The sequence below is a fragment of the Streptomyces sp. NPDC026515 genome (assembly GCF_055567595.1).
In genome coordinates this window covers 201750-257940 of record NZ_JBVHQD010000013.1, presented here as the reverse complement: position 1 = coordinate 257940, position 56191 = coordinate 201750, and the positions used below count along the sequence as shown (strand labels likewise).

The following is a 56191-nucleotide window of genomic DNA, read 5'->3' as shown; positions in this document are numbered from 1 at the left end:
TGCCGGCGGTGTTTGGCCGAGTAGTCGGTCCGGCTGTTGCCGACGCGGTGGCGCTCGGTGAGTGTCCCGTGCAGGAGGACGAACTTTGGGTCAGGTTCGCGTGGCGTCTTGGGCAGATCCGGAGCGTGGTCGGTGAGCAGGCTGGTGACAGTTGTGACGTAGGCGTGGGCAGTGCCGACAGATAGGGCGAAGCCTGCCGTGATGCGGGAGAGGGTGTGGTGGCGGTGCAGGTGCACGAGAGCGGCGAGCGCACGCTGGTGCGGTGGGAGTTTGCGCCGCCGGTCACCCTCGCGGGTGACGATGAGCATCCTGCCGCACTCGACCAGGCCATGAGGCAGGTCGAGTGCGGCAGGATGGGGAACCGATGAGGCTCCTGTGCCGGTGGGTTGAGACTTCGAACACCTCCACCAACGGCACGGGAGCCTCGTGCGTTTCGGCCCCCACCTCACCCCGCCGGCGTCACCCGATCGGTAGCCACCATGAAAACGCTCACTGCTTCGGGCGTTACAACGGCCAGCTACTCGAAGAAGCCGTGGCAGACCTCGAAGGTGCGGCGGCCGCCGTAGGCGCCGCGTCAGGCATGGCCGCGCTCACCGAAACGGTGCTTGCCCTGGTAGAGGCATGCGGCCACGCCGTCGCCGACGAACCCAACGCATATGGCGGCACTCGCAGTCTGCTCGAAGTAGACCTACCTCGTCTTGGCATCATCACGACCCTTGTCGACGCCGCCGACGTCGAACGGGCACTGACCCCGCGCTCCGGACTCCTGCTCGTCGAGTGCTGACCAACCCGCCGATGCGGGTCCCCGACCTTCCTGCCCTGGCCACCCTCGCCGCCGCTGGTGCCAAGCTAGTCGTGGACTCAAGGTTCGCCACGCCCGCTTCGATCCGGCCACTCGGCCACGGGGGCCGACCTGGTGTGGCACAGCATTCCCAAGTACCTCGGCGGCTACTCCGTCGCGATGGGAGGCATCGTGAGATCCGGTGAGGAATCGAGGAGGAAGCCGGCCGTCGCCGGCGGCACGCACGACGTGGGCCCTGCCGTGATGTGCGAGCTGCACGCGGCCGGTGTCGAAAGTCCTGTTGACCCGGCCCGTGCTGTGATTATCGGAGGTGGATCGCGAACCCGGTCTCACCGGGCACGTGCGCCTCCTTGAGGACCATGTTTTCGTCGTAGTCGCCACCGTTGCGGGAGCGGTACGGCAGCGGTTGCGTCGTCTCCAGCGTGCGCAGCCGCTCGCGCAGCGCGTCGCGGGCCTCGGTGAACTGCTCCGGGGATACCCGGTCGGCGCCGTACACCGCGTACGGCGGGAGGATCGACATCCCGGTGTAGAAGAACGTCCCGTGCTGGAGGCTGAACAGCAGGTCGTCCAGGGAGCCGTTGATGCTGCGCGGGCCCAGCGCCGCTTCGCTGGCGCCGCCCGTCACGACCGCCATCGCGCGCTTGCCCGCCAGTCTGCCCTCGCCGTAGTGGAGCGTGCGGCCGTCATCGCCGGACAGGCCGTACGCGAACCCCTTCACGAACACGCGGTCGATCCAGCCCTTGAGGATCGCGGGGACGCCGAACCACCACAGAGGGAACTGCACGACGACTGCGTCCGCCCAGGCCAGTTTCTCCTGCTCGGCAACGATTTCCGGGCTCAGCGTGCCCCCGGCGTACGCACGGGCGGACGCCGCCGCGACCTGCAGCCGCCTGTCGGCGGCCTCGGTGCCGTAGTCGGCCACGTCGACGACCGGATTCCACTTCATCGCGTACAGATCCGACTCGCGGACGTCATGGCCGAGGTTCCGGAGTGTCTGGAGGCTGTCGTCGCGGAGGGCGCCGCTCAGCGAGCGGGGTTCGGGATGGGCGAATACCCACAACACGTTCATGACTTAGATCATCCGACCGTCGCAGAGCGTGAGCGAGTGGCCTGATGGTCAATATGTGCAAGAATCGGGCCATGATTTCGCCTGTCGCGTTCGCGCACCCCGGCCGCCACCGCGTCGCCGTCCTGGTGCGGCACGGGATGCTCGTGATGGAACTCGGCATCGTCCAGCGGCTGTTCGGTCAGGCGCGCTCGGCGGCAGGCGAGCCGCTGTACGAGGTCGTCACCTGCACGCCCGAGCCAGGGTCTGTGCGCACCGACTCCGACGTCGTCATCCCCGTCCATCGCGGTCTGGAAGTCCTCGCAGAGGCCGATACCGTCATTGTTTCGGCGTCGATGGCCGACTACGAGCCGGCTGCGCGCGAGCTGGCCCCGCCGGTGCGCACCGCGCTTGCGCAGATCCGGGAGGGCACGCGGATCGCGTCGATCTGCACCGGCGCGTTCGTGCTGGCCGCCGCAGGCCTGCTCGACGGCCGCCCGGCGACCACTCACTGGCAATCCGCCGCGGAATTGCAGGAACGGTTCCCGGAGGTCGACGTCGACCCGTGCGTGCTCTACACCGACGACGGCGACGTCCTCACCTCCGCCGGCGTCGGCTCCGGGATCGACCTGGTGCTGCACATGATCCGCCGCGACCACGGCACGGCCGTGGCCAACGAGGTCGCCCGCGGCACAGTCGTCTCCCCGCACCGCGAGGGCGGCCAGGCTCAGTTCGTCCGCCGCCCGGTGCTCGAGCCCCGGACGTCGTCGACGAAGGCCGCCCGAGCCTGGGCGCTGGACAACCTTCACCGCCCGCTGACGCTGCGCGAGCTGGCGGCTCGCGAGTCGATGAGCATCCGCACGTTCACGCGCCGCTTCCGCGAGGAGGTCGGCATCTCGGCGCTGCAATGGCTTACGCAGCAACGAATCGAGCGCGCCCGCCAGCTCCTGGAGGAGTCGACCTTCCCGGTGGACAGGGTGGCGACGGAAGCTGGCTTCGGCACGGGGGCCTCGCTGCGCCAGCACTTCCAGGCGGCGCTGGGCGTGTCGCCGAGCGCGTACCGGTCGACGTTCCGCGGGTGAACAGGCGGCCCAGCCCGGCGAGCCTCGCGCTTTCACGAATGGGCCTGGCCATGCTTGATCAAACAAGCGGAGAGTGCTTCTGACCTGTAACGATGGGACTCGTCTAGGGTCCTGTTGGCCGCACGGAAAGAAAACACTCTCCAGGAGTAGGGGTAGCGGGTTCTATCCGCGGTCCGCGCTGAGGGAAGTGGCGGTAGGGCGGTCTCGCAGGCCGGAACGGTGCTGCTGGGGGGAGACGGTCCGCAAGTCCGGTCTGGCCTCGATCTTGCATGATGGTCCGCCGACGGAGTCGGTGGACCGTTTCGCCTTCTGTGGCTGATGGTGGGCATGCTCGCGGCCCGAGTGTCGCGTCGGGCGGGCGCCGGGTTCCACTACCGGGGGCGGGTGCTGTTGTCGTTGGGACGGTGTGAAGCCGTTGGTGGAGTGACCCCCGAGATTCCGACACCTGGACGCTGAATGTTTCGTCATCCAGGGGAAGTGATCCATGGTGGCAAAACGGAGGAATTTCCCGGACGAGTTCAAACGGGACGCAGTGGACCTTGTGCGGTCCTCGAAGAACCGGCCCCTTACCGACATCGCCCGGGGTCTTGGCGTCCATCTGGAAACGTTGCGGAAGTGGGTCCGAGAGGACACCGCCCGCCGCGCCCATGCGAGTGGCGACGAGGCTGATGCCGACATGACCTTGAGCGAGCAAGAGGAACTCAGGCGCCTGCGGCGGGAGAACGCCCGGCTGAAGGAGGACAACGAGATCCTCCGGAAGGCCGCCGCCTATTTCGCACGGGAGACGACACGGTGATCCGCTTCCGTTTCGTCGACGAGCACCGGAACGCCCATGGCGTGAAGCGGATGTGCGACGTCCTGGGCTGGGACCGCTCCGGCTACTACACCTGGCACAAGAACAAGGAGGCACGGCAGCAAAGGGCTGATGAGGAAGAGGAACTTGTCCGCCGGATCCGGTGCATCCACACCGACTCCCGGGGCGCCTACGGCGCTCTGCGGATCACTCGTACCCTGCGCCAGCAGGGAAGGGTCGTGAATCGCAAACGCGTCGCCCGGGTCATGCGGGAACGTCAGATCGCCGGAATAACCCGCCGGAAATCACGGTCCCTGACAAAGGCCGACCGTACGGCACCGCCCGCACCCGACCTCGTCCAGCGGGACTTCACCGCGCCGATGTCGGGCCTGAAACTCGTCGGTGACATCACCTGCTTGCTTACTGTTGAGGGATGGCTTTACCTGGCCACGGTGATCGACCTGTGCACGCGCGAGGTCGTCGGCTGGTCCATGGCCGACCATATGCGCACCCAGCTGGTCGATGACGCCATCCGAATGGCCCATGCCGGCGGACACCCGGCTGGCAACGCGATCTTCCACACCGACCGCGGATCGCAATACACGTCTCGCCAATTCCGGGAAACATTGGCCGAGTTGGACATCCGGCAGAGCACCGGCCGAACCGGGTCATGCTTCGACAATGCGGCTGCAGAGAGCTTCTTCACCGTACTCAAATCCGAGATCGGCACCACGGCCTGGCCGACCCGATCGCAGGCCCGGCAAGACGTATTCGGATGGATCGCGCAGTATTACAACCGGGAGCGGATCCACTCGACCATCGGCTACCTCACCCCACACCAGGCCAGGACCCGCTACAGACAACGGCTCCACCTCGCCGCATAAAACGAAAGTGTCGGACCTCAAGGGGTCACTCCACACCACCAGCTGCACCACGTGACCCACACCCACCTCGACCCGGAAGCCGGCCGGCCGCAGGCGGCGACCCCCACGGTCGCCGTCATCGCCCCACCGGCCGGCTCCCGGTACCCCCACGCCCTCCAGCACCGCGCACAGGCCGCCGTCGCGGTCAACCCCGACCCCGCCTCAACACCGGCCGCCCACAGCAGGGTTGGGGCGGGGGAGGGGTATACGCGGGTCGTCGACCACGACGGCGACCTGCCCCGCATCCTCCAGGTGCTCGGCGAAGCCGCCGTGGACACGGTGTTCGCGGCCAGTCCCACCGGGGTCGGCCTCGCCGAACGCATCGCCTGGCATCTGCGTCTCCCCGGCACCGGCAACCCCGCCTCGACCAGCCTGCGCACCGACCGCGGCATCCAGGCAAAAGCCCTCGCACGCGACGGGATCCCCGCGCCCGCCACCCTGCGCACCAGCCGGCTTGCCGAAGCTCTCGCCTGGGCCGACTGCGCCCAGGCGAGCGCCTACCGGCTCACCCTCGCCGCAACCGGCACTGCCGCCCCTCAGGCCCACTGCCACACCGCCGAACAGATCGCTCACGCCTGGCCGCGGATCCAGGAAGCCGCCCACCACCACACCGGCACGGCAACCCTCGCCTTGCAGGAACTGGTCAAAGGGCACCAGTACAGCGTTGACACCCTCACCCGGCCCGCGCCCGACGGACCACATCACACTGTCACCGGCATCTGGGCCCACCACCCCACCACACCCGGCCGACCACAACGATGTGACCTCCTGCATCGCAGCAACCTCCTCACCCGCCGCCTCTCCCTCGACGTCCGTCGCATCCTCGACACCCTCCACGTCGAAGCCGGCACCCTCACCAGCCACCTCGTCTACACAACCGACCGAGGCCCCCTCCTGCTCACCGCCCACCCCACCACCCACCGCTCCCACGCCGACGAAACCGTGTGGGACCTCACCGGCCATGACCCCCTCGACATACCTCCACGACACACATCAGGTGGCATGCCCGAAGGAGGCAGCACCCTCGGCCCGCGCATCACCCGCGTGCGCCTACCGAAGGCCAAGCTGCCGCCCCGGCTAGTGACACGCCTCCAAGCCCTGGATGCGATGAGGTGCATCGATTGCCGCCCCAGCCCGGCCCCTTGCTCAAGCCCAGAGGCCGTACTGGGGTGTGAGGTAGTGCTCAGTCACCCCAGCCGCCAAGCAGTCGAATACGGATACCACCAGGTCGCTGCTCTCATGACGGCTAATGGGCGGTACGCGCAGTCGACTTGACTGATCCCATCGAGATGGGCGTTCCAGCACTCCGATGCGAGTCGCTGCCTGCCTGCAGCGGGCCCACGATCGCGATATCCCGTCGACACCTCGCACTCCGCTGCCTTCTCGCCCGCCGTGGCATCAGCCCCCACCACGCAGACATGTGCTGAGAGTGAGTCCGGGGCCAGGCAGACCAGCACACTTGCAGACGCTGCGGAACGCCCGGCCCGAAATGGGCTGGTCCCCGCACGGACCGACTGGTTTACGCTGCCCCACCTACTCGTTCCCCCGTACTGAAAGGTCAGCCGATGGACCTGGAACGCCCCGCCTGGTTCGAGCGCGTCGGCGAATGGTGGGATCCGGTGGCAGGGGTCGACTTGGCCCGTCATGTTCGGCCAGCCGGTTTCTCCCCCGACGGAGCGTTGTACGTGCTGTGCTCCAACCCGCCCTGGTCCACCCAAATGCGGCTCCTCGCACCGCGGCTGATCACGCGACTCAACGACGCACGCCCCACGTGGGCTCCGAAGGTGACGCGGATCGCGACCCTGAAACCAGCACCGCTTCCTGATGAAATCACCCAGCACTGGGCAGATCTCGTGGGCGCCGATCTCGCCGGCGAGGTACGCCCGAAGTACCTGTCGGACTGGGAGCAAGAACTTGTCACCGAAGCGACGTCGGCCAACGCGGGCAATCTACTCGCCCAGCGCGCGCCCGTCGTTCTGGCCCGACTGCGCGCGGTGATGCCGGAGACCACGATCGTCCGGCTCCCCGAAAGCCTCCTCCGTCCGGTGCGGGTCATGATCGTGTCGGCCTCTGACTTCTCCGACCGGCAGGCACTGGAGGCCGTGCTGTTGGACACCTGGCACGACGCTGTTGAGACAGTCGGCCCCGGCCATTCGCTGTACCTGGAGCACGAGGGAAAGACTGCGGCCGACCAGATGGTGGAGGACTGGGTCGTCCAGGTCACGCGCGCCGACCTCCCATCCTCCCTGTTCGTGAGTGCCTTCCCGCGCGAACCGAGCACTGATCGGGACAATCCAGCCGCTGTTCGTGAAAGGGATGAGTACTCCGCTGCCCCGGAGCCGATCTGTGCCTGGTCTTTGCCGCCCAGGAAGACGAGGAGACTCCGCTTGCCGATCTGGCCCGCGAACGTGGCATTCCTGTGCGGCGATACGTGCAGTGACCGGCACCGGTCCAGCAAGGGAGAGCCGTGGCAATGGCAAGCGGCGTGCTTCCAGTAGGTCTGCTCCGAAAAGGAGTGTCGCGATCGACGCTTCAGCGTGGTGAAACGGCCTGCCTGAGGAGGCGTATCGGGCCGACCGTCCCAGCACCCAGTCGCCCGATAGGTGCCCTCAGGGGGAGAGCAACACCATCCCCGAGCGCACAGCCGAACAGGGCCAGACCCGCCCCCAATGCGCTCACGCCCGGCAGAACTCCCGTCTGCAGGGAGAAAATGAGAATCGGCAGGAAATTGGAGAGTGCGGACAGAGTGAGGCTCCTGCGCGAAAGCCTGACCGACCAAGCAAAAAGCATCGCCACAAAAGAAATCAACTGCAAGGCGATCACGACGCCACTAAAGTCGCCCGCACTGCCGTATCCGAGCTCCGCTCGCGGAGTGAAAACGCCGGCCAGGACGATCGCTGACGCCGCGAGGTAGGACGCGTCACCGTAACCGAGTCTACTGACGCACACTGTCCCGAAGACCGCTCCACAGAGGGAAATTGCCAGCGACCACGGCAGGATCGGCAGGTCCTCGCTGATAAGAGTGACAAAGACAGGCACGACGAACAGGAAGGCGACCGTGTCGCGCACGCCGCCTACGTGTCGGGCATACGGACGGCTGAGCATTTCGAGGAATTCTCTGCGCGACTGTGCCTGACGGGCAAACTTCCCTGCGACGCTGAGCTCCCACATCGACGCCACAGCCAGTAGTACGGAGAATGTCAGAAGTACTGCGCAATAGAGCAGGAAAACATCCGAATCCATGAGGCGCTCACCGTAGATGCCGGATTCGTCGTACGGATTGAGCAAACTCTCCTCGTTGGTGGCCATCTCTAGAGCCAACAACGCGATCACCACGGACAGGACGAGGTACATCAGCCCCGCGATGATGTCCCCGTACGAGTAGTCCTTCCGGTGTCGTGCGGAGAGATTGGCCAGGTGGACGCCGAGGGTGACGCGTTCCGTGTCCGGTGTTCCGGGAGTTGTGGCAACCGTGCGGTCTGCCTTCCCGCCCTGCGGGTCCGAGTACTGCCGGCTTGCCCGTTCGGGGGGAACGCGCTTCGCGATGGCCAAGTCGCCGGATCCGTCGAACTTGTACTTCGGAAGGGGGTGCCGGCCCGAAAGCCGGGTGTTCATGTGCCCCACCACCTCGGCCAGGCTGACGTCTCCGAGAGTGTCGGGGCCGTCTGGCTCAGCCTCAAGCGCGTCCGCCAGGGCCTGGGTGAAGGGGCTGGCCGTCCCTGGGGATTCAGCATCGGCAGCCGTGTCGACCGCACCGGACGCGGTGATGACGTATCTCCCCTTCCCGGCGAGTGAATCCGGGTTGACCTGAGCCCTGCCCTTGAAAGCCCCGCTGTGACAGCAGTCGAGAACAACGACGACTGTGCTGGCCGGCGTCTTCTTCATGATCTTGCTCAGCAAGTCCGTCGAAACCCCGGTGGAGACCATCCTGCTCTGCACCGAGTCTCTGCCGCAGAGGAAAAGTTCCTGCTGCTCTCGGACACCGTGCCCGCTGTAGTAGAAGAGCAGGGTGTCCCCCGCCTTCCCCTTAGCGAAGAAGTCTTCGGCCAGCTCCATGATTTCGTTCGAGGAACGTTCGTAGAAAACTTCTACGTCTTCAGTGTGGAACTTTCCCGTTCGCGAATTCGTAAGCGATGACCAGAGGACCAACCCGTCCTTCCGTGGCCCCTCCAGTCGGGGAAAGCGGGACGGGTCGTCAGGGAAGACGGAGTTGCAGATCACCAATGCGCGGTACATCGCCACCCCCGTTCGGCTATGTTGCATCAGGCAACAAGTAGATCGGTCGTTATCGTACTCGGCAATCTCCTAGGGAGGGTTGGGATGACTGCATCGGTGAAGATCAGAATCCGGACGGAGGTCGCCGGTCTGGCAGCTGATCACCCGGTCACGCAGGAGGCACTCGACGAGTTCGCGAGCGACGCCCGAGAGGTGGCGGGCCTCTCCGTTGAGGAGGGAGGCGCACCCGCCTCGGGTGAGAAGGGGGGTGTCTCGGAACTCATCCTGGCGCCTGGAGCGCCGTCTGCCGCCTGGGCCGTGGTCAAACTTGTGGAACTCTGGCTGCGGCGCGACCGCTCGCGCTCCATGACAATCACGATCCAGCGTGAAGGCGGCGACCCGCTCACGGTGAACGTCTCTGGTGAGCAGATCTCGACTCAGGCACTGGAGACGGGCATCACTAAGGCTTTCGGGGACGTCGAGGATGCACCGCAGGCCCCAGTGGCCGGCGAGGAGACGGCCGAGACGTAGACGAGGTCAGCAACTCGGAGCGCGGCGGGAGTTTGCAGCGAGCGGGTAGGCGGCCCAGGCGTACGGGCCACAGGTGAGGGCGACCATAGCCAGGGCGCCTTCGGTGAGCGCGGTCTCGGTCAGCATGCACGGAGGCGTTCGAGGAGTTCGGGTACTCCGATGACCGACGTGTACGGCCGGAATGCCGGGGCAAGGTCCCGTACGAGTTTCACGCAGCGCTCGGCGCCGATCCTCTGCGCCAGGTCCAGTGACTCGGTGGAGACGGCGAGGGCCTGTTCGATCTCCTGGGGCGGAGAGCTAGCCAAGAGACGTTGGAAGATCGGCGCCCATTGCGCGGGTCGCGGCGTCTAAGCGGGCGACCGGCTGGGGTGACCTGCCTGGAACATGGAAGACAGTGCGGTCAAAGCGGTAACGGGCGCTGTGCCTCGCGCACGCGCTCGCGTAGCGGGGCAGGATCTTCCTACGTGAGCGGATGATGCGGCACTGGTCATGATTGATCAGGCTGACCAGTCGGGTGTGGGGCTCGCAAGTGCTGGACGGGCTGCTGCGAGCCAGGGACTTTTCAGGGACTTTCAGCTCTGTCCCGGGGACTTTCTAGGGATTTTCCGCTGAGTAAGAGGGAAAGGCCCTGACAGCTCCGAAAGAAACAAAGCCCCAGGTCAGGGCCGGTTTGGTGTCGGTCAATGCCGCTCACGAGGCCGTGTCCCCGTGCAGTCAACATGGGTTGGGCGAGGACGCGCGGACGAGGACCTGGCGAGCGCCACGAGAGCCACCCGCCGGCAGCGCCGCCGTGGGCGCTGCTCCGGGTGAACTCGCCCTTGAACAGCGCCACTTGGCGGCGTCGCCGCACTCGCTTAGTACGTGTAGAACCCCGAACCGGTCTTCCGCCCCAGCCGGCCCGCCTCGACCATGCGCTGCAGCAGCGGGGGAGCGGCGTACAGCGGCTCCTTGTACTCGGCGTACATGCTGTTGGCGATGGAGACGATGGTGTCCAGGCCGATCAGGTCGGACAGTTTGAGCGGCCCCATCGGGTGGGCGCAGCCCATCTCCATGCCGTTGTCGATGTCCTCGCGGCTCGCGATGCCGGACTCGAACATCCGGATGGACGAGAGCAGGTACGGCACCAGCAGCGCGTTGACCACGAAGCCGGAGCGGTCCTGGGCGCGGATCGCGTGCTTGCCGAGCACCTTCTCGGCGAAGACCTGGGCGCGGCTGATGGTTCCCTCGGAGGTGGTGAGTGCCGGGATCAGCTCGACCAGCTTCTGCACCGGGGCCGGGTTGAAGAAGTGGATGCCGATCACGTGGTCGGGGCGGGAGGTCGAGACCGCCAGCTTCACCAGCGGGATCGAGGAGGTGTTGGAGGCCAGGATCGCGTCCGGGCGGGTCACCACCTGGTCGAGCACCTGGAAGATCTCCGTCTTCACCTGCTCGTTCTCCACGACGGCCTCGATCACCAGGTCGCGGTCGGCGAACTCGCCGAGGTCCGTGGTGAAGCTCAGCCGCGCCAGCGTGGCGTCCCGCTCCTCCTCGCTGATCTTGCCGCGCTCGGCGGCCTTGGCCAGGGAGTTGAGCAGCCGGGTACGGCCGATCTCCAGGGCCTCGCCGGTGGTCTCGGCGACCTTCACGTCCAGACCGGAGCGGGCGCACACCTCGGCGATGCCCGCTCCCATCTGGCCGCAGCCCACGACTCCGACCTTCTCGATGTCGGTCACATCGTCCCCTTCGCTGATCTACGGGCGGCCGGCAGGACCTCCGGATCCGGTGCCTGCTCCGTTCGTGCACGTTACCCGTAAGTATCGATGATCGATCGTGCGGGTGCGGGCATCCTGTGGCGCGGAGGCGATCCGTGACCGCACGGATCCGGAGAGTCAGAGGGACCCACCATGGCACAGGTGTCTCGCAGGGCGTTCGCGATGGCGGCGCTGTCGACGCTGGCGATGGCGGCACCGGGGGCGACGGCCGCGGCCCGGCCCCGGCGCGCGGCAACCGAGATGCGCGGCATGTGGCTGGCTACCGTGGCCAACCGCGACTGGCCCTCGCGCACCGGGCTGTCGGCCTCCGCCCAGCGCAAGGAGCTGACCGGCCTCCTCGACAAGGCGGTCGACCACCGGCTCAACACGGTGATGTTCCAGGTGCGGCCCACCGCCGACGCGTTCTGGCCGTCCACCCACGAGCCCTGGTCCCAGTACCTCACCGGCACCCAGGGCAGGAATCCCGGCTGGGACCCGCTCGGCGTCGCCGTCGAGGAGGCGCACGCCCGCGGCCTGCAACTGCACGCCTGGTTCAACCCCTACCGGATCGCCAACCACACCGACCCCGGCAAGCTGGCCGCCTCGCACCCCGCCCGCAAACACCCGGACTGGGTGGTGCGGTACGGCGGCAAGCTCTACTACAACCCCGGCGTCCCGGCCGTCCGCGCCTTCGTCCAGGAGGCGATCCTGGACGCGGTCGCCAGGTACCCCATGGACGCGGTGCACTTCGACGACTACTTCTACCCGTACCCGGTGGCCGGACAGACCTTCGACGACGACGACGCCTTCGACAGCCACGGCGGCGACTTCTCCTCCCGGGCTGCCTGGCGCCGGGACAACGTCGACCTGCTGGTGACCGGGACCGCCGCCGGGATCAAGAAGCTCCGGCCCGGCACCCGGTTCGGGATCAGCCCGTTCGCGGTGTGGCGCAACGCCACCACCGACTCCCGGGGCTCGGACACCAGGGCGGGCGTGGAGACCTACGACGACCTGTACGCGGACACCCGCAAGTGGGTGCAGAAGAACTGGATCGACTACATCGTCCCGCAGGTGTACTGGCAGATCGGCAACGCGGCCGCCGACTACACCAAGGTCGTGGACTGGTGGGCGGGGGTGGCCAAGGGGTCCAGGACCCGGCTCTACATCGGTGAGGCGCTGTACCGGGCCGGAGCCGCCGACTCCCCCTCGGCCTGGCAGAACCCGGCCGAGCTGTCCCGGCACCTGACCCTGGCCTCGCAGTACCCGCAGATCGGCGGGCACGTGTACTTCGCGGCCAAGGACGTGGCCGCCGATCCGATCGGCGCGCTGTCAAGAGTGGTCGCCGACCACTACCGGCAGCCGGCGCTCCCGCCGGGCTGACCGGCGCGCGGCCGACGACCCCTCGCTGCGGCCTGCCTACAGTTGCGGACGGGTCTCCTGGTGCCTGACCTGGCAGTCGGGACCGGGGGACATGATGGCCTCGTGGCCGTCCTCGAAACGGACCCGGTAGGGCGGGTTGCCCTCGGGACCCAGTACCTGGACGACTTCCGATACCTGGTCGTGCTGTCCGACCACCCTGCCGTGCTGGACAAGCTGGTCGCCCTCGGATGCACGCATCTCCAGGGCCTCCTCACGATCGCGATCGTTGGGTGACGGCGATGCACACGAGCACGGCGGCGGCCGTGAGTGGCGCGGCCACGGTGAGGTGCTCGCCCAGCAGCAGCACCGACCACACCAGTGTGAGCAGCGGCTGGGCCAACTGCAACTGGCTGGCCTTCGGAATGCCGACGGCCGCCATGCCCCGGTACCAGACCACCAGGCCGAGGAACTGCGAGCCCACCGCCACCCACAGCACACCGGCCACGCCGTGCGCGGTCCAGACGACCGGCTCGTACGACAGCGCGACGGCCGCGGCCGTCACGGTCAGAGGCAGACAGCACACCAGCGCCCACCCGATGACCTGCCAACCCGGCATGATCCGGGCCAGCCGGCCGCCCTCGGTGTAACCGGCCGCGCAGACCACGAGCGCCGCGAAGAGGTACCCGTCGGCGGCCGTGAGGGCCCCGCCGCTCTGGGCGATCGTGAACGCCAGCACGGCCGCCGCGCCCGCCAGGGCCGCCGCCCAGAAGGTGCGGGAGGGCCGCACACCCGTGCGCAGAGCGGACAAGAGGGCGGTGGTCAGCGGGAGCAGCCCCACCACGACGGCCGCGTGCGAGGTGGTGGAGGTCTCCAGGGCGAGCGTGGTCAGCATCGGGAAGCCGAGCACCACGCCGGCCGCGACGACCGCCAGCCCCGCCCAGTGCCGGCGCTCGGGCAGCCGTACCCGCAGGAACAGCAGGCAGCCGCCCGCCAGGGCCGCCGCGAGCACGCTGCGGACCGCCACCAGCGCCCAGGGCCCGAAGCCCTCCAGACCCCAGGCGGTGGCCGGGAAGGTGAGGGAGAAGGCGACGACCCCGAGTGCGGCCTGCAGGGTGCCGGCCCGGTGGGAGACGGGGGCGGCCGGAGGAGTGCCGACCGCTATCGAACTCTCCGCGATAGCGCTACTCTGTGCTCTCATGCAAGAGCGTAGCAGCGTCCTTGAACTGGCGGAACGGTTGCGACAGGACCTCGACCGCTACTCGCCTGGTGGAAAACTCCCATCGAGCCGTGCGCTCGTCGAGCGGTTCCGGGTGAGCCCCGTGACGGTCTCCCGGGCGCTGGCCCAGCTGGTCGCGGAGGGACTGGTCGTCACCCGGCCCGGCGCCGGCGCCTTCAAGGCCCGGCCGCGGGCCACGACCGGGCCGGTCGGGGACACCTCCTGGCAGGAGGTCGCGCTCAGCGCCGACGGCGCCCTCGACGTCGTCCCGCGCACGGTCGACGCGTCCGGGGTCACCGTCTGCCTCGCCGTCCCGCCGCCCGGCGTGCTGGAACTCAACGGCGGCTACCTGCACGCCAGTCTGGAACCCGAGCGCGCGATGGCGGCGGCCCTGGCGAGAGCCGGCCGGCGGCCCGGCGCCTGGGGGCGACCGCCCCTGGACGGGCTGCCCGAGCTGCGCGAATGGTTCGCGCGGGACATCGGCGGCGGGGTCACCGCCGCCGAGGTGCTGATCGCGAACGGCGGCCAGTCCGCGCTGGCCACCGCCCTGCGCGCGCTGGCCCCGCCCGGCGCCCCGGTCCTCGTCGAGTCCCCCACCTACCCCGGCATGCTCGCCATCGCCCGCGCCGCGGGCCTGCGCCCGGTCCCGGTCCCGGTCGACCCCGACGGGGTGCGGCCGGACCTGCTCGCCGACGCGTTCCGAGCCACCGGCGCCCGGGTCTTCGTCTGCCAGCCCCTCTTCCAGAACCCGACCGGCGCCGTCCTCGCCCCCGACCGCCGCGCCGAGGTGGTGCGCATCGCCCGCGAGGCCGGCGCCTTCGTGATCGAGGACGACTACGTACGACGGCTGGTGCACGCCGACGCGGGCCCGCTGCCCCGCCCGCTCGCCGCCGACGACCCCGACGGCGTCGTGGTCCACGTCGGCTCGCTGACAAAGGCCACCTCGCCCAGCTTCCGGGTGGCCGCGCTCGCCGCCCGCGGACCGGTCCTGGAACGCCTGCGGGCCATCCAGATCGTCGACACCTTCTTCGTCCCCCGCCCCCTCCAGGAGGCCGCCCTGGAGCTCGTGGGCTCCCCGGCCTGGCCCCGCCACCTGCGCGCCCTGTCGGCCGCGCTGAAGACGCGCCGGTCCACCCTCACCGGCGCCCTCGCCCACCACCTCCCCGAGCTCGCCCTCCCGCACATCCCCGCCGGCGGCTACCACCTCTGGCTCCGCCTCCCCGACGGCGTCGACGACGGCACCCTGACCGCGGCCGCCCTGCGCGCCGGCGTCGCCGTCACCCCCGGCCGCCCGTACTTCAGTGCCGAACCCCCGGCCGCCCACGTCCGTCTCTCCTTCGCGGCGGTCGCCGGGACGGGGGAGCTCGTGGAGGGCGTACGACGGCTGCGGGAGGCCTGCGACGAGGTGTTGCGCCCGGGACCCTGAACTCCGGACCCCCGAAATCCGATCGACGCCGGTGCGGCCGACCGGCGAGGATCCCGGCATGACCGTTGCGCCTGGCCTCCCCGAGGGCTACGAGTTCTCCGCCGACACCGGCCGGGTGGACGTCGAACGCGTCCACCGCTGGCTGTCCACCGACACCTACTGGGCGACCGGCCGCCCGCTGGAGCAGCACCGGCGGGCCATGGCGGGCTCGCTCAACTTCGGCATGTACGACACGGCCGGCGGGAAGCAGGTCGCGTACGCGCGCGTGGTGACCGACCAGGCGCTGTTCGCCTGGCTCGCCGACGTGTACGTGGACCCCTCGGTACGCGGCAGGGGTGTCGGTACGGCGATGGTCGGGGCCATCCGGGAGCACCTGCGGCCGTACGGAATCCGACGGGTGCTGCTCGCCACGCACGACGCCCACGGGGTCTACGAGAGGCTCGGATTCGCCGCGCTCGAACACCCGGACCAGTGGATGGCGCTCTACTACGAGCCGGCGAAGTGACATTCCGGCTGACTTGTCGGACACCTCCTGACCATTGGGTAACGTTTCACCCTCCTCACGTAATTCACCTATCAAGAGCCCTTGACCTGCGCACATGAGCGTCACACCATCACCGCATGTCACTTCGGGTCACGTTCGTCGCGGCCGCGCGCAGCTCACCGCTGCTGGCGGAGCGCTTCGAGGACGCCCGCCCCCTGGACCAGGCGGGCTGGGACGAGGTGCAGCGCGTCGCCGCCGACCTGCTACCGCTCGCGGCGGCCGAGCTGCGCTACTGTTCGCCGACACCGCGCAGCCGCGCGACCGGCGAGGGTCTGGGGTACGCCCCGCTGGTCCAGCTCGCCCTGCGCGACTGCGACATGGGCCGCTGGCGCGGCCTGACCCTGGGCGAGGCGATGGCCAGGGAACCGGACCAGGTGGACGCCTGGCTCTCCGACCCGCGCGCCACCCCGCACGGCGGTGAGTCGCTGCTGTCGTTCATCTCCCGGGTCGGCGGCTGGCTGGACACCCGCCCGGTGGGCGACGGCGGCCGCATCGTCGCCGTGGCCGAACCCTCGGTGATCCGGGCCGCCCTCGTCTACGCGCTCAAGGTGCCGCCGGCGACCTACTGGAACATCGACGTACGGCCCCTGTCGACGACCACGGTGACGGGCCACGGCGGTCGCTGGAACCTACGGTTCGACGTGTCGCCGGCTCAGGCCTCGCGCACGTAGCCGGTGGTCAGGACCAGGTCCTTGGCCGGGCCGCCGACCCGCCACACCGTCCGCCAGCGGTCGGCGTCCCGGACGGTGAACTCGCCCCGGTAGAGATCGGCCGCGCACGGGTGGTCGGCGACATACCGTCCCGAGGTCAGGTCCAGGTCGTGGAAGGGCCGTCCGTCGGCGAACCGAACGTCCGCCGTGCCCGGCCGCGACCCCGGCAGGAACCGCAGCGTCCGCTCGGCCGGCCGGGCCACCCCCTGCCAGGTGAACGTCCCCGACTCCTCGTGCAGCAGCCCGCCGCCGTCCAGCGGCCGGAACACGGTCGCCCCCTCGAACCACCCCTCGGCCCGGCCCGCCAGGTCCCGCACGGACCGCTCGACGCGCCACCGCCCGGCCAGATGAGCCAGCACGTCCGCCACCGGCCAGTACTCACCCATGGTCATCCCTTCTTCGGCCGGGGCGAGCCGGTCGGTGCCCCGCGCCCGGCCTGCTGCCGCATCTCCTGGGGGCGCCACGGGCGGTCACCCGGAACGCCTCCGCATACGCGGCGGCCGGTGCCCCCACATGCCCCGACCCTACGTCCGCCCCGACGGCGCGCTCACGGCTCCTGCCCGACCGGCAGCAGCCCACGTTCGGCGAAGACCTTCTTGGCGACCATGGTGGCGTTGAGCGCCTTGGGGAACCCGCAGTACCCGGCGGAGTGCAGCCACGCCTCGACGATCTCCTGGGGCGTGAGTCCCGCGTTCAGGGAGAAGTTGACGTGCACCTCCAGCTGGGGCGCGCAGCCGCCAGCGCGGTGAGCATGCCCAGAGTCACCAACTGGCGGTCGCGGAGCACCAGTTCGGGCCGGGAGCAGATCTCCCCGAAGCCCCAGGCGACGACCTGGTGGCCCGGCTCGGGGCTGGTGCCGGCCAGCGACCGGAGGACCCGCTCCCCGAGCCCGCCGTCGACCTGGCCCATGACCTCCAGACCGCGGGCGAAACGCTCGTCGCGGGTGGTGCTCTCGCTCGTGTCAGCTCGTGCGTCCATGAGGAGAACGCCAGGAGGCTGGAGCACGCTCCAGGTCAAGCCGGCGGTGTGCTCAGTCCCGGACGCGGATGGTCTCCGCCGCCGCCCGCAGTTCGCGGAGCACGGTCCGTACCGCCCTGCGGGCCGTGCGCTCGGGGCGGTGGAGCACGTCGATGTGGCGGTGCGCCTCGATGCCGTCGAGGGGGCTGAGGACGACGCCCGGATGCGGGCGGGACGTCCAGCGGGGCATCAGGGCGATCCCGCCGCCCGCGGCCACCAGTTCGGCGACCACCGAGGTCTCGTTGACGCGATGCACGATGTCGAGCCGGTGCCCGGCCGCGGCGGCGATCGCCTCGATGGTGGCGAGCAGCGGAAAACCGTCGTGCACGGTGATCCAGGGCTCGCCGGACACGTCCCGCGCGGTCAGCGCGGCCCGGCCGGCCAGCGGGTGGCCGGCCGGGAGGGCGACGTCGAGGGGTTCGCGCAGCAGCGGGGTGGCCGCGGCCGTCCGCGGCCAGGGCGGGGCGTGGTCGAGGCGGTGGGCGAGGACCAGGTCGTAGGCGCGCGTCAGGGGCGGGAAGCCGGCCTGGGGTACGTCCTCGTCGTGCAGGGTGAGCCTCGGGGAGCCCGGCCCGCGCAGTGCTCGCAGCAGCAGTGGATAGAACGCGGCGGCCCCGCTGTGGAAGGCCGCCACCGACACCGTGCCGGCGGGCTCCTCGACATACTCCTCGACGGTCTGCCGGGCCCGGGCCAGTGCCGTCTCCACCCCGATCGCCGCGTCGGCGAGGGCCCGCCCGGCCGGGGTGAGCACCAGCCGCCGTCCGGCGCGCTCGGTGAGCGGTACCGGGAGGGACCGCTGGAGGAGGCGCAGCTGCTGCGAGATCGCCGAGGGCGTCACCCGCAGCGCCTCCGCGACCGCGGTGACGCTGCCCAGTTCTCCCAGCTCCCGCAGTACGCGCAGCTGCCGTTCGTCCATCTCGTGAGTGTAGCTTCGCTACAGGATCGGTTGAGCAGGTCGTCATTTACTTCACGGTCCGGGACGTGGATCGTGAGCGGCATGCCGAACACCCGTCGTACCGACGGGGTGCTCCTGGCTCTCGCCGTCGTCTGGGGCTCCAGCTACCTGACGGCGAAGACGGCCACGGACGCCCTCCCCGTGCTGGTCGTCCTCTTCCTGCGCTACGCCATCGGCGCCCTGGTCTGCCTCGTCGCGCTGCGCGGGCTCGGCCCGCTCACCCGGGACGAGAAGCGTTCCGGCGCGCTCCTCGGCCTCACCCAGGCCGCCGTCCTCGTCCTGGAGACCTACGGCGTCGCCCGTACCAGCGCCGGGAACGCGGGCCTGATCATCAGCCTGACCCTCGTCCTCACCCCGGTCCTGGACCGCCGGCGGCTGCCGGCGCGGTTCTTCCTCGCCGTCGGCGCGTGCGTGGTCGGTGTCGGACTGCTGGTGTCGGACAACGGGCTGCGCGCCCCCGGCGCGGGTGACCTGCTGATGCTCGCCGCCGCGGTGGTCCGGGCCGGTCATGTGGTGCTGGTCGGACGGCTGACCGCGGGCCGGGCCGTGCGCCCGTTCCAGCTGACGGCCGTGCAGACCGCCGTCGGCGCGGCCCTCTTCCTGGTCCCGGCGGCGCCCGGACTGCCCGCACTCGCCCGGACCGGCGCCATCACCTGGGCCGAGCTGGTCTACCTCGCGCTGGGCTGCGGTCTGTGCGCGTTCCTCGCCCAGACCTGGGCGGTCCAGCGCACCTCGGCGACCCGGGCCAGTCTGCTGCTGGGCACCGAACCGGTGTGGGCCCTCCTGGTCAGCGTCGGCCTCGGGGGCGAACGCCTCACCGCGCTCGCCGTGCTGGGAGCCGCACTGATCGTCTCGGGGACGTACTGGGCGCAATCCGTCGAACGTGCCCATCGCGCGGTCTCCTCGGCGGAGGTGCGCGACACGGCTCTCCGGCGTACCGGCACCGGCTTCTCCGAGGCGCGTTAACCAGGAAAACATCTTCCTGAAATCTTCAGTTTCCTTTCGCGTCGTGAATTCTTTCCGATATTGCAAGCGGATTCGGAATTCGGCTTACTACTTCACGGTCGGCGCACAACCAGCAGGAACTTCCACCCGTCTAAGTCGGCGAATCACCGATCAGCGGGGAGTACACCCCCGTTTTTCTCTGGGGGCCGCACAGAATGAATCGCACGACTCTGACCGGACACGAACGGGGGGTGAAACCGGCGGGGGGCGACGAGCGGGAGACCGGACCCGCGCGACGGCCCGACGCCGATCCGCGCCGGGCGGCCGCCCTGCTCGCGGCGCTGCTGACCACCGTCACCCTCTGCGCGGCCGATGCCGTGGCCCGCAGCTACCCCTTCGGCTCCCACACCCGCGACGTCAACGACCTCGGCAACCAGTACGTGCCCTTCCACGCCCACCTGTGGGACCTGCTGCACGGCCACGCCGACGGCGGGCTCGTCCTCAACTGGCAGTCCGGCTACGGCTCCAGCTTCCTGCCGGACGTCGGCACCTACGTCAGCAGCCCGTTCGCGCTGCTGGTCGGGGTGTTCCCGCGCGACGAGATCGACCTCGCGGTGTACGTGATCACCGTGCTGAAGACGGCGGTCGCCGGTGCGGCCATGGCCTGGCTGCTGCTCAGCCTGCGGCGCGGCCGCTGGTGGGCGGCCGGGCTCCTGGGCGCCTCCTACGCCCTGTGCGGCTGGAGCCTCGCGCTCGCCTCCTTCAACCCGATGTGGCTGGACGGGCTGATCGCGCTGCCGCTGCTCTGCCTGGTCGGGGAGTGGGCCACGGCCGGCCGGCGCCCGCTGCTCAGCGTGCTGATCGTGGCGCTCGCCTGGACCGCCAACTTCTACACCGCCTACATGGCCACCCTCGGCGCCGCCCTGGTGCTGCTGCTCCGGCTGGTGCTCGCCCAGCCGCCGTGGCGGCGCGCACTGGCGGTGGCCGGGCGGGCCGCGGTCGTCGTCGGGCTCGGGGTCGGCCTGGCCGCGCCCCTGGTGATCGTCGTCTACTCCGGTACCCGGCACGCCTACCCGGGCCGCGGGGCCCACTTCGCCCCGGTGGGGGCCGACGACCTGTTCGCCCGGCTGCTGCCGACCACCTACAGCTACAGTTCCCCGGCCCTCTACGTCGGCATCACCGCCCTGGTGCTCGCCCTGGCCCTGCCCTTCCACCGGAAGGTCCCGGTCCGGGTGCGGGCGGGCTGGACGGTGCTGGTGCTCGCCGTGGGCCTGTCCCTGCAGTGGGCGCCCACCAGCCTGGCCTGGCACGCCTTCGCCGCTCCCAACGGCAGCTCCTACCGGCAGGCCTTCGTGTTCTGCGCCCTGCTGGTCATAGCCGCCTGGCACGCTCTGGCCTACGGGCTGCCGGACCGGCGCGCCCTGGGCGCGGCCGCCGTGCTCCTGGTCCTGGTCGCCCTGGTCGCCGGCCGCAGCACCCTGACCCGGCAGCACGCCCACCACACCTGGCCGGTGGTGCTGCTCGCGGTCGTCGGCGCCCTCGGCGGACTCGCGCTCCTGAGCCTCAGGGACGGCCGGCCCGTGCTCGTCGGACTGGCCGTGGTGCTGCTGCTCGGCGCCCAGTTCGGCGAGGCGGCCGCCACCTCCGCCGTGGCCACCCGCATGCGCCTCAGCCAGATGGACGACTACGCCCCCTGGGGGGACCGCCAGCAGCGGGAGGCGGACGCCGTCGCCGGGGCCGACGCCTGGCCGGAGTACCGCACCGAACCCGGCCGCGACCAGACCGTCGCCAACGACCCGATGATGGTCGGCGGCCAGGGCTCCCAGTACTACAGCAGCCTCACCTCCGACGTCCTCAGCCGTACCCTCACCGCGCTCGGCGGCGGCTGGACCTCCCGCGGGCGCAGCCTGCAGAGCCTCGACAACCCGGTCACCGACGCCGTCTTCTCGGTGGGCGCCCGGGTGCACAACCCGCCCGACCCGCACCAGAAGTGGCTGCCCCGGGGCGGCGGCCTGTCGACCGTCACCCGCGAGGACGTCCCGCCGCTGGTGACCGTGCGTCCGGCCGCTCCGCGCACCACCCCGGCCGCCTTCGGCCCCTCGCCGTACCGCAACCAGGAACTGCTGCTCGGAACCCGTGTCTACACCCTGCCCCGCATCGCCCTCAGCGGTGCCCGCAGGGGGGACGAGGCGCGCGGGCTGCTGGTCGACGGAGCGCGGACGCTCACCGCGCGCTGCCGGGCCGGCAGCGAGGTGTTCCTGTGGGCGCCGCACTACTCCGGCACGGCACAGCTGGCCGACGGCGCGGGGCAGCAGCTGTTCCGGTCCGATGCCGAGGGTACGAAGATCGCCGCGATGCAGCCGCTCGGCACGGTCCCCGTCTCGGGGCGGGTACGGATCGACCTGCTGCCCGACCGGCCCAGCCGCGTCCCGGCGCGGGGCGCGGTCGGCTGCCTGGACACCGGCGGACTGCGCGCCGCCGTGCGGCAGCTGAAGGCCACCGGCGCGACCGAGGTGACCGTCGGCGACGGGACCCTGCACGCCCGGCTTCCCGCCGGCAGCACGGGGACCGCCGTCGTGGCCGCCCCGCGGATCGCCGGCTGGCGTTGTTCCGCCGGCGGCGACGAGGTCCCGGCGGGCGAGTTCCACGGCCTGATCGCCGTCCCGCTGGGCGCCTCCGCCACCAGCCTCACCTGCACGTTCCATCCGCCCGGCCTGCGCCTGGGCACCGCCGTCGGCGGCGCCTCGCTGCTGGCCCTGATCCTGCTCGGCGCCCTCTCGGCCGTACGCCGCAGAACCGCCGTCCGCTCCGGTGAGCGCCCGACCGCCGCTCACTGACCCGTCCCCGGGGGGAGAAACCCATGCTGATATCCATCGTCGCGCCCTGTTACAACGAGGAAGACGTCGTCGAACGCTTCCACGAGCAGGTCCAGAAGATCGCCAACGAGCTTCTGCCGCTCGGACACGACATGGAGTTCGTGTACGTCGACGACGGCAGCCGTGACGGAACACTGCCCCTGCTCAGCCGGATCGCCGACGGCGACGCGCGGGTGCGGTACGTCTCCTTCAGCCGAAACTTCGGCAAGGAGGCCGCCCTGCTCGCCGGACTGAAACACGCCACCGGCGACGCGGTGATCGTCATGGACGCCGACCTCCAGCACCCCCCGTCGCTCATCAAGCGCATGGTCGAACTGCGCGGCGAGGGTTACGACCAGGTCATCGCCAAGCGCACCCGGCAGGGTGACCGCTTCACCCGGACCCTCACCGCCCGCCTCTACTACCGGCTCATCAACCGGCTCGTCGACGTCGAACTCGTCGACGGCGTGGGCGACTTCCGGCTGATGTCGCGCCGGGTGGTGGACGCGGTCGTGGACCTCACCGAGTACAACCGGTTCTCCAAGGGCCTGTTCGCCTGGGTCGGCTTCCCCAGCACCACCTTCGAGTACGAGAACGCGGTACGCGAACACGGCGCCAGCTCCTGGTCGTTCCGCAGCCTGCTCAACTACGGCCTGGACGGGCTGCTCTCCTTCAACAACCGCCCGCTGCGCGCCGCGCTCTACCTCGGCATGACCCTGCTGGCCCTGGCCGGCGCCTACACGGCGTGGATCGTGGGCGGAGCGATGGTCAACGGCGTCCAGACGCCGGGCTATGTCACCATCATTACAGCCGTCACCGCCCTGGCCGGCGTACAGATGATCATGCTCGGGGTCATCGGGGAGTACACCGGCCGGATCTACTACGAGGTCAAGGGGCGTCCGCACTTCCTGGTGAAGGCGACGAACGTGCACCGAACGGAAGACCGCACCCGCGGCACGACGAAGGACCTCATCCCCTGATGACGAACGCCCTGTCGACCACCGGACCCACCCGCTCGATATCGGGCCAGATCATCACCTTCGCGGTGATCGGCGTCATCAACACGGCGACCTACTACGGCCTTTACCTGCTGTTCCTGATGTATTTGCCGTACCTCGCCGCGCATATTCTCGCGTTTCTTCTGAGCATGATCGGTTCGTTCTTCCTCAATGCGAGGTTCACTTACCGAATACGGCCCACCTGGCGTAAATTCCTGCTGTTCCCGCTGACCAACGCGACGAATTTCGTGATCACCACGGTGGGTGTGTACGTGATCGTCGACGTCCTGCACGCGGGCAGCCGGTTCGCTCCGCTGATGGCGTCGGCGGCGGCGATTCCGGTGACCTTCGTGGTGTCGCGGCGGGTCATGCTGCCGAAGGTGGAGGCGGCGCAGGGCCGCCGGGAACCCGTTGCATAAAAGTGCAGGGAACCGTATAGTCATGCCATCCAGAGGAGGATGGACATGGCGGTACGTGCGGCGGTTGCCGGAGCGAGCGGATACGCGGGCGGAGAGGTCCTGCGGCTGCTCCTCGCACACCCCGAGGTCGAGATCGGCACCCTGACCGGCAACTCCAACGCCGGGCAGCGCCTGGGAGCGCTCCAGCCGCACCTGCTGCCGCTGGCCGGCCGCGTGCTGGCGGAGACCACCCCCGAGGCCCTCGCCGGGCACGACGTCGTCTTCCTCGCCCTGCCGCACGGCCAGTCCGCCGCCGTCGCCGAGCAGCTCGGCCCGGACGTCCTGGTCGTCGACATGGGCGCCGACTTCCGCCTCGAGGACCCGGCCGACTGGGAGCGCTTCTACGGCTCCCCGCACGCCGGTACCTGGCCCTACGGCCTCCCCGAACTGCCGGGTGCCCGCGCCGCGCTGGAGGGGTCCAGGCGCATCGCGGTACCCGGTTGCTACCCCACCGCCGTCTCCCTCGCCCTGTACCCGGCCTACGCCGCCGGGATCGCCGAGCCCGAGGCGGTGATCGTCGCCGCGTCCGGCACCTCCGGCGCCGGCAAGGCGGCCAAGCCCCATCTGCTGGGCAGCGAGGTCATGGGCTCCATGTCGCCGTACGGCGTCGGCGGCGGACACCGGCACACCCCCGAGATGATCCAGAACCTCAGCGCGGTGGCAGGGGAGCGGATCGCCGTCTCCTTCACGCCGACCCTGGCGCCGATGCCCCGGGGCATCCTCGCCACGTGCAGTGCCGCGGCGAGGACCGGAGTGACGGCCGAGTCCGTCCGGACCGCCTACGAGAAGGCCTACGCCGACGAGCCCTTCGTCCATCTGCTTCCCGAGGGCCGGTGGCCCGCCACGGCGTCCGTCTACGGTTCCAACGCCGTTCAGGTACAGGTCGCGTACGACGCCGCCGTCGGCCGCATCATCGCGATCAGCGCCATCGACAACCTGACCAAGGGCACCGCCGGCGGTGCCGTCCAGAGCATGAACCTCGCCCTGGGTCTCGCCGAGACCACCGGGCTGACCACGATCGGAGTTGCGCCGTGAGCGTGACGGCAGCGAAGGGATTCACGGCCGCGGGCATCGCGGCCGGGATCAAGGAGAACGGCAACCCCGACCTGGCCCTCGTGGTCAACGACGGGCCCCGCCGCGCCGCCGCGGGCGTCTTCACCTCCAACCGGGTGAAGGCGGCGCCGGTCCTGTGGTCCGAGCAGGTCCTCAAGAGCGGCCAGGTCTCCGCCGTCGTCCTCAACTCCGGTGGCGCCAACGCCTGTACGGGCCCCAGGGGCTTCCAGGACAGCCACGCGACGGCCGAGAAGGCCGCCGAGGTGCTCGGGCGCGGTGCCATCGAGATCGCCGTGTGCTCCACCGGCCTGATCGGTGTCCTGCTCCCCATGGACAAGCTGCTGCCGGGAGTGGAGACGGCGGCCGCCGCCCTGAGCGAGCACGGCGGCGAGAAGGCCGCCATCGCCATCAAGACCACCGACACCGTGCACAAGACGTCGGTGGCCACCGGGGACGGCTGGACCGTCGGCGGCATGGCCAAGGGCGCCGGCATGCTCGCCCCCGGCCTCGCCACCATGCTGGTCGTGCTCACCACGGACGCCGTCGCCGACAGCGAGGTCCTGGACAAGGCACTGCGGGCCGCGACCCGGACCACCTTCGACCGCGTCGACTCCGACGGCTGCATGTCCACCAACGACACCGTGCTGCTGCTCGCCTCCGGCTCCTCCGGAATCACTCCGGAGTACGAGGAGTTCGCGGAGGCCGTACGGCAGGTCTGCGACGACCTGGGACAGCAGCTGATCCGGGACGCCGAGGGCGCCAGCAAGGACATCAAGGTGGAGGTGGTCAACGCCGCCTCCGAGGACGACGCCGTCGAGGTGGGCCGCTCCATCGCCCGCAACAACCTCCTCAAGTGCGCCGTGCACGGCGAGGACCCCAACTGGGGCCGCGTGCTCTCCGCGATCGGCACCACCGGGGCCGCCTTCGAACCGGACCGGCTCAACGTCGCCATCAACGGCGTCTGGGTCTGCAAGAACGGCGGTGTCGGCGAGGACCGCGAGAAGGTCGACATGCGCTACCGCGAGGTGCACATCGTCGCCGACCTGGCCGCCGGCGCCGAGACCGCCACCATCTGGACCAACGACCTGACCGCCGACTACGTCCACGAGAACAGCGCCTACTCGTCATGAGCACCACGCGAAAGCACACCGCGCTGCCCAAGGCCCAGACCCTCATCGAGGCCCTGCCCTGGCTGACCCGGCACAACGGGAAGACCGTCGTCATCAAGTTCGGCGGCAACGCCATGGTCGACGAAGAGCTGAAGGCCGCCTTCGCCCAGGACGTCGTCTTCCTGCACCACGCCGGCCTCAAGCCGGTCGTCGTGCACGGCGGCGGCCCGCAGATCAGCGCCGCCCTCGACCGGCACGGCATCGTCAGCGAGTTCAAGGCCGGACTCCGGGTCACCACCGAGGACGCCATGGACGTCGTCCGGATGGTGCTGGCCGGGCAGGTGCAGCGCGAGCTGGTCAACCTGCTCAACCAGCACGGCCCGCTGGCCGTCGGACTGACCGGCGAGGACGCCCACACCATCAGCGCCACCAAGCACCGGCCCGAGATCGGCGGCGAACTCGTCGACATCGGGCGGGTCGGCGAGATCACCGCGATCGACACGGGCGCGATCGAGGCGCTGCTCGCCGACGGCCGGATCCCGGTCGTCTCCTCGATCGCCCGCTCCCAGGACGACGGACATGTCTACAACGTCAATGCTGATACGGCGGCTGCGGCACTCGCTGCTGCGCTGGGCGCCGAGACCCTCATGGTCCTCACCGACGTCGAGGGCCTTTACGAGGACTGGCCGAACTCCGACGAGGTGATCAGCCGTCTCACCGCTTCCCAACTGGAGAAGCTGCTGCCGGAGCTGAGCTCCGGCATGGTGCCGAAGATGGAGGGCTGCCTGCACGCCGTACGCAACGGCGTCACCACCGCCCGCGTCATCGACGGCCGGGTCCAGCACTCGATCCTGCTGGAGATCTTCACGGACGAAGGCATCGGCACGATGGTCGTGCCCGACGAGCGACAGGGGGAAAGGCCATGAGCAACCAGGAGCTGACCACGCGGTGGCAGGGCGCGCTCATGAACAACTACGGCACCCCGCGGCTGCCCCTGGTACGCGGCGAGGGCGTCAGGGTCTGGGACGCCGAGGACCGCCCGTACTACGACTTCGTCGGCGGTATCGCCACCAACGCGCTCGGCCACGCCCACCCGGCGATCGTCGAGGCCGTGACCCGGCAGATCTCCTCCCTCGGCCACGTCTCCAACTTCTTCATGGCCGAGCCCACCGTCACCCTCGCCGAACGGCTGCTCCAGCTCTTCGGCCGGGAGGGCAGGGTCTTCTTCTGCAACTCCGGCGCCGAGGCCAACGAGGCCGCTTTCAAGATCGGCCGGCTCACCGGACGGACCCACATGGTGGCCACCGAGGGCGGCTTCCACGGCCGGACCATGGGCGCCCTGGCACTCACCGGGCAGCCCGCCAAGCAGGAGCCCTTCCGCCCGCTGCCGGCCGACGTCACCCACGTGCCCTACGGCGACGCGCAGGCGCTGGCCGCCGCCGTCACCGAGGACACCGCCCTGGTCGTCATCGAGCCCGTGCAGGGCGAGAACGGCGTGGTCGTCCCCCCGGCCGGCTATCTCAAGGCGGCCCGTGCGATCACCGCCGCCACCGGCGCGCTGCTGGTCCTGGACGAGGTGCAGACCGGGATCGGCCGGACCGGCACCTGGTTCGAGTACCAGGCGCACGAGGGCGTGCTGCCCGACGTCGTCACCCTCGCCAAACAGCTCGGCGGCGGACTGCCGCTCGGCGCGACGGTGGCCTTCGGCCGTGCGGCCGACCTCCTCCAGCCGGGCCACCACGGCACGACCTTCGGCGGCAACCCGGTCGCCTGCGCCGCCGGGCTCGCCGTCCTCGACACCATCGAGAACGAGGGGTTGCTGGAGAACGTCAAGCGGCAGAGCGAGAAGCTGCGGGAAGGAATCGAGGATCTCGGCCACCGGTTGATCGATTATGTCCGGGGCGCGGGCCTCCTCCTGGGTATCGTGCTCACCGAGCCGCTGGCAGGACAGGTGCAGCAGGCGGCTCAGGAGGCCGGGTTCCTGGTGAACGCGCCCGCCCCGGACGTCGTTCGGCTGATGCCCCCGCTGAACCTCCGCGACGACGAGGCGGACGCGCTGCTGCGGGCCCTGCCCGGCATCCTCGACGCAGCGAGCGGGGACGGACGATCCGGAGAATGAGACGACGATGAGCCAGGCGCAGGAGTTCGACCAGTCCGGCGGGGCGGGGCCCGCGGTACCGCAGACCCGGACCGCCCGGCACCGCCGGATCGTGGACATCCTCAACCGGCAGCCGGTGCGCTCGCAGAGCCAGCTCGCGAAGCTGCTCGCCGACGACGGGCTGACGGTCACCCAGGCGACGCTCTCCCGGGACCTCGACGAGCTGAACGCGGTCAAGATCCGCAACACCGACGGGGAACTGATCTACGCGGTGCCGAGCGAGGGGGGGTTCCGCACCCCGCGCGCACCGCTGGGGGAGTCGGCGAAGGAGGAGCGGATGCGCCGCCTGTCGCAGGAACTCCTGATCTCGGCGGAGGCGTCGGCGAACCTGGTGGTCCTGCGGACCCCTCCGGGCGCGGCGCAGTTCCTCGCGTCCGCGATCGACCAGGCGGAGCTGCAGGACATCCTGGGGACGATCGCCGGGGACGACACGCTGCTGCTGATCAGCCGGGAGCCGACGGGGGGTCAGGCCCTGGCCGACCATCTGCTGCGGCTCGCCCAGAACGGGCACTGAGGCCGACCCGCCGCCGCGGGTGGGCGGGGGCTGCTCGCGCAGTTCCTCCGCCCGGCCTCCGCCCGGGGAGGCACCCCGCAAGCGCCGGTGAGCGTTCCCACCACCCACCTCAGCCCAGACGCGCCGCCAGCCCCCCGGTGCAGCGGACCTCGTCGCCGGCCGTGATCAGCAGGCCCTCGACGCCCGGCAGGGACTCCAGCCACGCCAGCCCCGCCCGCGATCCCATCGCGAAGGCCGCCGTGGCCCAGCAGTCCACCCAGGTCAGCCGCGGGCCCACCACCGTCACCGCCACCAGGTCCGTCACCGCCGACTTCCCGGTCCGCGGGTCGACGATGTGCGCGCCCCGCTCCGCCGTACCGGAGGTGGCCACCGCCAGCTCGTCCACCCCCGCCGCCGTGATCACGGCGGCCAGCCCACCGGGCCGCAACGGGTCGGCGATCCCCACCCGCCACGCCCGGGCCGGCTCGGGCGCGCCGAACATCTGGACGTCGCCGCCCCCGTTCACGCTCACCCCGCTCACCCCGGCCACCCGCGCCAGGGCCCGCGCCGCCCGCTCGACCGACCAGCCCTTGACGATGCCGGTGGGGTCGAGGAGCCCCCGGTAGCGGGTGCTGAACCAGCCCCCGCTCACCCGTTCGGCCTCGGCCGCGAGGTCGAGCACCTCGGCCACCTCGGGGTCGCACTCCGTGAGACCGACCTCCTCCCGCGCCAGCCGGGACACCTGGCTGTCGTCGCGGTAGGTGCTGAACACCGCGTCGACCCGGTGCAGTCCGGCGACGGCCTCGTCCAGCGCCGCCCGGACGGCGTCCGGATCGCCGCCGCGGACGTCGAAGGAGAAGACGGTCCCCATGACCTCTTCCGCATGACGCACCGTGACAGGCGCCTCCGCGTCCGCCACCGTCTCAGCCACCGGCCTGGTCCAGCGCCGACTGCAGTGACTGCTTGTAGCCGGTGCTGGTGTAGGTGGCCCCGGAGACGGAGTCGATGTTCGCGTTGCCCGCCGCCACCGTCTCCTGGTTGAGCCTCGGCACGGAGAGGGCGGTCTTCTGGTCGCTGGTGCCGCCGCTGGGCGCCTGCACGGCCTCCGCCTTGGTGATCTTCCCGCCCAAGACGGTGATCCGGACCTGCACCGGCCCGTACTGGGTCTGCGCGACCTGCCCGGTCACCGTCCTGGCCTGCGCGGAGCCTGAGGACCCAGAGGACCCCGAGGCGCCCGCCGAGCCGGCCGCGCCCGGCTCCTTCATCTTGTCCAGCGCCGACTGCAGCGACTGCTTGTAGCCGTTGCTCGTGTAGGTCGCGCCGGAGACCGCGTCGATGTTCGCGCTCTGTGCCGCCACCGTCTCCTTGTTCAGCTGCGGCACCGACAGCGCGGTCTTCTGGTCGCTGGTGCCGCCCTTGGGCGCCTGGACCGCCTCGGCCTGGGTGATCTTCCCACCGGCCACGGTCAGCCGCACCTGCACGACCCCGTACTGGGTCTGGGTCGCGTCACCGGTGACGGTGGTGGCGCCCGCGGCCCCGGTGCCGCCCTGCGGCGACTCCTGACCCGCCGCCGCGGCCGACGGGGCCGCGCCCGCCGCCGCGGACGCCGGGTCGGACGACGGCTTCAGCGACAGCAGCAGCACGACACCGGAGACGGTCGCCGCGGTGGCCAGCACCACACGCCTGACGGGGTGACTCTTCCTCATCGTTTCCGAACTCCCGATTCCGTGGATTCCGTGGTCCCGTCGCTCACATCTCGAACGACTCGTGATGGATGCGGCGGGCGGGAACCCCCGCGCCGCGCAGCGCTTCGTAGACGCCCTGCGCGAACCCTGGCGGGCCGCACATGAAGACGTCGTGGTCGACGATGTCCGGGATCTTCCGCTGGAGGTTCTCCGCGGAGATGTCCGGCCGCTCGCCGTCCGGGCTGTTGACCGCGTACATCAGCCGGGCCCCGCGCTCGTTGGCGATCTTGGCGAGTTCGTCCCAGAGCGCCAGGTCCTGCGTGGTGTTGGCCCGGTAGAGCAGGGTCAGGTCGCCGGCGGCACCGGGCAGCGTCTCGAACAGCGCCCGCATGGGCGTGATCCCGACGCCGCCCGCCACCAGCAGCACCTTGCCGCGGCTGCGCCGGGACGCGGTCATCGCCCCGTACGGCCCTTCCGCCCACACCTTGGTCCCGGGCCGCAGCTCACGCAGCCGCGCGCTGTGGTCACCGATCGCCTTGACGGTGATCCGCAGCATGTCGGGCCGGGGCGCCGCCGACAGCGAGTACGGATGCGAGCTGAACCGCATCCCGGGGGCCATGAACCGCCAGCGGAAGAACTGGCCGGCCTCCGCGCCCATCCGGTGCAGCTTGCGCCCCCCGATCAGGACCGACACGATGCCCGGCGTCTCCTCGATGACCGCCTCGACCCGCATCCGGTGCCGCAGGTTGAGCCGGATCGGCGTGAAGATCCGGTACCAGACGACCAGCGCGGTGACGGCGCCGTACAGGCCGTACCAGAACGTCTTGGCCATCGGCGTGAGGGCGAAGTCGTTGCCGGTGGTGATCTGGTGCCAGAAGGTCAGGAACACCGCCGCGTACGTGAGCAGGTGCACGTGGTACCAGGTGTCGTACGGCATCCTGCGCCGGACCGGGCCGATCGAGGTCAGGCCGATGACCACGAACAGGCCGGTGCCGATGGCCGCCTTGCCCATGTCGGGGAGCTGGTTGATGGAGTCGATGGTCTGCTGGACGATGTCGTTCAGCGTCCTGCCGGCCTGCAGGGCATAGCCCCACATGATCAGGAAGACGTGCGCGAAGACCAGGCAGAGGGTGTAGCGGCCGCTCATCGCGTGCCAGCGGGCGACGCGGTCGGAGCCGACCCGTCGCTCCAGCGCCGGTACCCGGGCCATCTGCAGCACGACGAGGGCCATCAGATAGCCGGCCAGCAGACCGGTGATGCGGCCGGCGTTGAGGATCTTGCCGTTCTGGTCGGCGATGGACGGGGTGTTGTGCCACCACAGCCACAGCACGGCCGCCGCGCCCGCCCATACGGCGAGCAGCAGCGGTACGGCCGGGGAGCGGCGCGGGCGGATGCGGCGCATCGTCTGGCGGCGGGCGGCACGTCCGCCTGCGAGCGTGGTGGTCACGGTTCCTCCGTGGGACTTGACCCTTGGCCCACAGGTACGTGTCGTGACGCCCGAGTGTTCAGAGACCTGCGCGGTTCCGTGTCAGTACCGGGTGATCGCCGTGTCGCCGCTCTCGGTCCCGATGGCGATGTGCGGGGACTTGGCCGGATTTGCCCATCGCAGGATCTCCTGCATCGCCTCCGACGGCACGGAGACACAACCGGCCGTGGCCCCCTGCCCGTTGACGTGCAGGAAGATCCCGGCGCCGCGCCCCCGCACGGGCTGCTCGTAGTTGAAGCCGATCACCAGGGCGTAGGTGTACTGCGTGGTGTACGACGACAGCTTCTCCGCCTCGGCGGCCCGGCAGTCGGCCGGCAGCGGCTCGACCCAACGGTTGTAGGAGGTCGAGTCGTTGTCCTGGCACCACCACGAATCCGCCTTCACCGCGCGGTAGTCCACGGAGGTCCCCGTCGGCGCCGGCTGGATGCCGAAGCCGAACGGGATGCCGTACAGCCCCGTCGGCGTCGTGTTCGTGCCCTGGCGCCGTGCGGCCCCCTCGACCAGGCCCTTCGCGCCGAACCGTGCGGCGGCCGACCCCACCTTCGCCCACTGCCCGTCCCGGCGCTCCCACCAGGTCACCGTGCCCGAGGTCGAGTTCAGCGCGGGCGCCTCGGCGGTGATCAGCTGGTCGCCGCCGCCCGTGTCGGCCAGCTTCGCGGGCAGCGGCGTGGTGTCCCCGTCGCCCGGCGACGCGCCGAGCAGCAGCAGGGAGGCGGAGATGAGGGTGACTACAAGGCGTGGACGCATGGCTCAGACGGTAGACGGCGGCAACGGCAACGGCAGCCCGGGTAGGCCATCCAGGCTCACCGCGATGTGGTCCTTCTTCTCGAAGTACGCGTTCAGCGAGGCGTCGTCCTCGCGCGCGAAGCGCCTCCCGTGCAGGTCGCGGTCGGCGTCGTACGCCATGTGGGGGACGGCGTAACCGCAGGTGTCCCGGACGAGCTCGGCGTGCACGACGATGATCGCGCGCAGTCCGTGCGGGGCGGGGTCGATGCCGGGGAAGCGGGTCAGCAGGTCGCGAAAGCGCGGGTCGTCGCGGAAGACCGGCTCGCCGCGGCCGTGCACCCGCACGATGTTCGGCGGCCCCTGGAACGCGCACCACATCAGGGTGATGCGGCCGTTCTCCCGCAGATGGGCGATGGTCTCGGCGTTGGAGCCGGCGAAGTCCAGGTAGGCCACGGTGTGTTCGTCGAGCACCGTGAAGGAGCCCTTGAGGCCCTTGGGGGAGAGGTTGACCGTGCCGTCGCCCGCGAGCGGGGCGGTGGCGGTGAAGAACAGGGGCTGTTCCTCGATGAACGTGCGGAGTCTGCCGTCGATGCGCTCGTAGGTCTTTCCCATACCGGGAAATTATCGGCGCGTGGGCGCCGGACGTCCGGGCGGTTCCGGCATCCGGACACCACTGTGGCCGCCCCGGCCGGCGCTCTCCTCGGGGCGGCCACAGCTGCCTGTCACGTCACTGGGTGAGCGTGCAGGCGGCCAGGGAGTCGAGACCGGCCGGCTTGGCCGACGTACGGCCGATGGCGATCGCGATCCGGTCGATGGCCGACTTCCGCTTGTCCGTCAGGGGGCCGAGGATCGCGTTGTTCACGAAGTCCGGGCCGCCCTGGCCGACCGTGGTCCGCAGCCGGTTGTCGGCCTCGCTGATCTGAGTCTGGAGCAGGGTGAGGTTCCGGTCGACCTCGGCCTTCGCGGACGCGGGGACCGCCGGCAGCTGCGAGGCGACGTCCGGACAGGTGATCGTGCCCACCGCCGAGCCGCCCGTGCCGGTGCCGCCGGTCGGCTGCTGCTGGGTGGCCGCCGTGCTCGGCGCGGCCGAAGCGGCGCCCGTCGCCGTACCGCCGCCGGTGCTGGTGCCGGTGGTTCCGCCCGCGTTCAGGGTGCACGGCGCCAGCGCGTCCAGGCCGGCCGGCCTGGCGGCCGTGCGGCCGATCGCCGTCGCGATCCGGTTCACGGTCGCCGCCCGCTTGTCCTTGAGGGGCCCGAGGATCGCGTTGTTCACGAAGTTCGGCCCGCCCTGGCCCACCGTGTCCACCAGCCGCTTGTCGGCCTCCTGGATCTGCGTCTGGAGGAGCGCGAGGTTCCGGTGCACCTCGGCCTTCGCGGAGGCGGGGATCGCGGGCAGCTGCGAGGCGACGTCCGGGCAGGTGATGGTGCCGGGAGACGCGGCGAGGGTGCGCGCGTCGTTCGCGCCGTTGCTCTGGTCGGGCGTACCGGCGAGGGCCGAACCGGCGATGACCGCACCGGACAGCGCCACGGCGGCCGCACCGCCGACGAGTGCCACGCGACGCTTGTTGTACTTCGGGAGAGCCCTCGACATGCGGTTGCCTCACTTGGGTCGGAGGAGGGTTGACAATCACGGCGCCGACGTTCAGGCATGGGTACGAGAAAGCGGTTTCGTTTGTTCAAAAACCCCCTTCACGAACCTCTGACAACGCCCGGAAGGCCCCCTGACCGGAGCGGGCCCGATTGACGAATCATGCAGACATCTGCATAATCATGCATAACGGGGGGATGTACGGGAGGAGCAACCCATGACCGAGCGCGTCGTACTCGCCTACTCCGGCGGGCTGGACACCTCCGTCGCCATCGGCTGGATCGCCGAGGAGACGGGCGCCGAGGTCATCGCCGTCGCGGTGGACGTCGGCCAGGGCGGCGAGGACCTGGACGTCATCCGCAAGCGAGCCCTGGCCTGCGGTGCGGTCGAGGCCGAGGTCGCCGACGCCCGGGACGAGTTCGCCGAGGAGTACTGCCTCCCGGCGGTCAGGGCCAACGCCCTCTACATGGACCGCTATCCGCTGGTCTCCGCGCTCTCCCGGCCGGCGATCGTCAAGCACCTGGTCGCCGCGGCCCGCAAGCACGGCGCCACCACGGTCGCCCACGGCTGCACCGGCAAGGGCAACGACCAGGTCCGCTTCGAGGCCGGCATCGTCGCCCTCGCCCCCGACCTGACCTGTATCGCCCCGGTCCGCGACTACGCGATGACCCGGGACAGGGCGATCGCCTTCTGCGAGGCGAAGCGCCTCCCGATCGCGACCACCAAGAAGTCCCCGTACTCCATCGACCAGAACGTCTTCGGCCGTGCCGTGGAGACCGGCTTCCTGGAAGACATCTGGAACGGGCCGATCGAGGACATCTACGAGTACACGCAGAACCCGGCGACCCCGCGCGAGCCCGACGAGGTGGTCATCACCTTCGCGCAAGGCGCCCCGGTCGCGATCGACGGCAGGCCCGTCACCGTCCTTCAGGCCGTCCAGGAACTGAACGAGCGCGCGGGAGCCCAGGGCGTCGGCCGGATCGACATGGTCGAGGACCGGCTGGTCGGCATCAAGTCCCGCGAGGTGTACGAGGCCCCGGGCGCCATCACGCTCATCACGGCACACCAGGAACTGGAGAACGTCACCGTCGAGCGCGAACTCGCCCGCTACAAGCGCCAGGTGGAACAGCGCTGGGGCGAACTCGTCTACGACGGCCAGTGGTTCTCCCCGCTCAAGCGCGCCCTGGACTGCTTCGTCGACGAGGCGAACCGGCACGTCACCGGAGACATCCGGATGACGCTCCAGGGCGGCCGTGCGGTCGTCACCGGCCGCCGCTCCGGCTCCTCCCTCTACGACTTCAACCTCGCCACCTACGACACCGGCGACACCTTCGACCAGGCCGCGGCCAAGGGCTTCATCGACATCTACAGCCTGTCGTCGAAGATCGCCGCCAAGCGCGACCTGGCATAGATCTGCAAGGATCCGGTCCACCCTTCAACCCTCCCTAGGAGCAACGCAAGTGAGCAGCAACAGCGGTGACGTTCGGCTCTGGGGCGGCCGTTTCGCCGACGGTCCCGCCGAGGCCCTGGCGAAGCTGTCCGCGTCCGTCCACTTCGACTGGCGGCTCGCGCCCTACGACATCGCCGGTTCGCGTGCCCACGCGCGCGTGCTGCACAAGGCGGGCCTGCTCACCGCGGACGAACTGCAGCGCATGATCGCGGGCCTCGACCTGCTGGAGGCCGATGTCGCGGCCGGCTCCTTCGTGGGCACCATCGCCGACGAGGACGTCCACACGGCCCTGGAGCGCGGCCTGCTGGAGCGGCTCGGTCCCGACCTCGGCGGCAAGCTCAGGGCCGGCCGTTCCCGCAACGACCAGGTGGCCACCCTCTTCCGGATGTACCTGCGGGATCACGCCCGGGTGATCGGCGGCCTGGTCGCCGACCTCCAGGACGCCCTGATCGGCCTCGCCGAGGCCCACCCGGACGTGGCCATGCCCGGCCGTACCCATCTCCAGCACGCCCAGCCGGTGCTCTTCGCCCACCATGTCCTGGCCCACGTCCAGTCCCTGTCCCGGGACGCCGAGCGGCTGCGCCAGTGGGACGAGCGCACGGCCGTCTCCCCGTACGGCTCCGGCGCCCTCGCCGGCTCCTCACTCGGCCTGGACCCGGAGGCGGTGGCGAGGGACCTCGGCTTCGAGCGCGGCAGCTCCGCGAACTCCATCGACGGCACGGCCTCCCGTGACTTCGTCGCGGAGTTCGCCTTCATCACGGCGATGATCGGGGTGAACCTCTCCCGGATCGCCGAGGAGGTCATCATCTGGAACACGAAGGAGTTCTCCTTCGTGACCCTGCACGACGCGTTCTCCACGGGCTCGTCGATCATGCCGCAGAAGAAGAACCCGGACATCGCGGAGCTGGCCCGCGGCAAGTCCGGCCGCCTGATCGGCAATCTGACCGGCCTCATGGCCACCCTCAAGGCGCTGCCCCTCGCCTACAACCGCGACCTCCAGGAGGACAAGGAGCCGGTCTTCGACTCCTGCGACCAGCTGGAGGTCCTGCTGCCCGCCTTCACCGGCATGATGGCCACCCTCACCGTCCATCGCGAGCGCATGGAGGAACTGGCCCCGGCCGGCTTCTCCCTCGCCACCGACATCGCGGAGTGGCTGGTCAAGCAGGGCGTCCCGTTCCGCGTGGCCCACGAGGTGGCGGGCGAGTGCGTCAAGGCGGCGGAGGCCGAGAACAAGGAACTGGACGAGCTGACGGACGAACAGTTCGCCAAGATCAGTGCTCACCTGACCCCGGAGGTGCGGACGGTCCTCAACGTCCCGGGCGCCCTGGCCTCCCGCGACGGCCGCGGCGGCACGGCCCCGAGCGCGGTCGCGATCCAGCTGGCCGAGGTGAAGGCGGACGTGGCGGATCAGCACTCCTGGGCGACCGCCCGACAGCGGGCCTGAGAGGGGCGCGGGGAACCGCGCGACCAGCCACGACGCGTCCGCACCCGCGACGACACCGCACCACCCGAGTGCTGAGGCGAAGGTCGTCGCGGGTTACGTTGGTCAGAGCCGACCCGAAGCCGACCCGACGGAGCCCGCGATGCCCTTCGCCCGACTGGCAACAGCAACAACTCCCACCTGTCACATCGGCCTCGGCCTCGCCGCGGTCGGCCGCCCCGGCTACATCAACCTCGGCCGCGAGGAGGACCTCGGCGAGGACCGCAGCGTCGCCGCCCTCCGCGCCCGCACGCACGAACTCCTCGACGCCGCCTACGCCCAGGGCGTGCGCTACGTCGACGTGGCCCGCTCCTACGGCCGCTCCGAGGAGTTCCTCGCCGACTGGCTGGACTCCCGCCCCGAGGCCGCCGCCGACGTGGTCGTCGGCAGCAAGTGGGGCTACACCTACACCGCCGGCTGGTCCGCGGACGCCGAGACGCACGAGGTCAAGGACCACAGCGTCCAGACCTACGACCGCCAGCGGGCCGAGAGCGCCGAACTCCTCGACGGCCACCTCGACCTCTACCAGATCCACTCGGTGACCCCGGACAGCCCGGCCCTCACCGACAAGGAACTCCACGCCCGCCTCGCGGAGGCGGCGGCCGGCGGCCTCACCGTCGGCTTCTCCACGAGCGGCCCGGCCCAGGCCGAGGCCGTCCGTGCCGCCCTCGCCGTCACGGTCGACGGCGAGCCGCTCTTCCGTACCGTCCAGTCGACGTACAACGCCCTGGAGACCTCGGCAGGTCCCGCCCTCGCCGAGGCGCGCGACGCCGGACTGACGGTGATCGTGAAGGAGGGCATGGCCAACGGTCGGCTCGCCGCCCCGCACGCCCCTGACGCGCTGCGGGCCGTCGCCGAGGAGACCGGTCTCGGCTGCGACGCGGTGGCCCTCGCCCTCGTCCTGCGGCAGCCCTGGGCCGGTGTCGTCCTGTCCGGCGCGGCGACGCTCGGGCAGCTCGCGTCCAACCTGCACGCGGCCGCGGTCGACCTCGACGAGGACCAGCTGACCCGGCTCGCCGCCCTGGCCGAGGAGCCGCACGCCTACTGGAAGCGCCGCGGCAGCCTGCCCTGGCACTGACGAGACCCGCACGGCCAGCCCCTTGTGACCCACACATGCCCCGCGTGAGACAGATCTGTCTCATATGGGTTATTCTTGTCTCATGGCCCTCGACCGTGAGCAGGTGCTGCGCAGCGCAGCCGCGTTGCTGACCCGCAAATCCACCGCGACCATGGACGAGGTCGCCAAGGCCGCCGGCATCAGCCGGGCCACCCTGCACCGGCACTTCGCGGGCCGGGACGCGCTCGTCCGCGCGCTGGAGGCGCTCGGCATCGAGGAGTGCGAGGCGGCGCTGGGTGCGGCCCGCCTCGACGAGGGCCCGGCGGCCGACGCCGTGCACCGGCTGGTCCGAGAGATCGAACCGGCCGCCGGGCTGCTGGCCTTCCTCTACACCGAGAACCAGCTGTTCGAGGGGGAGCAGCAGAACCAGGGCTGGACCCGTATCGACGAGCGCATCGCCGCCCTGTTCCGGCGCGGCCAGCGAAGCGGCGAGTTCCGTATCGATCTCACTCCCGCCTGGCTCACCGAGGCGCTTTACGGCCTGCTGGCCTCCGCCGCCTGGGCGGTGACGGAGGGCAGGGTCGCCCCGAGGGACTTCACCCACATGATCGTCGAGCTGCTGCTCGGCGGTGCACGACGAAGAGAGGAACCATGACCAGCACCGTGCGGCCGGCGTTCGCCACGGAGACGGAGGGCAAGCGCCCGGGCCGCTGGCTGGCGCTCTCCGTCCTCGTGCTCGCCGTGCTGCTCGTGGCCGTCGACGCGACCGTCCTCGGCCTCGCCACCCCCTACATCAGCGAAGACCTCGAACCCTCCGGTACCCAGCTGCTCTGGATCGGTGACGTCTACTCGTTCGTCATCGCGGGCCTGCTGGTCTCCATGGGCAGCCTCGGCGACCGCATCGGGCGCAAGCGGATCCTGCTCGGCGGTGCGACGGCGTTCGGTGCGATATCCGTCCTGAACGCGTACGCGTGGAGCCCCGGGACGATGATCGCGGCCCGTGCCCTGCTGGGCGTCGCCGGCGCGACCCTGATGCCGGCCACCCTCGCCCTGATCCGCAACCTCTTCCACGACCCGCGCGAGCGCAGCCTCGCCGTCGGCATCTGGGGCGCCACCGCCTCCGCCGGCACCGCCGTCGGCCCGATCGCGGGCGGCTTCCTGCTCGAACACTACTGGTGGGGGTCGGTCTTCCTGATCAACCTGCCGGTGATGGTGGTCCTGGTCCTCGTCGGCATCCGCACGCTGCCCGAGTCCCGCAACCCCGACCCCGGTCCCTGGGACCTGACGAGCGTCGTCCTGTCCCTGGTCGGCATGATCGCGGTCGTGTACGCGGTGAAGGAGGCCGCGACCCACGGCCTCACCGGAGTCACCGCGGGAACCGCCCTCCTCGGTGGCGCGGCCCTCTACGGCTTCGTCCGCCGCCAGCTCACCCTGCCCAAGCCGCTGCTGGACATGAGGCTGTTCCGCGGGCGCGGCTTCAGCGGCGCGGTCCTCGCCGACCTGCTGACCGTGCTCGGCATGTCGGGCCTGGTGTTCTTCCTCTCCCAGTACCTGCAACTGGTCCAGGGCAGACACCCGTTCGAGGCGGGCCTGGCCGAACTCCCCGCCGCCGTCGGCGCGGTGGCGGCGGGCCTGGTGGCCGGCCGGGTGGCCCGCCGCCACTCGGTACGGGCGGTGGTCTCCGGCGGCCTGGCGGCCGTCGGCGTGGCCCTCGCGGCCCTGACCACGCTCTCGCAGTCCACCGGCTACCCGGTCCTCGGCACCGCCCTCCTGGTGGTCGGTGTCGGCGCCGGCCTCTCCTTCACGGTCACCGCGGACGTGATCCTCTCCACCGTTCCCAGGGACCAGGCCGGCGCCGCCTCGGCGGTCTCCGAGACGGCGTACGAACTGGGCGCGGCCCTGGGCATCGCCCTGCTCGGCTCGATCGTGATGGGCGTCTACCGCGGCTTCCCGGCCCCGGCGGGCACCCCGGCCGCCGCCCACGAATCCCTGGGCGCTGCGGTGCAGGCGTCGGCGGCCTTGCCCCCGCGGACGGCGAACGAGATGCTGGCGGCGGCCCGGGACTCCTTCGTCCACGGCCTGCACCTGGCCTCGGGCGCGGGCGCCGCGGTCCTCCTGGCGACGGCGGTGGCCGCCTGGTTCCTGCTGAGGGGGCAGGAACTGGAAGACACCCAGTCCGTGTGACGCCTCACCTGACGCCTCACTTCTGGTAGCCGAGCACCGTCATCATCCCGCTCTCCGAGTGGTACTGGTTGTGGCAGTGCAGCATCCACAGCCCCGGGTTGTCGGCGTCGAAGTCGAGCACCAGCTTGCGGTGCGGCAGTACGACCGTCGTGTCCTTCCGGGCCCGCTCCGAGTTCAGTCCGCCGACGGCGAAGGTGTGCCCGTGCAGGTGCATCGGGTGCCACATGTCGGTCGCGTTGACGAGCGTCAGCCGCACCCGCTCGCCGGCCCGTACCGCGTGCCGCTGCCGCACGTCGTACGCCTTGTGGTCGAATCCCCAGTCGTAGCGCTGCATCGAGCCCGTGATCCTGATCCGCAGTTCGCGGTCCGGCTTGCGCTCGTCCAGGCGGACCGATTCGGCCGGCAGCAGCTGGCGGGCCGGCACGATCTCACGGTCCAGTTCGGCCGGGCGGACATCCGGTGACGGAAGGTTTTTCCCCTTGTCCGTACGGAGGATCGCGAGTCCCTTGCCCGGCTTGCCCTCGGCGAGCGCGACGAGGGGGAAGACGCCGTCCTTGGCGGTGACCAGGACGTCGTACCGCTCGGCCATGCCGATGAGCAGGGCGTCGGTCGTCTTGTGCTGCACGGGGTAGCCGTCGGTGTGGGTGACGGTCATCGGGTGTCCGCCGAGCGCCACCCGGAAGGCCGTCTCGGAGCCCGCGTTGATGAGCCGGATCCGGATGCGGTCGCCCGGACGGCAGCGGAAGACGGACGGGTCGGTGCGCAGCCGCCCGTTGATCAGGTAGTGCGGGTAGGCGACGTTGCCGCCCTCGCCGTGCAGCAGGCTGCTGTGGGAGTCCCGCAGCACCCGGTCGGGACCCAGGCCCTTCTTGGACTTCGGCGAGGCCGGGGGCACGCTCGCCGACCGGTGCGGGCCCGGGCTGCCGGGGCCGGGGCCCATGCCCATGTGCATGTTCATCGCCATCGAGCCGCCGGGCTTGAGCTGGTCGAGCACGTGCTCGGGGCTGGAGCCGTCGATGTCGTCGACCCAGTCGTCCAGGACGACGATCCACTCCTGGTCGTAGGCGAGGGTCTCCTTCGGGTCGTCGACGACGAACGGCGCGTACAGGGCCCGGTCGGGCTGCATGCCGACGTGCGAGTGGAACAGGTAGGTGCCGGGGTGGGCGGCGACGAAGCGGTAGATGAAGTCCGTCCCCGGCGCGATGCTCGCCTGGGTCAGGTCCGGAACGCCGTCCATGTCGCAGCGCAGCCGCACCCCGTGCGCGTGCAGCGTGGTCTTGTCCTTCAGCCGGTTCTTGAGGGTCAGGCTCAGGACGTCACCGGCGGTGACTCGCACCAGGGGACCCGGAACCGACTCGTTGTACGCCCAGCTGTGCACCGACCGCCCGCCCAGGTCCAGCATGCTCTCGGCGGCGGTGAAGGTGACCATGCGGACGGGCCCGGAGCCGCGTTTCCGCTCGGTCGCGAGCACCTCTGGACCCGACGGATTGACAAACCCCTTGGGCCCCTGCGGGACGAACGCCGTCGTCCCGGCCGTCTGCTGCGGGCCGGAGCGGGAGGGCGAGTCGGAGTCGGAGCAAGAGGCCAGTAGCCCCGCGCCGGCGGCAGCGAACGGAGCACGGAGCAGGGTACGCCGAGAAGGTTTCTGCATGTCTGAATAAGACATGCTGTGTGCTCATATGGCCGGTAAATGTGAAGGAACGACCGGAGTGTCGGCCCAGATTCCACCGCCAGGCGGACGTGGACGGATGTCAGGCGGATGGCAGACAGAAGGGCACGGACGCCTGGTCCGTGCCCTGCGCCGAAAGGGTGTCAGGCGGCCTTCGCCTTCGTGGCGTACATGTCCACGTACTCCTGCCCGGACAGCCGCATGACCTCGGCCATCACCGAGTCGGTCACGGCCCGTAGCACGTAGCGGTCCCGGTCCATGCCCTCGTACCGGGAGAACTCCATGGCCTCGCCGAAGCGGACGGTGACCTTGCCCGGCCGCGGGATGCCCGCGCCGCCCGGCTGCAGCTTGTCGGTGCCGATCATCGCGAACGGCACCACCGGCGCGCCGGTCATCAGCGTCAGCCGCGCGATGCCGGTACGGCCCCGGTACAGCCGGCCGTCGGGGGAGCGGGTGCCCTCCGGGTAGATCCCGAAGATCCGGCCCTCGTCCAGGATCCGCTTGCCGGTCATCAGCGCGGCGACACCACCGCTCGCGCCGTCCCGGTCCACCGGGATCATGCCGACGCCGGTGAAGAACCAGGCCATCAGCCGGCCCTTGAAGCCCTTCCCCGTGACGTACTCGTCCTTGCCGATGAAGAACACCTGCCGCCTGCTGACCAGCGGCAGGATCATCGAGTCGATGAACGTGAGGTGGTTGCCGGCCAGGATGACCGGACCGTCCCCCGGGATGTGCTCCACGCCCTCCACCTGGGGGCGGAACATCAGGCGCATGATCGGTCCGAGCACTGCCTTGATGAGCGCGAAGCGGGACAACGGGTCCTCCGATGTCGAGGGGCGATATGAGTCTGTGCAGGTGAGGACTTTACTCGCGGGTCCGTGGGGAGCGCACATCGGCTACGGCCGGTTCACCGAGGTCTTACGCACTGTTGACGCTGGTTTACCTGCGGTGCCGCCCGCGGGACAGCTTGCGGCCGGGCCGCGGCGATGTGACGGAAGTCGCCGACGGACCGTCATGGCGAGGCGCCCATCAGCCATACGGCGTCACCCGGCCGTTGGGCCGGCGGTCTCCCGTCGGTCACCACCGCAGCCCTACGATCGGCCGGCATCCAAGGGCGAAGGTCAGGAGAGCGCTCATGAACACGAACGACTCGAACGAGCGGACACAGGTGAACGGTACGACCGGACGGCGGGCCCTGCTCGGCGCCGCGGTGCTCGGTGCCGGCGGAGCGGTCCTCGGACTGCCCGGTGCCGCCAGAGCGGCCGAGGCGAAGCAGTCCGGCCACGCCCACGGCGGCCTGAAGAGCCTGCCGAAGCCGACGATCATCGGTCACCGCGGCGCCAGCGGCTACCGCCCGGAGCACACCTTCGGCTCGTACGACCTGGCCCTCGACCTCGGCGCCGACATAGTCGAGGCCGGCGACCTCGTCCCCACCAAGGACGGTCACCTGGTCTGCCGTCACGAGCCGGAGATCGGCGGCACCACGGACGTCGCCGACCACCCGGAGTTCGCCGACCGCAGGACCACCAAGGTCCTGGACGGCGTCCCCACCACCGGCTGGTTCACCGAGGACTTCACGCTCGCCGAGCTGAAGACGCTGCGCGCGATCGAGCGCATCCCGGCCAACCGCCCGCACAACACGCTCTACAACGGCCACTGGGAGATCCCCACCTTCGAGGAGGTCCTCAAGTGGCAGGACGAGCAGACCCGCAAGCGCGGCAAGCAGGTCTGGATCTACCCCGAGACCAAGCACCCCACCTACTTCCGCAAGCTGGGACTCGGTCTTGAGGAGCGGGTCGCCAAGCTGCTGCGCAAGTACGGCAAGGACAGGCGGAACTCGCCGGTCATCCTCCAGTCCTTCGAGCCGACCAGCATCCAGCGCCTGAACACGCTGGTCGACAACCCGCTGGTCGTCCTGCTCTCCGCGGCGAACACCCAGCCCTACGACTTCGTCGCGACCGGCGACCCGCGCACGGTCGCGGACCTGATCACGCCGAAGGGCCTGCGGGAGATCGCCGGCTACGCGCAGGGCATCGGCCCGACCCTGGACCTGATCATCCCGAAGGACGCCAAGGGCGACTTCACCACGCCGAGCACGCTGGTCGCGGACGCGCACAAGGTGGGCCTGGTCCTGCACCCCTACACCATGCGCAACGAGAACCCCTTCCTGCCGCCCGCCTACCGCAAGGGCGGCGACGTCACCGCGTACGGCAACGTCTTCCCGGTCTTCCAGGCCTACTTCGAGACCGGCATCGACGGTGTCTTCTCGGACAACGCGGACACCGCGATCCTGGCCCGCGACGCCTTCGTCAACGACTGAGCGCCCGCCCCTCGTTCGGGGGGTGTTCCGGCCGCCCCGGCAACCTGTCCCGGGGCGGCCGCGTCGTTCCGCGTATGACGGACGACCTGGTGGCTGCCCTGGGCCCCCTGCTCACCGCCGAGGCCGCGGCCGAGGCGTATGCCTGCGGAAGCGACCCGGGCGACCTGGAACAGACCGTCTGGCTCCGCCTCCTGGAGCACCTGGAGACCCACGGGCCGCCCCGGGCACCCGAGGACTGGCTGCGCAGAGCCGTCCGCGCCGAGTCCCGCCGCACCCGCCGTGCGACCCGCCGCGAACGTCCCTACGGCACCGAACCGGCCGACCGGGCCACCCCCACGCCCGAGTTGCTCGCCCTCGCCAACGCCCGTCACCGCGCCCTGCGCGAGGCGGTCGCCCGCCTCCCCGGCCGCTGCCCCAGTCTGTTGCAGGCGCTGCTCTCCCCGAAAGACCTGACATACCGGGAGATCGCGGGGGAGTTGGGTATCTCACAGGGCAGTCTGGGGCCGGAACGTTCCAGATGTCTTGGTTGTCTGCGCCGATTGTTGACGCCGGAGGTTGCGCCCCGCGAAGCGCGGGGATAGGAGTGAGGACGACAGGCGATCAGGTGAGCGGGAGGCGTGCGCACATGGGCATGAGCGTGACCATCTCGGTGGCGACCGAGCAGGATGCAGAGCAGATCTTCAGGCTCCAGTACCTGTGCTTCCAGAGCGAGGCGGCGCTGTACGGCAACTACCGCATCGACCCGCTCGTCCAGAGTCTCGAGTCGGTCCGTCAGGAGGTCGTGTCCGACTGCGTCTTCGTCGCCCGGCTCGGCGAGGAGGTCGTCGGCTCGGTCCGCGGCTCGGTCACCGAGGACGGCGCCGCCGCCATCGGCAAGCTCTGCGTCCACCCCCGCCTCCAGGGCCACGGCATCGGCGCGCGGCTGCTGCGCGCGGCCGAGGGCGCGCTGCAGGAGGAGCGCGGCGCCAAGAGGTTCCGCCTTTTCACGGGTCACCGCAGCGAGAACAACCTCCGCCTGTACCGCAGGGTCGGCTACGAAACGGTAGGCACGTCGAAGGGCGCGGACGGCGTCCCGATGATCGTCCTGGAGAAGCCGGCCGGCACGTACGCGACGACGGCTTGATCGCCGGCCTGAGGGGCACGGGGAACTGCGCTACAAGCCGCGAGTCACCGGTGGTCGCGCACGCTCCCCAGCTCACGCCCCCTTGGCGTTCCTCCGCAACCAGTACAACGCGGAGACCGGCAACAGCACCGGAATGAACACGTACCCCATCCCGTAGTCCGACCACACGGTCGCGTCCGGGAACGCGGACGAGTCGACCAGGGTCCACGTACCCACGACCAACACCCCCGCGAGTTCGGCGGCGCAGCACACCTGCGCCGCCCTGCGCGCGGTCTCGCCGCCCCGCACCAGCGTGTACGTGATGAACGCGTACACCAGACCCGCGACCGCCGACAGCGCGTACGCGAGCGGCGCCCGGTCGAACTCGGTCGCGATCTGGTAAGCGGACCGCGACACCGCCCCGACGACCATCACGCCGTAGAACCAGACGAGAAGCGTGCCCGGCCCACTGGTGAGCCGCCTCGGCTTCTCCTCCACGGACGTCATCTCACCCTCCCCAGATGTCATAGAGCCGCACCTCCAGCACGGCCAGCACCACACCGCCCGCGGCGACCGTCACGGAGCCCCACCGGGTCCGCTCGGCCAGCGACATGAACCCCGCCGCCGGGACGCACGCGAAGGCGCCCAGCAGATACGCCACGAAGATCGTCGTACCCTGGGCCGGCTTGTCGCCCCCGGCCAGCAGGACGATCCCGGCCACCAGCTGGATCACCGCCAGCACCGACACCACGGCCATGCCGATGAAGTGCCAGTCCTTGGTCGGCTGGTCCCGGTACGCGGCCCAGCCGCACCAGGCGGCGAGCAGCAGTGCGGCGACCGCGGTCACCAGCAACAGGGCATTGAGCATGCGGTGACCCTATTACGGCGTAAACGGGCCCACGCCGTCGCCCCTGCCCTACGCCGTAGGGTCTGGACCATGACGATCCACGCACAAGCCCTGCTTTTCGACAACGACGGCACCCTGGTCTCCTCCCTCGAGTCCGTGGAGCGCTGCTGGACCCGCTGGGCGGCGGAGTACGGCGTCACCGAGGAGTACGCCCGAGTCGAACTGCACGGCAGGACCGCCGTGGCCATCGTCGCCGACCTGCTCCCCGCCCACCTCGTCCCGGAGGCCGTCGCCCGGATCGAGCAGCTGGAGGTGGAGGACGTCCCGGACGGCGGGGTCCGGCTGCTGCCCGGCACCACCGCCTTCCTCGACTCCCTGCCCGCCGACCGCTGGGCCGTCGTCACCTCCGCCACCCGCCGGCTCGCCGAGGCCCGTCTGGAGGCGGTCGGGATACGGCCCAAGACGCTGATAGCCGCCGACGACGTCACCCGCGGCAAGCCCGACCCGGAGCCCTACCTGCTCGCCGCCCGCCGGCTGGGCGTCGACCCGGCCCGCTGCGTGGTCTTCGAGGACGCCCCGGCCGGGCTCCAGGCGGGCCGGGCAGCCGGAATGGCGACCGTGGCGTTGGCCACAACCCACCCGGCGCACGAGCTGGAGGCGGACCTCGTGGTGCGCGACCTCTCGGCCCTGTCGGCACTGGTCACCGACCACGTCGTCGAGATCTCCGCGCGCCGCTGACGCGCGTCCGCCGCTGTCCAGGATGCGGACAGCGGCGGCTTGTCAGGACCATCGGTCTGGTTTACTGATCGCATGACCACGACGAGCGACCGCACCCCTGCGACCGAGGCGACCATGACGCCCGGTGCTCGTTGTATGTGTCGAATGTGCGCCTTCTAGAGGGCCCCCGCACCACCCCAGAGCCTCGCGCCCCGAAGCGAGCCGCCGCCGTGGCCTGTCCGTACGCCCTGCGCCGTATGTGACCCGGCTGCCCCGCGCACATTTTCCCTCCCGTACCAGGGCACACCCACGCCCGCGTACTCAACAGTGATGGAATCCCAGTGATCACCACAACGGGCCTGACCAAGGTCTACCGCACCCGCGGCCGCGAGGTCACCGCCCTCGACGGCGTCGATCTGCACGTCCGCGAGGGCGAGGTGTTCGGCGTGATCGGCCAGTCCGGCGCCGGCAAGTCCTCACTCATCCGCTGCGTCAACCTCCTGGAGCGCCCCACCGCCGGCACCGTCACCGTCGACGGCCGGGACCTCACCGCCCTCGCCGGACGCGGCCCGCGGGCCGGCCGGGAGCTGCGGCAGGCGCGCAGCCGTATCGGCATGGTCTTCCAGCACTTCAACCTGCTCTCCTCCCGGACCGTCCAGGACAACGTCGAGCTGCCGCTCGAAATCCTCGGCACGTCGGGGAAGGAACGTTCCCGCAAGGCGCTGGAGCTGCTCGACCTGGTCGGCCTCGCCGACAAGGCGAAGTCCTACCCCGCCCAGCTCTCCGGCGGCCAGAAGCAGCGCGTCGGCATCGCCCGGGCCCTCGCCGGCGATCCCAAGGTGCTGCTCTCCGACGAGGCCACCAGCGCCCTCGACCCGGAGACCACCCGCTCCATCCTGCAGCTGCTGCGCGACCTGAACCGGCAGCTGGGCCTGACCGTCCTCCTCATCACGCACGAGATGGACGTGGTGAAGTCGATCTGCGACTCGGCCGCCCTCATGGACAAGGGACGCGTCGTGGAGTCCGGGACCGTCAGCGAGCTGCTCGGCACCCCCGGTTCCGAGCTGGCCGCCGCGCTGTTCCCGGTCGGCGGGGAGGCCTCCGGCGACGACCGCACCGTCCTCGACGTCACCTTCCACGGCGAGGCCGCCACCCAGCCGGTCATCTCCCAGCTCTCCCGTACCTACAACATCGACATATCGATCCTCGGTGCCGCCGTCGACACCGTCGGTGGCCTCCAGATCGGCCGGATGCGCATCGAACTGCCCGGCCGCTACGAGGACAACGTGGTGCCGATCGGCTTCCTGCGCGAACAGGGCCTGCAGATCGACGTGGTGGGCCAGGAGCCCGTGCTGGTGAAGGAAGGTGCCAAGTGACCTGGACGGACTGGTCTGCGATGCAGCCGCTGCTGTCCCAGGCGTGTGGGGACACGTTCTACATGGTCGGCTGGTCCACGCTGATCGCCGTCGTCGGCGGTCTCCCGCTCGGCGTCCTGCTGGTCCTCACCGACCGCGGCGGGCTGCTCCAGAACGTGCTGGCCAACAAGGTCATCGGGCAGGTCGTGAACATCGCCCGCTCGATGCCGTTCATCATCCTCATGGTCGCGCTGATGAACTTCACGCGCTCCGTCACCGGGACGACCATCGGCCGTGAGGCCGCCATCGTGCCGCTCGCCATCGGGGCGATCCCCTTCTTCGCGCGGCTGGTCGAGACGGCTGTCCGCGAAGTGGACGGCGGACTCGTCGAGGCCGTGCAGGCGATGGGCGGCAACACCTGGACCGTCGTACGCAAGGTCCTGGTGCCCGAGTCGTTGCCCTCGCTGATCTCCTCCACGACCACCACGATCGTCGCGCTCATCGGCTACTCGGCCATGGCCGGCACGGTCGGCGCCGGCGGTCTCGGCGACATCGCGATCCGCTACGGCTACCAGCGCTTCGAGACCCAGCTGATGTGGATCACGGTGGCGATCCTCGCCGTCGTCATCTCGCTCATCCAGTTCGCCGGCGACTACACGGCCCGCTCCCTGCACCGCCGCGGCGGGCAGTCCGGGCCGGCGCCGAGACTGCGGCTGCTGAAGGCCGCCGCGGTCGACGGCGAGGCCGCCTGAGCGCCTTCGGCGTCCCGCCAGATTTCCCCGCACCACCCACGCGGGGTCGCTCCACCCTTAAGGAAAGGCACTTTTCGTGCGTAACACCGCCAAACTCACCACCGCCGTCCTCGCCGCCGGAGCCCTCACCTTCGGGCTCACCGCCTGCGGCTCGGACAAGGACTCCGCCTCCGGCTCCGCCGACTACAGCGGACCGCTCGTCGTCGCCGCGAGCCCGACCCCGCACGCCGAGATCCTGAACTACGTCAAGGACAACCTGGCGAAGAAGGCCGGACTCGACCTGGAGGTCAAGGAGTTCCAGGACTACATCGTCCCGAACACGGCGACCGAGGACGGCTCGGTGGACGCCAACTACTTCCAGAACCAGCCGTATCTCGACGACTTCAACAAGAAGCGCGGCACCCACATCGTGCCCGTCGTCACGGTGCACCTGGAGCCGCTCGGCCTCTACTCCCACAAGGTCAAGAGCGCCGACGCGCTGAAGAGCGGAGCGACCGTCGCCGTCCCGAACGACGCGGTGAACGAGGCGCGTGCCCTCAAGCTGCTGGCCGCCAACGGGCTCATCACCCTCAAGGGCGGCGCCGGCAGCGAGGCGACCCCGCAGGACATCGCCAAGAACCCGAAGAACCTCCAGTTCAAGGAGGTCGAGGCGGCCCAGACCGCACGCTCCCTGGACGACGTGGACGCCGCGGTGATCAACGGCAACTACGCCATCTCGGCCGGTATCAAGCCCGCCAAGGACGCCCTCGTCCTGGAGTCCGCGAAGAACAGCCCCTACGGCAACTTCCTCGCCGTCAAGGAGGGCAACGAGAAGGACCCGCGGGTGAAGAAGCTCGCCAGGCTCCTCACCTCGCCGGAGGTCAAGAAGTTCATCGAGGACAAGTACCAGGGCTCGGTCATCCCGTCCTTCTGACCGTCTTCCCGACGGACGGTGTACGTCTGTCCGACGGCACGTATACGGCGTAACGCCACGCACGGGGTCCACTCGCTCACCGCGGGAGGACCCCGTCGTGCCGTTCAGTGGTTTCATGCTGCATGCTGGGCAGTTCGCACGCCCTGCAGGATTTCCGAAGGTTACGGAGTGGCGCATGACTAGCACCTTCCCCAACATCTCCATCAGCACGGAGCGGTTGGTGCTGCGTCCCCTCGACGAGGACGACGTGCCCGCCCTGGCCGAGATGATGAGCGACGAGCAGGTCGCGGCCTGGACCGACGTGCCCCAGCCGTTCACCGAGGACGACGCCCGGCACTGGATCAGCGACTACGCCCCCGCCGAACGCACCGACGGCCGGGGCCTGGACCTCGCGGTCACCGAGTTCCTCACCCAGCGCCTGGTCGGCGTCATCCAGCTCACCAAGACCAACTGGCACATCCGGTCGACCGAGTTGTCGTACATCATCGCGCCCTGGGCCCGCGGTGAGGGCTACGCCTCCGAAGCCTCGCTCGCCACCGCCCACTGGCTCTTCGGCGACCAGAAGCTCGAACGCATCGAGATCCGCACCGCCGCGGACAACACCGCCTCCCAGCAGGTGGCCCAGAAGATCGGCGGTATCAGCGAGGGCGTGCTGCGCAACGCCTGCATAGTCCACGTGCGCGCCGACGACGGCACGTGGTCGGACGTGCGCACCGACTTCATCGTGTGGAGCCTGCTCCCGGAGGACCTGGAAGGCGCCGGCGAGGAGTTCGCCGAGAGCGGTGGCTTCACCTCCTGGAACTGACGCGGGCGGGACTCCTCCCGTCATGCGCCGGACAGCTCCACCAGGTACCCTCACGGAGCCCGCGCACGGGCCCCGGACCCTGACGACCTGCGACATCCCTGGAGACTGACGACGATGGCCGACCGGGTCACGGTGATCGGCTGGGACGGCTCGCCGCTGACCGCCGCGGGACGCGGCGCGCTGGGCGCCGCCACACTCGTCGCGGGCGCGGCGCACCATCTGGCTCTCCCCGAGGTGCCACCGGCCGCCGAGCGCGTCCGCCTCGGCAGCGTCGCCCTCGCCGCCCGCCGTATCGCCGGCCACCGCGGCACCGCGGTGGTGCTCGCCGACGGCGACCCCGGCTTCTTCGGTGTCGTACGGACCCTGCGCGCGCCCGAGTTCGGTCTGGAGGTCGAGGTCGTCCCCGCGGTGTCCTCCGTGGCCGCCGCCTTCGCGCGTGCCGGGATGCCCTGGGACGACGCCCAGGTGGTCGTCGCACACCGGCGCACCCTGCGACGCGCGGTGAACGTGTGCCGTGCCCATACCAAGGTCGCCGTCCTCACCTCGCCCGGCGCCGGACCGGCCGAACTGGGTCTGCTGATGGAGGGTGTCCACCGCACCTTCGTCATCTGCGAGGAGCTCGGCACCGACCGCGAGCAGGTCAGCGTCGTCACCTCCGACAAGGCCGCCGACCACACCTGGCGCGACCCCAACGTCGTCATCGTCATCGGCGGGCCGTCCGCACCGGTGCCGGCGGGCGAGGGCGGCGGCTGGATCGCCGGCCGGGACCCGTCGGCCGGCCCGCGCGGCTGGGTGCAGCCCGACGCGGAGTACGGCGAGGGAGCCGCGCTCGGCGAAGGCGAAACGGATCTGCTGAGGGCCGCCCAACTCGCCCGGCTTGGCCCGCGGGTAGGGGACCTCGTCTGGGACATCGGCTGCGGCAGCGGCGCGTTCGCCACCGAGGCGGCGCGTGCCGGGGCCGCCGTCATCGCCGTCGACCGGGACCTGGCGGCCTGCGTCCGCAGCGACGCGGCCGGCCGCAAGTTCGGGGTCCAGCTCCAGATCGTGCACGGCGGCGCGCCCCACGTGCTGGAGAACCTGCCCGAGCCCGACGTCGTCCGGGTCGGCGGCGGGGGAGCGGCCGTGGTCACCGCGGTCGCCGACCGGCGCCCGCAGCGCATCGTCACCCACGCCGCCACCCGTGACGCGGCCGAACTCATCGGGCGTGACCTGACCGAGCACGGATATCAGGTCGAATGCGCCCTGCTGCAGTCCGTCGAACTCGACACCAGGGCCTGGACGGAGACCGAGCGGAACGTCGCGTTCCTGCTCAGCGGGACATTGCCGCAGCGCGAAGCGTCTCGTTGAGAGGCGGTGGCCGGGCGAGGGGCGGGCCTGTCCGAGCGCGCCCCGTGATCCTGTTGTCGTACAGCGCGCGGTAGGCTGGCCGATCGCTGCACCGCACCGGTGGCCCGGACATTCGTTCGTCAATATCCGGAAAACGCGCTCCTTTTGGGGCGGGTGTGGTACTGCAGAAACCGGGGACGCGCAACGTGGCGCAGTCCACAGCGGGCTGTCGCGGATCACGCTGCCGTGACGGTCGAACGGCCGGGACAATGGCACTGAATGGCTTTGTCGCCTTTTCCGGCGGGTCGTTCGTGCCGCTGGGCACGCACGCTCGTTCTTCACTGCGGGACGGTCGGTGCGCCGCCCCGAGCGAGCTGGTCGTAGAAGGCACTAACCGATGGGCGAGGGGTACGCATGACGGACACCGGCCAGGTCCCGGGCGAGGGACTGCCGGAGAGCGCAGGCATGGTGGAACAGCCGGGCGTTCCCGAGCACGGCGCGTACACCTACCTCTCCGAGTCGCCCGCCGAGGACGAGGACCTGCTGCTCCCGGGCGCCCAGGGTGCCTGGGGCAACGAGGTGCCGCCACCGGCCCCGGAACCGGTCGTCGAGACCGTCCACGAGCCCGGCCCGCACGAGACGGACGGCCGGGACAGCGGCTCGGTCGACCTCACCGCCGTCCGGCTGCCCAGCTCGGTACCGGCGTCCCCGATCCTCTCCGTCCCGCACGACCCGACCGCGACCCCGGCCCCCCGCCGCCCGCTGCACCTCGGTCCGCCGATCCCCGACACCTCCGCCAGCCCGGTCCGCTCCCTCGCCGACCGCGGCCCGGCCGGCGCGCCGGCGACCCGGCAGCCCGGCCTGCCGACGGCCGGGCCCGAGTACCTGGACGCCCAGCCGCAGGGCGAGGCCACGCCGCAGCCCGCCGCGCCCTGGGGCGCACCGCAGACGGTCCCGCAGACGGCGGTCCCGCAGGCGGCGCCGGTGGCACAGGTGGCCGCACAGGCGCAGGCTGCCGAAACGGTTGTTCCGGCACCGGAGGCAGTGGCCTCCATGGCCGCCGCCGTCGCCGCTCCCGCGGCCTTCGCGCACGAGCACCTGGCGGCGGACGCCGCGGGCTTCACCGCACAGCAGCAGGCACCGGCGGGCCCCGGGACGTGGCCCGAGAACGCGTACGGCCCGCAGGGCGTGGCCCAGCCGGTCGACGGGAGCGTTCCGGCGCCCGTGGCCGAGCCGGTGGATCCGTGGGCCGCCGGGGCTGGGGCTCCGGGCGGTGCCCAGGGACCGGCTCCGGAGGCCGCGCCGGTGATCGCGGAGGCCCCGCAGGTCCCGCAGGCCGTGCACGCTCCACGGGCTCCGGAGATCCTGGAGGATTCCCAGACGCAGGACACCGCGCCCGCGCCCGGTGCGGCTGTCGACCCGGTGACGGGGCCCGGGTCCGGGCCCGTCGCCCAGGCCCCGGGCCAGCTCGTGGACGCGGTACCACCGGAACCGGACGCCGCGGCCGAGCCGGCGCAGCCCGCGGTGGTCCAGCACGTGCCGCCGGTCGCGCCGGAGCCGCAGGTCCCGGAGCCTGTCGTGCCCGAGCAGGCCGTGGAGCCTGTCGGGCCCGAGCACGCCGTGGAGACCGTCGGGCCCGAGCACGCCGTGGAGACCGTCGCCTCCGAGTCCGTCCCGATGCCGGAGGCGGTCGGGTCCCACCCGGTCGCCGCCCCGGAAGCCGTCCCGGCCGAGGCCGGTCAGCCGGTGGTCACCCCCCCGGCCGCGCCGGCGCAGCCGGAGGAGGCCGCCGCCGAGGCGCCCGCCGCCGCGGCCCCGGCCGCGGTGACCGAGGCACCTCGGCCGCCGGAGCCGTTCGCCGCCCCCGGGACGGAGCGGCCCGCGCCGGACGCCGTGACGACCGAGGCCACCGGCGGGTTTCCCGAGGCGGCCGTCGTAGCGCAGGCGGAGACCCCCGCCGCCCCCGAGCCGACCGAACCGCTGCCCGCCCAGCCGCTCGCCGGCCCCCAGATCCAGGGCACCCCGCCGAGCCCCGCGGCCCAGCCGGAGGAGACCCCGGCGGCCCAGGAGGCACTGGCCGGGGACGTTTCGCCGGAGCCCGCGCCGGACCAGTCCTTCGGTGAGTTCGTCGCCGTCGAGGGCCAGGTGCCGACCACACCGCACCTCGCCCCGACCCCGCCGCACCCGCTGGTCCTGCCCGCCCAGGACCAGGGCGAGAGCGTGCCGGAGCCCACGGCCACCGTCCCCGCGCCCCGCGAGGCCGAGCCCGGTCCGGTGGCGGAGCACCCGCTCGATGTCGTACAGCACGCGGAGGACCTGGAGACCAGGGCCGCCGACCAGGAAGAGAGCACGGCCGCCGTGGCAGAAGCACCCCAGTCCACCGGCCCGGCCGCGCCCGCCTACGACGACGCCGAGCGCGAGGCCGTGCTCAAGGTCATGCGCGAACGCCGTGACATCCGCAACGGCTTCCGCAGCGACCCCATCCCGCACGAGGTGCTGCTGCGCGTCCTGGAGGCGGCCCACACCGCGCCCTCCGTCGGCCACTCCCAGCCCTGGGACTTCGTGGTGATCCGGTCGGCCGACACCCGCCGTTCGATGCACGAACTGGCCATGCGCCAGCGCGACGCGTACGCCAAGTCCCTGCCCAAGGGCCGCGCGAAGCAGTTCAAGGAACTGAAGATCGAGGCCATCCTCGACACCCCGGTCAACATCGTGGTCACCGCGGATCCGACCCGCGGCGGCCGGCACACCCTCGGCCGGCACACCCAGCCGCAGATGGCGCCGTACTCCGCGGCCCTCGCCGTCGAGAACCTCTGGCTCGCCGCCCGCGCCGAGGGCCTCGGCGTCGGCTGGGTCAGCTTCTTCGACGAGCGCGAGATGGTCCGCGCGCTGGGCCTGCCCGAGCACCTCGAGGTCATCGCCTACCTGTGCGTGGGGTACGTCGACGAGTTCCCGGACGAGCCGGAGCTGATGCAGGCCGGCTGGTCCAAGCGGCGCCCGCTGTCCTGGGTGGTCCACGAGGAGACCTACGGCCGTCGTGCCCTGCCCGGCGAGGACCCGCACGACCTGCTCGCCGAGACCGTCGCCGGGATCCGCCCGCTGGACGCCAAGGCGCTCGGCGAGGCCTGGGAGCGGCAGAAGCGGATGACCAAGCCGGCCGGAGCGCTCGGCATGCTGGAGATCATCTCCGCCCAGCTGTCCGGTCTGTCCCGGCAGTGCCCGCCGCCGATCCCGGAGCCCGCGGCCGTCGCGATCTTCGCTGGCGACCACGGGGTGCACGCCCAGGGCGTCACCCCCTGGCCGCAGGAGGTCACCGCCCAGATGGTGGCCAACTTCCTCGGTGGCGGAGCGGTCTGCAACGCGTTCGCCTCCCAGGTGGGCGCCGAGGTGTGCGTGGTGGACGTGGGCGTCGCCTCCGAACTCCCCGCGACGCCCGGCCTGCTGCCCCGCAAGGTCCGTGCGGGCACGTCCGACATGACCACCGGCGCGGCCATGACCCGCGAGGAGGCCAAGCAGGCCATCGAGGTGGGCATCGAGACCGCCCGCGATCTGGTGGCGGCCGGCAACAAGGCCCTGCTCACGGGTGAGATGGGTATCGCCAACACCACGGCGTCCGCCGCGCTGATCTCCGTCTACACCGGGGCCGACCCCGCCGAGGTCACCGGCCGCGGCACCGGCATCAACGACGAGACCCTCGCCCGCAAGACCGAGGTCGTCCGCCGCGCCCTGGACCTCCACCAGCCGGACCCGGCCGACCCCATCGGCGTCCTCGCGGCGATCGGCGGCTTCGAACACGCGGCGATGGTGGGCCTGTTGCTGGGCGGCGCGTCCCTGCGTACTCCGGTGATCCTGGACGGCGTCAGCGCCGGCGCCGCCGCCCTGGTGGCCCGGGCGATCGCCCCCGAGGTCCTGGCCGCGTGCATCGCCGGCCACCGCAGCGCGGAGCCGGGCCATGTCGCCGCCCTCAACAAGCTGGGCCTGCGCCCCCTGGTCGACCTGGACCTGCGCCTCGGCGAGGGCACCGGCGCGCTGCTGGCACTGCCGCTGGTGCAGAGCACCGCGAGGGCCATGCACGAGGTGGCCACGTTCGACTCGGCGGGCGTGACCGAGAAGTAGGGGCCGCCGGGCACCGCGGTTCCGGGGCCCGGCCACGGGGCCGGTGGCCGCGGGACGGCCATGCCGGTTCCCTGGTGGCTGAGCGGTGGTGGGGGGGGGAGGGGGCGGAGGGGGGGGGTTAGCCAACCCAACCCCACCCAACACCTCTCCCCCCCCGCGCCTCCCATCCCCAACCACCCGCCGCCTCCGCTCCCCT

Annotated in this window: 52 protein-coding genes and 2 pseudogenes; 34 read left to right on the top strand and 20 right to left on the bottom strand. The window is 70.8% G+C overall.

Annotation, left to right across the window (positions count from 1 at the left end; translation table 11 throughout):
* On the bottom strand, positions 1-308 hold a 308-nt coding region (locus ACZ4O3_RS27465; protein ID WP_467724738.1), incomplete at its 3' end, for a transposase family protein.
* Positions 309-364: 56 nt separating this feature from the next.
* On the opposite strand from ACZ4O3_RS27465, the gene ACZ4O3_RS27460 reads away from it, so the two are divergent.
* Positions 365-784 (top strand): PLP-dependent transferase, encoded by a 420-nt coding sequence (locus ACZ4O3_RS27460; protein WP_467724737.1) that lies wholly within the window; start codon positions 365-367, stop codon positions 782-784.
* A gap of 319 nt (positions 785-1103) precedes the next feature.
* Here the strand turns inward: ACZ4O3_RS27460 and ACZ4O3_RS27455 are convergent, their stop codons facing one another.
* Positions 1104-1871, bottom strand: a complete 768-nt coding sequence (locus tag ACZ4O3_RS27455; protein WP_467724735.1) for an NAD(P)H-dependent oxidoreductase — start codon at positions 1869-1871, stop codon at positions 1104-1106.
* A gap of 44 nt (positions 1872-1915) precedes the next feature.
* On the opposite strand from ACZ4O3_RS27455, the gene ACZ4O3_RS27450 reads away from it, so the two are divergent.
* The 4 genes and pseudogenes from ACZ4O3_RS27450 to ACZ4O3_RS27435 all read left to right on the top strand — a co-directional run bounded on the left by ACZ4O3_RS27450 (position 1916) and on the right by ACZ4O3_RS27435 (position 7143).
* Positions 1916-2929, top strand: a complete 1014-nt coding sequence (locus tag ACZ4O3_RS27450) for a GlxA family transcriptional regulator (protein WP_467724733.1) — start codon at positions 1916-1918, stop codon at positions 2927-2929.
* Between the two features lie 484 nt (positions 2930-3413).
* Positions 3414-4606 (top strand): annotated as a pseudogene (locus ACZ4O3_RS27445) (IS3 family transposase).
* A 51-nt stretch (positions 4607-4657) separates the two neighbouring features.
* The gene (locus ACZ4O3_RS27440; protein ID WP_467724731.1) at positions 4658-5920 is read left to right on the top strand and encodes a hypothetical protein; all 1263 of its coding nucleotides are present in this window, start codon (positions 4658-4660) and stop codon (positions 5918-5920) included.
* A 290-nt stretch (positions 5921-6210) separates the two neighbouring features.
* The gene (locus tag ACZ4O3_RS27435) at positions 6211-7143 is read left to right on the top strand and encodes a DciA family protein (protein WP_467724729.1); all 933 of its coding nucleotides are present in this window, start codon (positions 6211-6213) and stop codon (positions 7141-7143) included.
* Positions 7144-7177: 34 nt separating this feature from the next.
* Here the strand turns inward: ACZ4O3_RS27435 and ACZ4O3_RS27430 are convergent, their stop codons facing one another.
* On the bottom strand, positions 7178-8881 hold the full coding sequence (locus ACZ4O3_RS27430; RefSeq protein WP_467724744.1) for a caspase family protein: 1704 nt from the start codon (positions 8879-8881) through the stop codon (positions 7178-7180).
* 84 nt (positions 8882-8965) lie between these two features.
* Here ACZ4O3_RS27430 and ACZ4O3_RS27425 point away from each other — a divergent pair, with 84 nt between their 5' ends.
* On the top strand, positions 8966-9391 hold the full coding sequence (locus tag ACZ4O3_RS27425) for an effector-associated constant component EACC1 (RefSeq protein ID WP_467724727.1): 426 nt from the start codon (positions 8966-8968) through the stop codon (positions 9389-9391).
* A 119-nt stretch (positions 9392-9510) separates the two neighbouring features.
* Here ACZ4O3_RS27425 and ACZ4O3_RS27420 read toward each other — a convergent pair whose 3' ends face one another.
* A complete protein-coding gene (locus ACZ4O3_RS27420; RefSeq protein ID WP_467724726.1) occupies positions 9511-9696 on the bottom strand; it encodes a hypothetical protein in 186 nt (61 codons plus the stop codon).
* A gap of 549 nt (positions 9697-10245) precedes the next feature.
* Entirely contained in the window at positions 10246-11103 is an 858-nt protein-coding gene (locus tag ACZ4O3_RS27415; protein WP_467724724.1) for a 3-hydroxybutyryl-CoA dehydrogenase, read from the bottom strand.
* Positions 11104-11274: 171 nt separating this feature from the next.
* Between ACZ4O3_RS27415 and ACZ4O3_RS27410 the strand changes: the two genes are divergently transcribed.
* Positions 11275-12501, top strand: a complete 1227-nt coding sequence (locus ACZ4O3_RS27410) for a glycoside hydrolase family 10-like protein (RefSeq protein WP_467724722.1) — start codon at positions 11275-11277, stop codon at positions 12499-12501.
* 36 nt (positions 12502-12537) lie between these two features.
* Here ACZ4O3_RS27410 and ACZ4O3_RS27405 read toward each other — a convergent pair whose 3' ends face one another.
* On the bottom strand, positions 12538-12738 hold the full coding sequence (locus ACZ4O3_RS27405; protein ID WP_467724720.1) for a DUF1918 domain-containing protein: 201 nt from the start codon (positions 12736-12738) through the stop codon (positions 12538-12540).
* 13 nt (positions 12739-12751) lie between these two features.
* Positions 12752-13678, bottom strand: coding sequence for a DMT family transporter (locus ACZ4O3_RS27400; RefSeq protein ID WP_467724719.1), 927 nt, complete (start codon positions 13676-13678; stop codon positions 12752-12754).
* Between ACZ4O3_RS27400 and ACZ4O3_RS27395 the strand changes: the two genes are divergently transcribed.
* The 3 genes from ACZ4O3_RS27395 to ACZ4O3_RS27385 all read left to right on the top strand — a co-directional run bounded on the left by ACZ4O3_RS27395 (position 13677) and on the right by ACZ4O3_RS27385 (position 16337).
* Positions 13677-15122: an aminotransferase-like domain-containing protein gene (locus ACZ4O3_RS27395; RefSeq protein WP_467724718.1), complete on the top strand. Its 1446-nt coding sequence runs from the start codon at positions 13677-13679 to the stop codon at positions 15120-15122. The two genes, ACZ4O3_RS27400 and ACZ4O3_RS27395, sit on opposite strands and share 2 nt — an antisense overlap.
* A 58-nt stretch (positions 15123-15180) precedes the next feature.
* Positions 15181-15627, top strand: a complete 447-nt coding sequence (locus ACZ4O3_RS27390; protein WP_467724717.1) for a GNAT family N-acetyltransferase — start codon at positions 15181-15183, stop codon at positions 15625-15627.
* 116 nt (positions 15628-15743) lie between these two features.
* Positions 15744-16337, top strand: a complete 594-nt coding sequence (locus ACZ4O3_RS27385) for a histidine phosphatase family protein (RefSeq protein WP_362730570.1) — start codon at positions 15744-15746, stop codon at positions 16335-16337.
* Here ACZ4O3_RS27385 and ACZ4O3_RS27380 read toward each other — a convergent pair.
* From ACZ4O3_RS27380 to ACZ4O3_RS27370, 3 genes and pseudogenes are all read right to left on the bottom strand, one after another.
* Positions 16319-16762, bottom strand: a complete 444-nt coding sequence (locus tag ACZ4O3_RS27380; protein WP_384992241.1) for a DUF6314 family protein — start codon at positions 16760-16762, stop codon at positions 16319-16321. The two genes, ACZ4O3_RS27385 and ACZ4O3_RS27380, sit on opposite strands and share 19 nt — an antisense overlap.
* A gap of 161 nt (positions 16763-16923) precedes the next feature.
* A pseudogene (locus ACZ4O3_RS27375) lies at positions 16924-17354 on the bottom strand (carboxymuconolactone decarboxylase family protein).
* A 52-nt stretch (positions 17355-17406) separates the two neighbouring features.
* Positions 17407-18309: a LysR family transcriptional regulator gene (locus ACZ4O3_RS27370; RefSeq protein WP_467724716.1), complete on the bottom strand. Its 903-nt coding sequence runs from the start codon at positions 18307-18309 to the stop codon at positions 17407-17409.
* Positions 18310-18390: 81 nt separating this feature from the next.
* Between ACZ4O3_RS27370 and ACZ4O3_RS27365 the strand changes: the two genes are divergently transcribed.
* The 9 genes from ACZ4O3_RS27365 (at position 18391) to ACZ4O3_RS27325 (ending at position 28438) form a co-directional block, all read left to right on the top strand.
* Entirely contained in the window at positions 18391-19314 is a 924-nt protein-coding gene (locus ACZ4O3_RS27365) for a DMT family transporter (RefSeq protein WP_467724714.1), read from the top strand.
* A 194-nt stretch (positions 19315-19508) separates the two neighbouring features.
* Positions 19509-22130, top strand: coding sequence for a YfhO family protein (locus ACZ4O3_RS27360; protein WP_467724713.1), 2622 nt, complete (start codon positions 19509-19511; stop codon positions 22128-22130).
* 23 nt (positions 22131-22153) lie between these two features.
* Complete coding sequence (locus ACZ4O3_RS27355; RefSeq protein ID WP_362730137.1) at positions 22154-23128, top strand: glycosyltransferase family 2 protein; 975 nt, start codon at positions 22154-22156, stop codon at positions 23126-23128.
* A complete protein-coding gene (locus ACZ4O3_RS27350; protein ID WP_362730134.1) occupies positions 23128-23565 on the top strand; it encodes a GtrA family protein in 438 nt (145 codons plus the stop codon). Before ACZ4O3_RS27355 ends, ACZ4O3_RS27350 begins: the two co-directional genes overlap by 1 nt.
* Before the next feature lie 45 nt (positions 23566-23610).
* The gene (argC, locus tag ACZ4O3_RS27345; RefSeq protein ID WP_467724711.1) at positions 23611-24639 is read left to right on the top strand and encodes an N-acetyl-gamma-glutamyl-phosphate reductase; all 1029 of its coding nucleotides are present in this window, start codon (positions 23611-23613) and stop codon (positions 24637-24639) included.
* Positions 24636-25787, top strand: a complete 1152-nt coding sequence (gene argJ, locus ACZ4O3_RS27340) for a bifunctional glutamate N-acetyltransferase/amino-acid acetyltransferase ArgJ (RefSeq protein WP_467724709.1) — start codon at positions 24636-24638, stop codon at positions 25785-25787. Before argC ends, argJ begins: the two co-directional genes overlap by 4 nt.
* Entirely contained in the window at positions 25784-26692 is a 909-nt protein-coding gene (argB, locus tag ACZ4O3_RS27335; RefSeq protein WP_362728064.1) for an acetylglutamate kinase, read from the top strand. The genes argJ and argB overlap by 4 nt, the downstream gene beginning before the upstream one ends.
* Complete coding sequence (locus tag ACZ4O3_RS27330; protein ID WP_467724707.1) at positions 26689-27885, top strand: acetylornithine transaminase; 1197 nt, start codon at positions 26689-26691, stop codon at positions 27883-27885. Before argB ends, ACZ4O3_RS27330 begins: the two co-directional genes overlap by 4 nt.
* Positions 27886-27892: 7 nt before the next feature.
* Positions 27893-28438: an arginine repressor gene (locus tag ACZ4O3_RS27325; protein ID WP_351320293.1), complete on the top strand. Its 546-nt coding sequence runs from the start codon at positions 27893-27895 to the stop codon at positions 28436-28438.
* 109 nt (positions 28439-28547) lie between these two features.
* Here the strand turns inward: ACZ4O3_RS27325 and ACZ4O3_RS27320 are convergent, their stop codons facing one another.
* The 6 genes from ACZ4O3_RS27320 to ACZ4O3_RS27295 all read right to left on the bottom strand — a co-directional run bounded on the left by ACZ4O3_RS27320 (position 28548) and on the right by ACZ4O3_RS27295 (position 33905).
* Positions 28548-29288, bottom strand: coding sequence for an FAD:protein FMN transferase (locus ACZ4O3_RS27320; RefSeq protein ID WP_467724706.1), 741 nt, complete (start codon positions 29286-29288; stop codon positions 28548-28550).
* A gap of 52 nt (positions 29289-29340) precedes the next feature.
* Entirely contained in the window at positions 29341-30123 is a 783-nt protein-coding gene (locus ACZ4O3_RS27315; protein WP_467724705.1) for an FMN-binding protein, read from the bottom strand.
* Between the two features lie 43 nt (positions 30124-30166).
* A complete protein-coding gene (locus ACZ4O3_RS27310; protein ID WP_362720531.1) occupies positions 30167-31549 on the bottom strand; it encodes a ferredoxin reductase family protein in 1383 nt (460 codons plus the stop codon).
* Between the two features lie 81 nt (positions 31550-31630).
* On the bottom strand, positions 31631-32335 hold the full coding sequence (locus tag ACZ4O3_RS27305; protein WP_362720533.1) for a L,D-transpeptidase family protein: 705 nt from the start codon (positions 32333-32335) through the stop codon (positions 31631-31633).
* 3 nt (positions 32336-32338) lie between these two features.
* Positions 32339-32926 (bottom strand): pyridoxamine 5'-phosphate oxidase family protein, encoded by a 588-nt coding sequence (locus ACZ4O3_RS27300; RefSeq protein ID WP_467724702.1) that lies wholly within the window; start codon positions 32924-32926, stop codon positions 32339-32341.
* Positions 32927-33041: 115 nt separating this feature from the next.
* The gene (locus ACZ4O3_RS27295; protein WP_467724700.1) at positions 33042-33905 is read right to left on the bottom strand and encodes a hypothetical protein; all 864 of its coding nucleotides are present in this window, start codon (positions 33903-33905) and stop codon (positions 33042-33044) included.
* Positions 33906-34119: 214 nt separating this feature from the next.
* Here ACZ4O3_RS27295 and ACZ4O3_RS27290 point away from each other — a divergent pair, with 214 nt between their 5' ends.
* The 5 genes from ACZ4O3_RS27290 to ACZ4O3_RS27270 all read left to right on the top strand — a co-directional run bounded on the left by ACZ4O3_RS27290 (position 34120) and on the right by ACZ4O3_RS27270 (position 40073).
* A complete protein-coding gene (locus ACZ4O3_RS27290) occupies positions 34120-35313 on the top strand; it encodes an argininosuccinate synthase (protein WP_467724699.1) in 1194 nt (397 codons plus the stop codon).
* 49 nt (positions 35314-35362) lie between these two features.
* Entirely contained in the window at positions 35363-36796 is a 1434-nt protein-coding gene (argH, locus tag ACZ4O3_RS27285) for an argininosuccinate lyase (protein ID WP_384992207.1), read from the top strand.
* A gap of 139 nt (positions 36797-36935) precedes the next feature.
* A complete protein-coding gene (locus tag ACZ4O3_RS27280) occupies positions 36936-37910 on the top strand; it encodes an aldo/keto reductase (protein WP_467724697.1) in 975 nt (324 codons plus the stop codon).
* Positions 37911-37992: 82 nt separating this feature from the next.
* Positions 37993-38544, top strand: coding sequence for a TetR/AcrR family transcriptional regulator (locus ACZ4O3_RS27275; RefSeq protein WP_362720550.1), 552 nt, complete (start codon positions 37993-37995; stop codon positions 38542-38544).
* Positions 38541-40073, top strand: a complete 1533-nt coding sequence (locus ACZ4O3_RS27270) for an MFS transporter (protein WP_467724695.1) — start codon at positions 38541-38543, stop codon at positions 40071-40073. Before ACZ4O3_RS27275 ends, ACZ4O3_RS27270 begins: the two co-directional genes overlap by 4 nt.
* 16 nt (positions 40074-40089) lie before the next feature.
* Here the strand turns inward: ACZ4O3_RS27270 and ACZ4O3_RS27265 are convergent, their stop codons facing one another.
* Together ACZ4O3_RS27265 and ACZ4O3_RS27260 are read right to left on the bottom strand one after the other, a co-directional pair.
* Positions 40090-41724 carry a multicopper oxidase family protein gene (locus ACZ4O3_RS27265; RefSeq protein ID WP_362714348.1) on the bottom strand — a complete coding sequence of 545 codons (1635 nt, stop codon included), beginning with the start codon at positions 41722-41724 and terminating at the stop codon, positions 40090-40092.
* A gap of 161 nt (positions 41725-41885) precedes the next feature.
* Positions 41886-42557, bottom strand: coding sequence for a lysophospholipid acyltransferase family protein (locus tag ACZ4O3_RS27260; protein ID WP_362714317.1), 672 nt, complete (start codon positions 42555-42557; stop codon positions 41886-41888).
* Between the two features lie 320 nt (positions 42558-42877).
* Here ACZ4O3_RS27260 and ACZ4O3_RS27255 point away from each other — a divergent pair, with 320 nt between their 5' ends.
* From ACZ4O3_RS27255 to ACZ4O3_RS27245, 3 genes are all read left to right on the top strand, one after another.
* Entirely contained in the window at positions 42878-44062 is a 1185-nt protein-coding gene (locus ACZ4O3_RS27255) for a glycerophosphodiester phosphodiesterase (protein WP_362714319.1), read from the top strand.
* A 74-nt stretch (positions 44063-44136) separates the two neighbouring features.
* A complete protein-coding gene (locus ACZ4O3_RS27250; protein WP_467724694.1) occupies positions 44137-44643 on the top strand; it encodes a sigma-70 family RNA polymerase sigma factor in 507 nt (168 codons plus the stop codon).
* A gap of 44 nt (positions 44644-44687) precedes the next feature.
* Entirely contained in the window at positions 44688-45185 is a 498-nt protein-coding gene (locus tag ACZ4O3_RS27245; RefSeq protein ID WP_362714350.1) for a GNAT family N-acetyltransferase, read from the top strand.
* Positions 45186-45257: 72 nt separating this feature from the next.
* On the opposite strand, the gene ACZ4O3_RS27240 is transcribed toward ACZ4O3_RS27245, so the two are convergent.
* Positions 45258-45671, bottom strand: coding sequence for a hypothetical protein (locus ACZ4O3_RS27240; protein ID WP_362714322.1), 414 nt, complete (start codon positions 45669-45671; stop codon positions 45258-45260).
* A 1-nt stretch (position 45672) separates the two neighbouring features.
* Positions 45673-46032, bottom strand: a complete 360-nt coding sequence (locus ACZ4O3_RS27235) for a hypothetical protein (protein WP_362714324.1) — start codon at positions 46030-46032, stop codon at positions 45673-45675.
* A gap of 69 nt (positions 46033-46101) precedes the next feature.
* Here ACZ4O3_RS27235 and ACZ4O3_RS27230 point away from each other — a divergent pair, with 69 nt between their 5' ends.
* From ACZ4O3_RS27230 to cobT, 7 genes are all read left to right on the top strand, one after another.
* Entirely contained in the window at positions 46102-46749 is a 648-nt protein-coding gene (locus ACZ4O3_RS27230; RefSeq protein ID WP_467724692.1) for an HAD family hydrolase, read from the top strand.
* Positions 46750-47069: 320 nt separating this feature from the next.
* Positions 47070-48104, top strand: coding sequence for a methionine ABC transporter ATP-binding protein (locus tag ACZ4O3_RS27225; protein ID WP_467724691.1), 1035 nt, complete (start codon positions 47070-47072; stop codon positions 48102-48104).
* 20 nt (positions 48105-48124) lie between these two features.
* On the top strand, positions 48125-48835 hold the full coding sequence (locus ACZ4O3_RS27220; protein ID WP_362727494.1) for a methionine ABC transporter permease: 711 nt from the start codon (positions 48125-48127) through the stop codon (positions 48833-48835).
* A 76-nt stretch (positions 48836-48911) separates the two neighbouring features.
* On the top strand, positions 48912-49748 hold the full coding sequence (locus ACZ4O3_RS27215; protein WP_467724690.1) for a MetQ/NlpA family ABC transporter substrate-binding protein: 837 nt from the start codon (positions 48912-48914) through the stop codon (positions 49746-49748).
* Between the two features lie 175 nt (positions 49749-49923).
* Positions 49924-50553: a GNAT family N-acetyltransferase gene (locus ACZ4O3_RS27210; protein ID WP_467724688.1), complete on the top strand. Its 630-nt coding sequence runs from the start codon at positions 49924-49926 to the stop codon at positions 50551-50553.
* A gap of 114 nt (positions 50554-50667) precedes the next feature.
* Positions 50668-51900 carry a precorrin-6y C5,15-methyltransferase (decarboxylating) subunit CbiE gene (gene cbiE, locus ACZ4O3_RS27205; RefSeq protein WP_467724687.1) on the top strand — a complete coding sequence of 411 codons (1233 nt, stop codon included), beginning with the start codon at positions 50668-50670 and terminating at the stop codon, positions 51898-51900.
* Between the two features lie 393 nt (positions 51901-52293).
* Positions 52294-55995: a nicotinate-nucleotide--dimethylbenzimidazole phosphoribosyltransferase gene (gene cobT, locus ACZ4O3_RS27200; RefSeq protein ID WP_467724685.1), complete on the top strand. Its 3702-nt coding sequence runs from the start codon at positions 52294-52296 to the stop codon at positions 55993-55995.
* The last annotated feature ends 196 nt before the right edge of the window (positions 55996-56191 follow it).

Coding starts and splice junctions, on each gene's coding strand:
- ACZ4O3_RS27405 (WP_467724720.1), bottom strand. CDS start 12,738: ATGCGTGCATCCGAGGGCGACCAGCTTGTCCAGCACGGCAGGGTGGTC.
- ACZ4O3_RS27400 (WP_467724719.1), bottom strand. CDS start 13,678: ATGAGAGCACAGAGTAGCGCTATCGCGGAGAGTTCGATAGCGGTCGGC.
- ACZ4O3_RS27325 (WP_351320293.1), top strand. CDS start 27,893: ATGAGCCAGGCGCAGGAGTTCGACCAGTCCGGCGGGGCGGGGCCCGCG.
- ACZ4O3_RS27255 (WP_362714319.1), top strand. CDS start 42,878: ATGAACACGAACGACTCGAACGAGCGGACACAGGTGAACGGTACGACC.
- ACZ4O3_RS27265 (WP_362714348.1), bottom strand. CDS start 41,724: ATGCAGAAACCTTCTCGGCGTACCCTGCTCCGTGCTCCGTTCGCTGCC.
- ACZ4O3_RS27330 (WP_467724707.1), top strand. CDS start 26,689: ATGAGCAACCAGGAGCTGACCACGCGGTGGCAGGGCGCGCTCATGAAC.
- ACZ4O3_RS27355 (WP_362730137.1), top strand. CDS start 22,154: ATGCTGATATCCATCGTCGCGCCCTGTTACAACGAGGAAGACGTCGTC.
- cobT (WP_467724685.1), top strand. CDS start 52,294: ATGACGGACACCGGCCAGGTCCCGGGCGAGGGACTGCCGGAGAGCGCA.
- ACZ4O3_RS27430 (WP_467724744.1), bottom strand. CDS start 8,881: ATGTACCGCGCATTGGTGATCTGCAACTCCGTCTTCCCTGACGACCCG.
- ACZ4O3_RS27240 (WP_362714322.1), bottom strand. CDS start 45,671: ATGACGTCCGTGGAGGAGAAGCCGAGGCGGCTCACCAGTGGGCCGGGC.
- ACZ4O3_RS27370 (WP_467724716.1), bottom strand. CDS start 18,309: ATGGACGAACGGCAGCTGCGCGTACTGCGGGAGCTGGGAGAACTGGGC.
- ACZ4O3_RS27350 (WP_362730134.1), top strand. CDS start 23,128: ATGACGAACGCCCTGTCGACCACCGGACCCACCCGCTCGATATCGGGC.
- ACZ4O3_RS27320 (WP_467724706.1), bottom strand. CDS start 29,288: ATGGGGACCGTCTTCTCCTTCGACGTCCGCGGCGGCGATCCGGACGCC.
- ACZ4O3_RS27360 (WP_467724713.1), top strand. CDS start 19,509: ATGAATCGCACGACTCTGACCGGACACGAACGGGGGGTGAAACCGGCG.
- ACZ4O3_RS27365 (WP_467724714.1), top strand. CDS start 18,391: ATGCCGAACACCCGTCGTACCGACGGGGTGCTCCTGGCTCTCGCCGTC.
- ACZ4O3_RS27385 (WP_362730570.1), top strand. CDS start 15,744: ATGTCACTTCGGGTCACGTTCGTCGCGGCCGCGCGCAGCTCACCGCTG.
- ACZ4O3_RS27460 (WP_467724737.1), top strand. CDS start 365: ATGAGGCTCCTGTGCCGGTGGGTTGAGACTTCGAACACCTCCACCAAC.
- ACZ4O3_RS27390 (WP_467724717.1), top strand. CDS start 15,181: ATGACCGTTGCGCCTGGCCTCCCCGAGGGCTACGAGTTCTCCGCCGAC.
- ACZ4O3_RS27305 (WP_362720533.1), bottom strand. CDS start 32,335: ATGCGTCCACGCCTTGTAGTCACCCTCATCTCCGCCTCCCTGCTGCTG.
- ACZ4O3_RS27280 (WP_467724697.1), top strand. CDS start 36,936: ATGCCCTTCGCCCGACTGGCAACAGCAACAACTCCCACCTGTCACATC.
- ACZ4O3_RS27300 (WP_467724702.1), bottom strand. CDS start 32,926: ATGGGAAAGACCTACGAGCGCATCGACGGCAGACTCCGCACGTTCATC.
- ACZ4O3_RS27450 (WP_467724733.1), top strand. CDS start 1,916: ATGGTCAATATGTGCAAGAATCGGGCCATGATTTCGCCTGTCGCGTTC.
- ACZ4O3_RS27250 (WP_467724694.1), top strand. CDS start 44,137: ATGACGGACGACCTGGTGGCTGCCCTGGGCCCCCTGCTCACCGCCGAG.
- ACZ4O3_RS27270 (WP_467724695.1), top strand. CDS start 38,541: ATGACCAGCACCGTGCGGCCGGCGTTCGCCACGGAGACGGAGGGCAAG.
- ACZ4O3_RS27210 (WP_467724688.1), top strand. CDS start 49,924: ATGACTAGCACCTTCCCCAACATCTCCATCAGCACGGAGCGGTTGGTG.
- ACZ4O3_RS27245 (WP_362714350.1), top strand. CDS start 44,688: ATGGGCATGAGCGTGACCATCTCGGTGGCGACCGAGCAGGATGCAGAG.
- ACZ4O3_RS27380 (WP_384992241.1), bottom strand. CDS start 16,762: ATGGGTGAGTACTGGCCGGTGGCGGACGTGCTGGCTCATCTGGCCGGG.
- ACZ4O3_RS27295 (WP_467724700.1), bottom strand. CDS start 33,905: ATGTCGAGGGCTCTCCCGAAGTACAACAAGCGTCGCGTGGCACTCGTC.
- cbiE (WP_467724687.1), top strand. CDS start 50,668: ATGGCCGACCGGGTCACGGTGATCGGCTGGGACGGCTCGCCGCTGACC.
- argC (WP_467724711.1), top strand. CDS start 23,611: ATGGCGGTACGTGCGGCGGTTGCCGGAGCGAGCGGATACGCGGGCGGA.
- ACZ4O3_RS27395 (WP_467724718.1), top strand. CDS start 13,677: ATGCAAGAGCGTAGCAGCGTCCTTGAACTGGCGGAACGGTTGCGACAG.
- ACZ4O3_RS27410 (WP_467724722.1), top strand. CDS start 11,275: ATGGCACAGGTGTCTCGCAGGGCGTTCGCGATGGCGGCGCTGTCGACG.
- ACZ4O3_RS27275 (WP_362720550.1), top strand. CDS start 37,993: ATGGCCCTCGACCGTGAGCAGGTGCTGCGCAGCGCAGCCGCGTTGCTG.
- ACZ4O3_RS27290 (WP_467724699.1), top strand. CDS start 34,120: ATGACCGAGCGCGTCGTACTCGCCTACTCCGGCGGGCTGGACACCTCC.
- ACZ4O3_RS27235 (WP_362714324.1), bottom strand. CDS start 46,032: ATGCTCAATGCCCTGTTGCTGGTGACCGCGGTCGCCGCACTGCTGCTC.
- ACZ4O3_RS27435 (WP_467724729.1), top strand. CDS start 6,211: ATGGACCTGGAACGCCCCGCCTGGTTCGAGCGCGTCGGCGAATGGTGG.
- ACZ4O3_RS27230 (WP_467724692.1), top strand. CDS start 46,102: ATGACGATCCACGCACAAGCCCTGCTTTTCGACAACGACGGCACCCTG.
- ACZ4O3_RS27220 (WP_362727494.1), top strand. CDS start 48,125: ATGCAGCCGCTGCTGTCCCAGGCGTGTGGGGACACGTTCTACATGGTC.
- ACZ4O3_RS27315 (WP_467724705.1), bottom strand. CDS start 30,123: ATGAGGAAGAGTCACCCCGTCAGGCGTGTGGTGCTGGCCACCGCGGCG.
- ACZ4O3_RS27425 (WP_467724727.1), top strand. CDS start 8,966: ATGACTGCATCGGTGAAGATCAGAATCCGGACGGAGGTCGCCGGTCTG.
- argB (WP_362728064.1), top strand. CDS start 25,784: ATGAGCACCACGCGAAAGCACACCGCGCTGCCCAAGGCCCAGACCCTC.
- ACZ4O3_RS27455 (WP_467724735.1), bottom strand. CDS start 1,871: ATGAACGTGTTGTGGGTATTCGCCCATCCCGAACCCCGCTCGCTGAGC.